General features: G+C 66.1%; 48 protein-coding genes and 2 pseudogenes (2 of these 50 cut by a window edge). 22 read left to right on the forward strand and 28 right to left on the reverse strand.

The genetic code is table 11. The features are described from left to right. From AC1RMD_RS09535 to AC1RMD_RS09550, 4 genes and pseudogenes are all read right to left on the reverse strand, one after another. A protein-coding gene (locus AC1RMD_RS09535; protein ID WP_492925967.1) for a YoaK family protein crosses the window boundary here: on the reverse strand, window positions 1-370 show its 5' portion. Its footprint begins 287 nt before the window's first position; 370 of the gene's 657 nt are visible here — the first part of the coding sequence; the start codon lies at window positions 368-370; the stop codon falls past the left edge of the window. After that, a pseudogene (locus tag AC1RMD_RS09540) lies at window positions 370-510 on the reverse strand (DoxX family protein); the annotation flags it as partial. The gene AC1RMD_RS09535 and the pseudogene AC1RMD_RS09540, both read right to left, overlap by 1 nt. Before the next feature lie 40 nt (window positions 511-550). Continuing rightward, window positions 551-2482, reverse strand: a complete 1932-nt coding sequence (locus tag AC1RMD_RS09545) for an amidohydrolase (RefSeq protein WP_492925969.1) — start codon at window positions 2480-2482, stop codon at window positions 551-553. Beyond that, on the reverse strand, window positions 2479-2748 hold the full coding sequence (locus AC1RMD_RS09550) for a DUF1427 family protein (protein WP_492925971.1): 270 nt from the start codon (window positions 2746-2748) through the stop codon (window positions 2479-2481). The genes AC1RMD_RS09545 and AC1RMD_RS09550 overlap by 4 nt, the downstream gene beginning before the upstream one ends. A gap of 237 nt (window positions 2749-2985) precedes the next feature. Between AC1RMD_RS09550 and AC1RMD_RS09555 the strand changes: the two genes are divergently transcribed. The 11 genes from AC1RMD_RS09555 to AC1RMD_RS09605 all read left to right on the forward strand — a co-directional run bounded on the left by AC1RMD_RS09555 (window position 2986) and on the right by AC1RMD_RS09605 (window position 14584). Next, complete coding sequence (locus tag AC1RMD_RS09555) at window positions 2986-3615, forward strand: LuxR C-terminal-related transcriptional regulator (protein ID WP_492925973.1); 630 nt, start codon at window positions 2986-2988, stop codon at window positions 3613-3615. A 118-nt stretch (window positions 3616-3733) separates the two neighbouring features. Next, window positions 3734-4003, forward strand: a complete 270-nt coding sequence (locus AC1RMD_RS09560) for a hypothetical protein (RefSeq protein WP_492925975.1) — start codon at window positions 3734-3736, stop codon at window positions 4001-4003. 122 nt (window positions 4004-4125) lie between these two features. Further along, window positions 4126-6258: a TonB-dependent receptor gene (locus tag AC1RMD_RS09565; RefSeq protein WP_492925977.1), complete on the forward strand. Its 2133-nt coding sequence runs from the start codon at window positions 4126-4128 to the stop codon at window positions 6256-6258. A 51-nt stretch (window positions 6259-6309) separates the two neighbouring features. Next, on the forward strand, window positions 6310-6963 hold the full coding sequence (locus AC1RMD_RS09570; RefSeq protein WP_492925979.1) for a MarR family transcriptional regulator: 654 nt from the start codon (window positions 6310-6312) through the stop codon (window positions 6961-6963). Window positions 6964-7041: 78 nt separating this feature from the next. Beyond that, the gene (locus AC1RMD_RS09575; protein ID WP_492925981.1) at window positions 7042-7584 is read left to right on the forward strand and encodes a carboxymuconolactone decarboxylase family protein; all 543 of its coding nucleotides are present in this window, start codon (window positions 7042-7044) and stop codon (window positions 7582-7584) included. A 106-nt stretch (window positions 7585-7690) separates the two neighbouring features. Further along, window positions 7691-8521: a rhombotarget lipoprotein gene (gene rhlP, locus AC1RMD_RS09580; RefSeq protein WP_492925983.1), complete on the forward strand. Its 831-nt coding sequence runs from the start codon at window positions 7691-7693 to the stop codon at window positions 8519-8521. After that, the gene (rrtA, locus tag AC1RMD_RS09585) at window positions 8514-9035 is read left to right on the forward strand and encodes a rhombosortase (protein ID WP_492925985.1); all 522 of its coding nucleotides are present in this window, start codon (window positions 8514-8516) and stop codon (window positions 9033-9035) included. The genes rhlP and rrtA overlap by 8 nt, the downstream gene beginning before the upstream one ends. Before the next feature lie 188 nt (window positions 9036-9223). Beyond that, a complete protein-coding gene (locus AC1RMD_RS09590) occupies window positions 9224-11620 on the forward strand; it encodes a TonB-dependent receptor (protein ID WP_492925987.1) in 2397 nt (798 codons plus the stop codon). Continuing rightward, window positions 11621-13024 (forward strand): serine hydrolase domain-containing protein, encoded by a 1404-nt coding sequence (locus AC1RMD_RS09595; protein WP_492925989.1) that lies wholly within the window; start codon window positions 11621-11623, stop codon window positions 13022-13024. It abuts the gene before it with no gap. Next, entirely contained in the window at window positions 13021-13944 is a 924-nt protein-coding gene (locus AC1RMD_RS09600; protein ID WP_492925991.1) for a MaoC/PaaZ C-terminal domain-containing protein, read from the forward strand. The genes AC1RMD_RS09595 and AC1RMD_RS09600 overlap by 4 nt, the downstream gene beginning before the upstream one ends. Window positions 13945-14008: 64 nt before the next feature. Next, window positions 14009-14584, forward strand: a complete 576-nt coding sequence (locus tag AC1RMD_RS09605; RefSeq protein WP_492925993.1) for an NnrU family protein — start codon at window positions 14009-14011, stop codon at window positions 14582-14584. Window positions 14585-14588: 4 nt separating this feature from the next. On the opposite strand, the gene AC1RMD_RS09610 is transcribed toward AC1RMD_RS09605, so the two are convergent. From AC1RMD_RS09610 to AC1RMD_RS09640, 7 genes are all read right to left on the reverse strand, one after another. Continuing rightward, window positions 14589-14996, reverse strand: coding sequence for a hypothetical protein (locus AC1RMD_RS09610; protein WP_492925995.1), 408 nt, complete (start codon window positions 14994-14996; stop codon window positions 14589-14591). Further along, entirely contained in the window at window positions 14993-16033 is a 1041-nt protein-coding gene (locus tag AC1RMD_RS09615) for a GGDEF domain-containing protein (RefSeq protein WP_492925997.1), read from the reverse strand. The genes AC1RMD_RS09610 and AC1RMD_RS09615 overlap by 4 nt, the downstream gene beginning before the upstream one ends. 11 nt (window positions 16034-16044) lie before the next feature. After that, entirely contained in the window at window positions 16045-19125 is a 3081-nt protein-coding gene (locus AC1RMD_RS09620) for an efflux RND transporter permease subunit (protein WP_492925999.1), read from the reverse strand. Window positions 19126-19138: 13 nt separating this feature from the next. Next, window positions 19139-20284, reverse strand: a complete 1146-nt coding sequence (locus tag AC1RMD_RS09625) for an efflux RND transporter periplasmic adaptor subunit (protein WP_492926001.1) — start codon at window positions 20282-20284, stop codon at window positions 19139-19141. 39 nt (window positions 20285-20323) lie between these two features. Continuing rightward, the gene (locus AC1RMD_RS09630; protein WP_492926003.1) at window positions 20324-21886 is read right to left on the reverse strand and encodes an efflux transporter outer membrane subunit; all 1563 of its coding nucleotides are present in this window, start codon (window positions 21884-21886) and stop codon (window positions 20324-20326) included. A gap of 168 nt (window positions 21887-22054) precedes the next feature. Continuing rightward, window positions 22055-22669, reverse strand: a complete 615-nt coding sequence (locus AC1RMD_RS09635; RefSeq protein ID WP_492926005.1) for an EF-hand domain-containing protein — start codon at window positions 22667-22669, stop codon at window positions 22055-22057. A 167-nt stretch (window positions 22670-22836) separates the two neighbouring features. Continuing rightward, the gene (locus AC1RMD_RS09640; protein ID WP_492926007.1) at window positions 22837-24402 is read right to left on the reverse strand and encodes a S53 family peptidase; all 1566 of its coding nucleotides are present in this window, start codon (window positions 24400-24402) and stop codon (window positions 22837-22839) included. A gap of 139 nt (window positions 24403-24541) precedes the next feature. Between AC1RMD_RS09640 and AC1RMD_RS09645 the strand changes: the two genes are divergently transcribed. The 10 genes from AC1RMD_RS09645 (at window position 24542) to AC1RMD_RS09690 (ending at window position 39291) form a co-directional block, all read left to right on the forward strand. Continuing rightward, window positions 24542-25102 carry a helix-turn-helix domain-containing protein gene (locus AC1RMD_RS09645; RefSeq protein ID WP_492926009.1) on the forward strand — a complete coding sequence of 187 codons (561 nt, stop codon included), beginning with the start codon at window positions 24542-24544 and terminating at the stop codon, window positions 25100-25102. Next, window positions 25090-25608, forward strand: coding sequence for a GNAT family N-acetyltransferase (locus AC1RMD_RS09650; protein ID WP_492926010.1), 519 nt, complete (start codon window positions 25090-25092; stop codon window positions 25606-25608). The genes AC1RMD_RS09645 and AC1RMD_RS09650 overlap by 13 nt, the downstream gene beginning before the upstream one ends. A 231-nt stretch (window positions 25609-25839) precedes the next feature. Next, window positions 25840-26448, forward strand: coding sequence for a VPLPA-CTERM sorting domain-containing protein (locus AC1RMD_RS09655; protein ID WP_492926012.1), 609 nt, complete (start codon window positions 25840-25842; stop codon window positions 26446-26448). A gap of 28 nt (window positions 26449-26476) precedes the next feature. Further along, window positions 26477-30034, forward strand: a complete 3558-nt coding sequence (locus AC1RMD_RS09660; RefSeq protein ID WP_492926014.1) for a pectinesterase family protein — start codon at window positions 26477-26479, stop codon at window positions 30032-30034. A 94-nt stretch (window positions 30035-30128) separates the two neighbouring features. Continuing rightward, window positions 30129-31808, forward strand: a complete 1680-nt coding sequence (locus tag AC1RMD_RS09665; RefSeq protein WP_492926016.1) for an alkaline phosphatase family protein — start codon at window positions 30129-30131, stop codon at window positions 31806-31808. Window positions 31809-31899: 91 nt separating this feature from the next. Further along, a complete protein-coding gene (locus AC1RMD_RS09670) occupies window positions 31900-32616 on the forward strand; it encodes a PEP-CTERM sorting domain-containing protein (RefSeq protein ID WP_492926018.1) in 717 nt (238 codons plus the stop codon). Between the two features lie 166 nt (window positions 32617-32782). Beyond that, window positions 32783-34303, forward strand: coding sequence for a carboxylesterase/lipase family protein (locus tag AC1RMD_RS09675; RefSeq protein WP_492926020.1), 1521 nt, complete (start codon window positions 32783-32785; stop codon window positions 34301-34303). Between the two features lie 113 nt (window positions 34304-34416). Next, complete coding sequence (locus tag AC1RMD_RS09680) at window positions 34417-36786, forward strand: M1 family aminopeptidase (RefSeq protein WP_492926022.1); 2370 nt, start codon at window positions 34417-34419, stop codon at window positions 36784-36786. After that, window positions 36783-37277: a DUF6702 family protein gene (locus AC1RMD_RS09685; protein WP_492926024.1), complete on the forward strand. Its 495-nt coding sequence runs from the start codon at window positions 36783-36785 to the stop codon at window positions 37275-37277. The genes AC1RMD_RS09680 and AC1RMD_RS09685 overlap by 4 nt, the downstream gene beginning before the upstream one ends. Then, on the forward strand, window positions 37219-39291 hold the full coding sequence (locus AC1RMD_RS09690; protein WP_492926026.1) for a TonB-dependent receptor: 2073 nt from the start codon (window positions 37219-37221) through the stop codon (window positions 39289-39291). The genes AC1RMD_RS09685 and AC1RMD_RS09690 overlap by 59 nt, the downstream gene beginning before the upstream one ends. 10 nt (window positions 39292-39301) lie before the next feature. On the opposite strand, the gene AC1RMD_RS09695 is transcribed toward AC1RMD_RS09690, so the two are convergent. Continuing rightward, window positions 39302-40828, reverse strand: coding sequence for a carboxylesterase/lipase family protein (locus AC1RMD_RS09695; protein WP_492926028.1), 1527 nt, complete (start codon window positions 40826-40828; stop codon window positions 39302-39304). Window positions 40829-41007: 179 nt separating this feature from the next. Here AC1RMD_RS09695 and AC1RMD_RS09700 point away from each other — a divergent pair, with 179 nt between their 5' ends. Further along, window positions 41008-41904, forward strand: coding sequence for a LytR/AlgR family response regulator transcription factor (locus AC1RMD_RS09700; protein ID WP_492926030.1), 897 nt, complete (start codon window positions 41008-41010; stop codon window positions 41902-41904). Here AC1RMD_RS09700 and AC1RMD_RS09705 read toward each other — a convergent pair. The 16 genes and pseudogenes from AC1RMD_RS09705 to AC1RMD_RS09780 form a co-directional block, all read right to left on the reverse strand. Further along, entirely contained in the window at window positions 41901-42914 is a 1014-nt protein-coding gene (locus AC1RMD_RS09705; RefSeq protein WP_492926032.1) for an aldo/keto reductase, read from the reverse strand. The genes AC1RMD_RS09700 and AC1RMD_RS09705 overlap by 4 nt on opposite strands. A gap of 78 nt (window positions 42915-42992) precedes the next feature. After that, window positions 42993-44702, reverse strand: a complete 1710-nt coding sequence (locus tag AC1RMD_RS09710; protein ID WP_492926034.1) for a methyl-accepting chemotaxis protein — start codon at window positions 44700-44702, stop codon at window positions 42993-42995. Between the two features lie 153 nt (window positions 44703-44855). Further along, on the reverse strand, window positions 44856-45644 hold the full coding sequence (locus AC1RMD_RS09715) for a phosphate/phosphite/phosphonate ABC transporter substrate-binding protein (protein ID WP_492926035.1): 789 nt from the start codon (window positions 45642-45644) through the stop codon (window positions 44856-44858). After that, the gene (locus AC1RMD_RS09720) at window positions 45641-46630 is read right to left on the reverse strand and encodes a fatty acid desaturase (protein WP_492926036.1); all 990 of its coding nucleotides are present in this window, start codon (window positions 46628-46630) and stop codon (window positions 45641-45643) included. Before AC1RMD_RS09720 ends, AC1RMD_RS09715 begins: the two co-directional genes overlap by 4 nt. Before the next feature lie 9 nt (window positions 46631-46639). Then, on the reverse strand, window positions 46640-48913 hold the full coding sequence (locus AC1RMD_RS09725; RefSeq protein WP_492926037.1) for a TonB-dependent receptor: 2274 nt from the start codon (window positions 48911-48913) through the stop codon (window positions 46640-46642). A 366-nt stretch (window positions 48914-49279) separates the two neighbouring features. Beyond that, the gene (locus AC1RMD_RS09730; RefSeq protein WP_492926039.1) at window positions 49280-50026 is read right to left on the reverse strand and encodes a Crp/Fnr family transcriptional regulator; all 747 of its coding nucleotides are present in this window, start codon (window positions 50024-50026) and stop codon (window positions 49280-49282) included. Window positions 50027-50197: 171 nt separating this feature from the next. Next, a complete protein-coding gene (locus tag AC1RMD_RS09735) occupies window positions 50198-50440 on the reverse strand; it encodes a hypothetical protein (RefSeq protein ID WP_492926041.1) in 243 nt (80 codons plus the stop codon). Between the two features lie 72 nt (window positions 50441-50512). Beyond that, a complete protein-coding gene (locus AC1RMD_RS09740; protein WP_492926043.1) occupies window positions 50513-51199 on the reverse strand; it encodes a hydrolase in 687 nt (228 codons plus the stop codon). Between the two features lie 162 nt (window positions 51200-51361). Continuing rightward, complete coding sequence (locus AC1RMD_RS09745; RefSeq protein ID WP_492926045.1) at window positions 51362-52066, reverse strand: PEP-CTERM sorting domain-containing protein; 705 nt, start codon at window positions 52064-52066, stop codon at window positions 51362-51364. 128 nt (window positions 52067-52194) lie between these two features. Next, a complete protein-coding gene (locus AC1RMD_RS09750) occupies window positions 52195-53202 on the reverse strand; it encodes an alpha/beta hydrolase fold domain-containing protein (RefSeq protein WP_492926047.1) in 1008 nt (335 codons plus the stop codon). Window positions 53203-53243: 41 nt separating this feature from the next. Then, on the reverse strand, window positions 53244-53609 hold the full coding sequence (locus AC1RMD_RS09755; protein ID WP_492926049.1) for a hypothetical protein: 366 nt from the start codon (window positions 53607-53609) through the stop codon (window positions 53244-53246). Between the two features lie 93 nt (window positions 53610-53702). Further along, window positions 53703-54275 (reverse strand): hypothetical protein, encoded by a 573-nt coding sequence (locus tag AC1RMD_RS09760; RefSeq protein ID WP_492926051.1) that lies wholly within the window; start codon window positions 54273-54275, stop codon window positions 53703-53705. Next, complete coding sequence (locus AC1RMD_RS09765; RefSeq protein ID WP_492926053.1) at window positions 54272-55654, reverse strand: foldase protein PrsA; 1383 nt, start codon at window positions 55652-55654, stop codon at window positions 54272-54274. Before AC1RMD_RS09765 ends, AC1RMD_RS09760 begins: the two co-directional genes overlap by 4 nt. Further along, window positions 55654-56676, reverse strand: a complete 1023-nt coding sequence (locus tag AC1RMD_RS09770; RefSeq protein WP_492926055.1) for a phospholipase — start codon at window positions 56674-56676, stop codon at window positions 55654-55656. Before AC1RMD_RS09770 ends, AC1RMD_RS09765 begins: the two co-directional genes overlap by 1 nt. Window positions 56677-56793: 117 nt before the next feature. Continuing rightward, window positions 56794-57376, reverse strand: a pseudogene (locus AC1RMD_RS09775) (zinc-binding dehydrogenase). Between the two features lie 29 nt (window positions 57377-57405). Further along, on the reverse strand, window positions 57406-57671 hold the 3' end of the coding sequence (locus AC1RMD_RS09780) for an SDR family NAD(P)-dependent oxidoreductase (RefSeq protein WP_492926057.1). 340 nt of this gene lie beyond the right edge of the window; the window shows 266 of its 606 coding nt (coding positions 341-606); its start codon lies beyond the right edge, outside the window; the stop codon is at window positions 57406-57408.

Consider the following 57671-nt stretch of genomic DNA (forward strand, 5'->3'; position numbering starts at 1 on the left):
ACAGCATGCCGGTCACCAAAGTCAGCGGCGCATTGGGCGCTTCAAGGGGCGCGCCCGCCAAGGCGCTGGCGACGCTGCCGGCCATCAGCAAGGCCTGGAGCAAAAAACTGTTGCGCAGCTGGCGGCCGCCGGTGCGCTCCCAATGCAGTATCAGCAAACGCGCCAGGGCCACGAACAGCACGAACACCGGGAACACCAGCAGCTTGAGCAAAATGTCTGGCGACGGCTGCGCTATGGCCCTGCCGATCAGCACGAAGTTGCCGGTGACGTGGGCCGTGAATAATCCGAACAGGCCGACGAAACCCAGTGTATCGACATAGCCGGCCAGGAAGCCCAGCGCCATGCTTTGTTTAGTTTCGCCACGCTCCATCAAGTCTCCTTTTGAATATCGTGCCACGCCACCAGTAGAAAAGCGCCGGCCAGGCCCAGGTGCTCATAGAAGCCGTTGGCCGCCATGAAGCGTTCCGGCCCGGCGATTTCCAAGTAGCGGTTGGCGACGAAGGTGGCCAGCGCAGCCACGGCGCGCGCAAAGGTTGGAGCAGCGCCGCCATCACACCGCCCAACAGGCGCAACCCAGCGCGCCCCAGAAGCTCTTCAGGTCCGATGTCGGCAGCTTGCTGGCCCATGCGCTGGCGTGTTGGTGGCCGTGGACGTTGCACTGATTGGCGCAACCGCAAGCGGCCTGCTGCTGACGCAGTTGCTGCTGCTCGCGCTTGCGCTGCTCCAGTTCTTTCAGCGCGGCGCGGTTGTTGCCGATCTGTTCGCCCCAACCGGCATAACCGCCGAAACGCCGCACCGGCGACCAATCCGGCATGGCCGGCGGTGGCGGTTCGTCGTAGCCGGCGAATTCGCCGGCCGCGTAGACGATCTTGCCGCCGACGATGGTCAGGCGCGAGGTTATGTCGGCGATCTCGCTTTCGGCGCAGGCGTAGAAGTCCTTGTCCGGCACGATCAGATCGGCCAGCTGGCCCGCTTCGATGCGGCCTTTCTTGCCTACTTCGTTCGAGAACCAGGTGGTGTTCTCGGTCCACATGCGCAGCGCCGTTTCGCGGTCCAGGCAATTGGCGCGCGGGTACATCTGCATGCCCCCCACGGTCTTGCCGGTGATGAGCCACGCCAGCGATACCCACGGGTTGTACGAGGCCACACGGGTGGCGTCGGTGCCGGCCGAGACCTTCACGCCGGCCTCCAGTATCTTCTTGACCGGCGGCGTGGCCTCGGCCGCGCCGTGGCCGTAGCGTTCGACGAAGTACTCGCCTTGATACGCCATGCGGTGCTGCACGGCCACGCCGCCGCCCAGCGCGGCGATGCGGTCGATAGACTGGTCTGAGATGGTTTCGGCATGGTCGAAGAACCAGTTCAATCCCGCCAGTGGAATATCCTGGTTGACGCGCTCGAACACGTCCAGCGCGCGGCTGATGGTTTCGTCGTAGGTGGCGTGCATGCGCCACGGCCAACGGTTCTGCGCCAGCACGCGCACCACGCCTTCCAGGTCGTCCTCCATGGTGTCCGGCATGTCGGGGCGCGGCTGGCGGAAGTCTTCGAAGTCGGCCGCCGAGAAGGTCAGCATTTCACCGGCGCCGTTGTGGCGGAAGTAGTCGTCGCCCTGCTGGTACTTGACGCTTTGGGTCCAGTTCAGGAAGTCTTCTTTTTCCTGCGTGGGCTTTTGCGTGAACAAGTTGTAGGCCAGGCGTATCGTCAGCTGTTTGGCGTCCGACAGCTGCTGGATCACCTGGTAATCCTCGGGATAATTCTGGAAGCCGCCGCCGGCGTCGATGGCGCCGGTCACGCCGAGGCGATTCAGTTCGCGCATGAAGTGGCGGGTCGAGTTGACCTGGTATTCCAGCGGCAGCTTGGGGCCCTTCGACAGCGTCTGGTACAGGATGGCCGCATTCGGCTTGGCCAGCAGCAGGCCGGTGGGATTACCGGCGCCGTCGCGCAGGATCTGGCCGCCGTGCGGTTCCGGCGTGTCCTTGGTGTAGCCGACGGCGCGCAAGGCGGCGCCGTTCAACAAAGCGCGGTCGTACAGGTGCAGGATGAACACCGGCGTATCCGGCGCCACCGCGTTCAGTTCTTCGATGGTCGGCAGGCGCTTCTCGGCGAATTTATGTTCGGTGAAGCCGCCCACCACGCGCACCCATTGCGGCGCCGGCGTGATCGCCACTTGCGCCTTCAGCATGCCCATCGCGTCGGCCAGGCTGCGCACGCCGTCCCAGCGCAGCTCGAGGTTGAAATTCAGGCCGCCGCGAATGATGTGGCAGTGGTTATCGATCAAGCCAGGCAGCACGCGCTTGCCTTGCAGATCGACCACCTTGGTGCGTGGGCCGGCCAGCGCCAGGATCTCGTTGGCGCGGCCGACGTGGGTGAAGCGGCCGTCCTTGATCGCCACCGCCTCGGCGTGCGGATTGCTGCGATCGAGCGTGGTGAACAGGCCGCGATGCAGGATCAGGTCGGGCTGCTGGTTCAGGTCTAGGCTCATCATGCGTTCCCTTTGGTTTCGTCATTCTTTTGCGCGGTCGGCAATTGGCCGAAGCAATGCGGCTTGACCTGCTCTTCGATCCACGAGACCTGCTTGGCCGCCGGCTGCCACCACTGGCGCAGCAACGGCGGCAGCTGCTCGCCGAGCAGGATGCCCAGCAAACCGACCAGCGCAATCACCGGCGGCGCCGGCGAGCGCACGTTCAGGAAGCCATAGATTAAACCAACCAGCAGGCCAACGGCCAGGGACACGATATACATCTTTGACATGGGAATTCCTCGGATCAGGGGTGAGCTACATGTCCATAGTTTAGGGGGCCAAGGCGTCTTTGCCATCACCGGTAATGATCCTCATTTGCTCACTCTTTTGGGGTAGGCGCGCTTCAATAACCCTTTCTAGGTAGCCGATGCCCCCTGTATCGGGGCGTGGCAAAAGCGTTCAACCAGTTTAATCTTCTGCCGCAGGACAGCAAACGAATTCAATGTGCATATTTTGGGAGAATTGAGATGCGACTGGACCAAGACAAGGTGCGCGTACAGATCGCGCACAGCGACGCCATCGTCAACGCCGGCCTGGCCGCGCTGCTCGGCGTCGAGAGCGACATACAGGTCATGCATGGCGCCACACAGCCGCACCCCGCTCAGGCGGACGTCATCATTCTCGACCACAAGGGCGCGCTGGAGCACATGCGCCAACGGGCCAACGCGCTCCATCACGGCGAGGCGCCGGCGCGCGTGCTGATCGTCACCCAGATGGACCGCGAATGGGAAGTACGCACCGCGATGATGGCCGGCGTACACGGCTACCTGCTGCAAAGCTGCACCGCCGACCAGTTGCCGGCGGCGGTGCGCGCACTGAGCCGGGGCCTGCGCTACCTGAGCGCGGACCTGAGCCGCTGCGTGGCCGACAGCTTCACCCGCGTCGGGCTCACCAACCGCGAGACGGACGTGTTGCAACTGCTGGCGCAAGGCCAGTGCAACAAGTCGATCGCGCGCGAACTGGGCATCGGCGTCGGCACCGTCAAGACCCACGTCAAGGGACTGTTCGACAAGCTGGGCGCCACCGCCCGCACGCATGCCGTGGTGTTGGCCACGCGGCGCGGCCTGGTGGGCGACGGCGCGATCAGCCAGCACTGACTACATTACCAGATAGTCATTGGCGAACTTCGCAGAAGCCCTGTAAAATCAAGGCATGCAAGCACATACACTCTCCGTAGGCACATCACATCGCCAGACGCGCATCCAGCGCGTCCTGATGCTGTTCGTGCTGGTGTTCCTGTCGCTGCAACTGATCGGGGCGAGCTCGCACAAGCATGCCTACACCGACACCCAAAACGACTGCGCAGCTTGCGTCGTCGCGCACCTGCCGGCCGGTGTTCCGCCGCCGGCATTGGCGGTGGTGCCGGTGGCGATGCTGGTCAGCCTGCCCGCCCTCATCCCGCAGCGTTCCATCCGGGCCCACCGGATCGACTTCCTCACCCCGCCCTCGCACGCGCCGCCCGGCGTTGCCGCTATCTCCTACTGATTCGCTTTTTTATCACGTTTAACACGGTCGCCCTTTTGCGCCCCGTGCGCGTAGCCGCGCGCCTGCCCGACACGATCGCGCAGGCCGGAGGCTAGCCACGCCTGAACATTCAAGGATTTACTATGCAACGCACGCCACAACTCCGCACCCTGCCACTGCTGCTGGCCACCGCCTTTTGCGCCCACCACGCCAGCGCCGACGATAGCCCGATGCAGCAAGTGGAGGTGACCGCCGCCCATCTGAAGAGCGCGCGCATCGACCTGTCGCCGAACGTCGGCACCACCGTCTATTCCATCGACCGCCATATGATCGAACGGCTGGGCCGCGGCGACAACACGCCGTTCAATGAAGTGCTGCTGCGCCTGCCCGGCGTGAGCCAGGATTCGAAAGGCTCGGGCTCCATCCACGTACGCGACGACCACGCCAATGTGCAGTACCGCGTCAACGGCGTGCAACTGCCCGAGAGTATCACCGGCTTCGGCCAGTCGATCGACACCCGCTTCGTCCAGCAGACCGACTTCATCACCGGCGCGCTGCCGGCGCAATTCGGCCTGCGCACGTCGGGCATCGTCGACATCCAGACCAAGGAAGGCACGGTCAAATCGGGCGGCCGTGTCGGCGTGCTGGCAGGCGGCAACGACTACGTCGAACCGAGCGCGGAATTCTTCGGCACCCAGGGCGCCTTTAACTACTACCTGTCCGGCAGCTACCTGTCGAACGCGCTGGGCATCGAGAATCCGCTGCCGGCTCGCAGCGCTCTGCATGACCGCACCAGGCAAAGCAAGTCCTTCGGCGCCCTCTCCTGGTTCCTGGACGAGCAAACCCGCTTGGGCCTGATGTTCGGCACCTACAACGGCCGCTTCCAGATTCCGAACAATCCGGACCAGGCGCCGGGCTTCTCGCTCACCGGCCAAAGCGACGCCGTCGCCGGCACCAGCAAGCTGCCGTCGTCGCAGCTGGACGAGCGCCAGCGCGAAGTGAACCGCTTCCTGGTGCTGTCGCTGCAAAAGAGCCTGGGCGACCTGAATTACCAGGTGTCGGCCTTCCATCAGTATTCGGAACTGCACTACACGCCGGATGCGTTGGGCGATTTGATCTACAACGGCGTGGCCTCCGACACGCTGCGCTCCAACTCCGCCAGCGGCGCCCAGCTCGACGCCAGCTACAAACTGAACGACAGCCACACCGTGCGCGCCGGCCTGGCCTACTCGCGCCAGACCACGCACAGCGACAACGCGGTCGCCGTGTTCGACACCGACGACAGCGGCGCCCAGGCCAACACCGATCCGCGTACCATCATCGACAACAGCAGCAAGACCGGCAAGCTGTCCAGCTTCTACCTGCAGGACGAATGGCACATCGCCGCGCCGCTGACGCTGAACTACGGCCTGCGCTTCGACAAGGTATCGGCCTTCGTCGACGAGCAGCAATGGAGCCCGCGCGTCAACCTTGCCTACCAGCTGGCCAAGGGCACGGCGCTGCATGCCGGCTATTCGCGCTACTTCACGCCGCCACCGCAGGAACTGGCCGCGCAATCGAGCATCGACAAATACGCCGGCACCACCAACGCGCCGCAGGTGGCGCAGTCGGACAACGTCAAGGCCGAGCGCACCAACTACTACGACATCGGCTTGAGCCACCAGGTCAACGAACAGCTGACCGTGACGGCCGACGCCTACTACAAGAAAATCCGCAACATGCTGGACGAAGGCCAGTTCGGCCAGGCGCTGATACTGTCGCCGTTTAACTACGACCGTGGTTACGCCAAGGGCCTGGAGCTGTCGGCCGTGTACAACCGCGCCAACTGGGGCGGCTTCCTCAACCTGACCACGCAACAGGCCAAGGGCCAGAACATCGTCTCCGGCCAATCGCTGTTCGCGCCGGACGAACTGGCCTACATCGCCAACCACTACATCTACGTCGACCACGACCAGACCTACACGGTATCGGGCGGCGCCCACTACCACTGGGGCACGACGCAGCTGAACGGCGACTTCCTGTACGGCAGCGGCTTGCGCATGACGCCCGACGGCGCCGCGCCAAACTCCGGCACGCTGCCGCACTACACCACAGTCAACCTGTCCCTGACGCACAACTGGAAGAATACAGCGGTCGGCAACGTCGAAGGCCGCCTGGCGCTGGTCAACGCCTTCGACAAAACCTATCTGCTGCGCGACGGTTCCGGCGTAGGCGTGGGCGCGCCGCAATACGGTGCTCGCCGCACGCTTTACGCTGGAATTTCGGTCGGATTCTGATTTTAGTTAGGACTCCTTGTTAAATCGGAATCCCTGTGTATAATGCACAGCATGGACACCAAACCCAATAAGCCGTGGCAGGATACGCCGGACGTTTCAGCGCGTATCATCACCTCTATCGGACGCATCGCCAGTGTGATGCGCTCCGGTATGTGGGAGTTCGCCACGTCCGAAAACCTGAATCCGGCGCAGGCCGAGATCCTTCAGCTGCTGCAAGGCCGCAAGCAGGGTGTACGCCTGTCCTGGCTGGCGTCGCAGCTGTCGATCAGCGCGGCCAGCGCCAGCGATTCGGTGTCGGCGCTGGTGTCCAAGGGTTTGCTGTACAAGGCACGGGCGGAGGACGACGGCCGCGCCACCGCGCTGTTCCTGACCGATGAAGGCGTCGCCACGGCGGCCCGCATCGGCAGCGCGTTGAGCTTTGCCGAAGATGCCGCCGCCGCCCTGCCCGCCGCCCAGCAGACCGAGTTGCTGACCGGCCTGTTCAAGCTGATCGCCCAACTGCAAAAGACCGAGCGTTTCCCCGAGATGCGGGCCTGCCTGTCGTGCCAGTATTTTGAGGCCAACCGCCATCCCGGCAAGCCGGCGCCGCACCACTGCGGGCTGGTGAACGCGCCGCTGTCGGTATCGCTGTTGCGCATGGACTGCCCGGAGCAGGTGCCGGCCGATCCCGCCACGCGCCGGCGCAACTGGAAGGTGTTTGCCTGAGATTTTTTTTGATCATAATAGTTAGGACTCCTATTTGTTTTTTACCGTAGTACTTTTTAACCCTTGAAAGGAAATACCATGAACCGCATCCCCCTCGTCACCCCTGCCGACACCACCGGCGAACGCCAACAGCTGCTGGCGCAAATCCATGGCGCGTTCGGCGCCACGCCGAATATGTTCAAGGCCGTCGCCAATTCGACCGCCGCGCTGAAAAGCATGTGGGGCTCGTTCGGCGCGCTCGGAGGCGGCGTGATCGACGCCAAGCTGGGCGAGCAGATCGCCGTCGCCATCGCCGACCGCAACGCGTGCGATTACTGCCTGGCCGCGCATACCGCCCTTGGCCGCAAGGCCGGCGCCAGCGCTGAAGAGATGAGCGCCGCGCAAGCCGGCCATTCCAGCGATCCGAAGACCGCCGCCGCGCTGCGCTTCGCCGTCGCCGTCGTCAGCAACCGCGCGCAGATCGACAATGAGGAAGTCGAAGCAATGCGCATCGCCGGCTTCAACGACGAGGCCATCGTCGAGATCATGGCCCACGTGGCATTGAACCTGTTCACCAACTACGTCAACGTCGCCTTCCAGGTGCCGGTCGACTTCCCTGCGGTGAAACTGCGCGCCAGGTAAAGTGCTTTGCGACGATACCGCCTGTAGCATCAGGTGGTACTCGATCCGCAGCGCTTTCACACAGGAGATTCAGGAACGCATAATCCGCAACCACCGGAGAATCCACATGCGTATCCTGAATATCCTGACCATCACGCTGCTGGCGGCTTTGCTGTCCAGCTGCGCCTTCATGGGCTCCGGCCGCAGCGTCAAGCAGGCCGGCAGCATCGTCGACTACCTGTATCCCGACGCCAAGGAGGCGCCGGCCATGGCGCCCACGGTCACGCGATTGCGGCCGCCGGTGCGGGTCGGCATCGCCTTCGTTCCCGGCGCGGGCTGGAGCAGCGGCACGTCGGAGGTGACGCGCATGAAATTGCTGGAGCGCGTGCGCGATTCCTTCTCCAAGCATCCCTACATCGGCAAGATCGAAATCATCCCAAGCCAGTACATGCGCGCCAAGGGCGGCTTCACCAATCTTGAACAGGTGGCCCGCATGTTCGACGTTGAAGTGGTGGCCCTGCTCTCCTACGACCAGGTGCAGTTCAACGACTCCAGCGCGCTGTCGGTGCTGTACTGGACCATCATCGGCGCCTACGTGATCCACGGCGACCAGTACGATGTGCAGACCATGCTGGACGCCTCGGTGTTCGACGTCCGCAGCCGCAAGCTGCTGTTCCGCGCGCCGGGCACCAGCCAGGTCAAGGGCAGCGCCAGCATGGCCGGCATCAGCGAAAAATCGCGTGCCGCGCAGATCGAGGGCTACAACGCCGCCGTCGACCAGTTGGTACCGAACCTGCAAGCGGAGCTGGACAGCTTCCGCGAACGCATCAAGCATGACGCCAGCTACCAGGTCGAAAACAAGGAAGGCTACAAAGGGGGCGGCGCGATGGACTGGCTAGGCCTGGCGTTGGTCGCGCTGCTGGCGGGCATGGCGTGGAGACTGGGACGCCGTGCCTGAGCTACTGGAATTCGACCGCCACGCCCTGCTGGCCGGCCAGCTATGGCGGCTATGGACCGGGCACCTGGTCCACTACTCCACGCGTCATGCGTTGATCGACTTCGCCGTGGTGCTGGCGGCCGCCGTCATCGTGGTGCACCTGAGCGCATCGCCGGCCGCCGGCATGCGCCGCCTGCTGGCCGCACTTGGCTTGGGCGCGCCGTTCATCTCGCTGGGCATGCTGGCGGTGGCGCCGCACTGCCTGTACTACCGCGGCGCATCCGGCATCGCCGCCATGCTGGTGGTGATGGCCGGTGGTGCATTGTGGCCGCGCGCCGCGCGCTCCACGCGCGCCGCCTTGCTGCTGATGGCCGCCACGCTGCTGGCCAAGATCTGCGCCGAAGCCGCCGGCGCCGTCCATGGATGGTCCGACCTGCCGGCCGATGTGGTGGTCGCGTGGCAGGCGCACCTGCTGGGCGTGGCCGCCGGCGCGGTCGCGCTCATGGCCGGCAAGCCCCGGCTGCAACTGGATTAACTATCGATGTAAATCCGACCTGTTTGTGTTTCACAAGCCTCAACATTGCCGTTAACTCTTGTGTATCAGGCATGGATATAGGCATAATCGTTTGCACTTAAACGACCCCGGCCCCGCACCATCACCCCGTCCCGCCGTCGGCCGCCGGCACCTGCGTCATGCATAAAAACTTTCCAATGGAGACAGACATGAGCATCCCTGCCCGCACCGTAATTTCCGCCAGCCTGGCCGCAGCCTTCCTCGTGCCGCCCGCGTGGGCCGCCGACGAAATCCAGTCGGTGGTGGTCACCGCCCAATCGCGCAAACAGTTCGTGCAGGACGTGCCGATGTCCATCCAGGTGCTGACCGCCAAGGACCTCGACGCCATAGGCGCCAAGGACCTGGGCGACTTGAACGGCTACGTGCCCGGCCTGGTGGTGGACGCGATCGAACCGACCCAGCCCGGCTTCGGCATCCGCGGCGTGCAGACGGGCGACTTCGGCATCGCCACCGATTCGCCGGTCGGCATCTATATCGACGGCGTCTACACCGGCAAGACCGGCGGCGCGCTGATGAATTTCATCGACGTCCAGCGCATCGAAGTGATCAAGGGCCCGCAAGGCACGCTATTCGGCCGTAACAGCGCGGCCGGCGCCATCGCCATCAGCACCAATGAGCCAGGCAAGGAACTCGACGCCGCCGGCCACGTCAAGCTGGGCAAATTCGGCCGCGCCAATGCCGACGTCATGATGAACCTGCCGATCAGCGACAGCTTCGCCGCGCGCCTGGTGGCGGTACGCTCGGGCAGCGAGGGCTGGGTCGACAACACCGCCACCGGCAAGAAATCCGGCGGCGACAAGGACTGGGCCACCCGCCTGACGCTGCGCAAGGACTTCGACGCCGCCAAGCTGGTGTTCGCGTGGGAGCACGAGAACATGGAGCAGTACGGCCGCCCTGCTTTCGGCGTCGTCAAGGACCCACGGCTGCCGCTGGGCGGCTACACCGGCGTCTATGACGCGGCCTACACCGCCAACTTCGTCGATCCCTTCAAAGCGCCGCTACAGAACGACAACCAGGGCAGCGAAGGACGGCTGTTCGACGGCGCCACGCTGCGCTTCGAAACGCCGCTGGCCGGCATGTCCTTCAACTCCACCACCGCCTATCGCCGCTTCAGCACCCACAACGTGACGGACAACGACGGCGGCGCCCGTCCCGACCTGTACCTGACCACGCTGGACGCCAAGCGCGCCCACAGCTTCCAGCAGGAGTTCAAGCTGTCCGGCAAAAACGATAGGCTGGACTGGATCGCAGGCCTGAGCTTCTATCACAACAACGAGCACCAGGACGCCGGCGCCTTTGTCACCACCGGCACGCTGGACACGCTGAGCCAGTTCGCCGGCGGCCAGCCGAATTTCGCCATGCTGTTCGGTGGCCTGGGCGCGGCGGGCTTGCCGGGCATCGGTCCGAACACGGTGTTCAGCTGGGACGAGACGCACTACAGCGACGTCAAGACCAAGTCGGTCTCGATCTACGGCGACACCATCTGGCACCTGTCACCGTCCACCAACGTCACCGCCGGCCTGCGCTACACACAGGATAAAAAGCAGATGACCTGGCATGTGCCGGGCCGCGTGTCGCCGCAGCTGGACAACTTCCTCAACACCTTCGGCCCGCTGGCGGGGCTGGATGCGTCGGCCTTCCCGTCCAACGTCGTCTTCGGCACGGCGGCGCAACTGGCGCCGTCACCCGTCACACGAGAGAAGGACTGGACCGACTGGAGCCCGCGCCTGGTGCTGGACCATAAGCTGAACAAGGACACGCTGCTGTTCACCTCCCTGGCGCGCGGCTACCAGGCCGGCGGCTTCAACATCTTCACGCCGCCGAATCCGGCCGCGCCGGCCAACGCCGGCAAAGACCCCAGCTTCGCGCCCGAAAAGATGACCAACTTCGAGGCCGGCGTGAAGCTGGCCTTCCCCGAGCTGCGCGCCACCGTCAACGCCTCGCTGTTCGCCTACAAGTTCAAGAACCTGCAGGACATCCAGCTGTACAGCGTGGGCACGCTGCCGACCTATAACGTGGTGTCCAGCGACCAGAAGGCGCACGGCCTGGACCTGGATGGCCGCATGCGCATCACGCCGCGCGTGACGGTGTTCGGCGGCATGGAATACATCGACCAGAGCTACACCCGCTACCAGCGCCTCGACGCCGCCGGCAACGTCACGCTGGACCTGGGCGGCCAGCCGGTCGGCACGCCGCGCATGACGGCGATGGCGGGCGTGAACCTCAACTGGGAAACGCTGGGCGGCCGCGGCAGCCTGAATTTCCAGGGCACGCATTCGACCGCGCGGCGCTGCAACAGCGACACCGCCAAGCTGCAGTGCCTGAGCACCGCGCGGCTGGAGACCGGCAAGGCCACCAGCAAGTTCGACCTGCGCCTGGGCTGGGACAGCCCGGGTTCGCGCTACGGCGTGGCGCTGCTGGTCAACAATGTGTTCGACCAGCGCTACGTCACCAACCTGGGCGGACAAACGGAGCAATACGGCACGCCTTACGCCTACATCACACCGCCACGCATGATCGCGGTCGAATTCCGGGCCAGCTTGTAGATGGCGGGGAAACTCAAGCTCACCGCCGCCGCAGCACTGGTGCTGCTGGGCGGCGCCGTGCTGACGCTGGTGCTGCATCCGCCGGAGCTGCTGCGCGTGGGCGCCAGCTACGGCGCCAAGATGGTGTGTTCGAATGTATTCATCGCCGGCCGCGACGCGCAGGCGGTGCTGGCCGACGACGTGCAGGCGCCGGGCCATCCCATCCTCAAGCTGCTGCAAGTGCGCATCGACCACGAACAAAAATTGGTGCGCGCCGACCTGCTGGGCTTTATCGGCAACGGCCTGGCCGTGTACCGGCCCGGCACCGGCTGCGCCGTGGTGCCGGACAATGACGTCACGCAGGCCGCGCAATACCGGTTCTCGCCGTTGAAAATCTGGGCGCCATCCACCAACGTGGCGTGGCCGACCGGCTCGCAACCGGAGGCCGTGCCGGCGGTGCAAGCCTTGCTGGCGCAGGATGCGCTGGCCGGTCCCGGCATGCGCGGCATGGCCGTGATCCACCGTGGCCGGCTGGTGGCGCAGCGCTACGGCGCCGGCTTCCACGCCGGCACGCCGTTGCTGGGCTGGTCGATGACCAAGACCGTCAGCGCGGCGCTGGTCGGCATCCTGGTCGCCGACGGCAAACTGACGCCGCAGCAAAGCGGCTTCTGGCCGAACACAGCCGGCCCAGGCGCCGATCCGCGCGCGGCCATCACGCTGGCGCAGCTGATGGCCATGAGCAGCGGCCTGCAGTTCAACGAAGGCTATGGCGACGTTTCCGACGTCACGCGCATGTTGTACCTGGAACCGGACATGGCGGCCTACGCCGCCGCCCAGCCGCTGGTGCAGAAACCCGGCAGCGCCTTTAACTACTCGAGCGGCGCCACGCTGCTGCTGTCGCGGATCTGGCAGCGCGCGGCGGCCGGCCCGAACGCTGCGCCGACATCGGCGGCCGTGCTGTCGCTGCCGCATTCGCACCTGTTCGGGCCGCTGGGCATGAGCAGCGCCGTGATGGAGGCGGACGCGCGCGGCAACCTGGTCGGCTCCAGCTATATGTACGCGACCACGCAGGACTGGGCGCGCTTTGGCCAGTTCCTGCTGCAGGACGGTATCTGGCAGGGCAAGCGCCTGCTGCCGGAAGGCTTCGTGGCCACCATGCAGCAGGTGGCGCCGGCCTCCGGCGGCCAGTATGGACAGGGACAGGTATGGCGCTGGGGGCCAACCGGCGCCACGCCGGAAGGACAGGACCCGGACCCGCCGTTCAAGCTTCCCGCCGATACCTACTGGCTGGAGGGCCATGACGGCCAGTCCATCGCCATCGTGCCGTCGAAGCAGCTGGTGCTGGTGCGGCTAGGCCTGACGCCGAGTCGCCTGAACTATCAGCCGCAGGCGCTGCTAAGCGCCGTGATCAAGGCGCTGGAATGACGACGGCTGGCGCCATTCCCTACGGCCTGCTGCGCCACCAGGGAGCGATGCTCAGGGCCACCGCCAGGATGTTGCTGCAGGCAGCAGGGCGCGCCCTGCTGGCGCCCCAGGCGCCGCGCAGCGCGGATACGCCGTCGGACGCGCCCTCGGTGCAGACTCGCACCACCGCGCCGCTCCAGCGCCGCATCCCCGCGCCGCCGGCGCAGCTGGTCGAACACTACATCCGCTGGTGCGGCGCGGCGGGCCGCTACGACGGTCTGCTGCCGCCGCACATGGTGTCGCAATGGAGCTTGCCGCTGGTGAGCGAGCTGCTGATGCAGCTGCCCTACCGCCTCACCGGCATCATCAACCAGGGGGTTTCGATGACGGTGCATGGCCCGCTGCCGCGCGACACGCAGCTGACGCTGAGCGCCTCGGTCGAACAGATCGCGCATGCGGACGGTTGGGCCAGGATCGTCGTGGCCGTCGTCACCGGCACGACGCGGCAGGCGCGCCTGGTGGAGACGCGGCTGCACATGCGCGTGCGCCTGCCGGGCGCGCGCTCCGCCCGCAACCCGCCGGCCCGGCCGCCCGATCCCGCCTGGCTGACCGCCGGCACCTGGCGCGCCGACGCCAGCGACGGCCTGCGCTTCTCGCTGCTGACCGGCGACATCAACCCGATCCACTGGTGCGGGCCGCTGGCGCGCCGCTCCATCTTCGGCGCCAAGGTGCTGCATGGTTTCGGCAGCCTGGCGCGCAGCTACGAAACGCTGGCGCCCGGCAGCTTCCGCGAGCTCGACGTGCGCTTCCTGCGTCCGGTCACGCTGCCCGGCCAGACGCTGTCGGTGCAACTGGCGCCGCAGGCCGACGCCGAAGGCTGGCGCGCACTGCGCCTGGCCGGCGGCGACGACACCGTCCATCTGGCGGGCCGGCTACGCTGACGTTGCATGCCGCCGCCAGCCGGTGTATCGTCAGCGCAGTTCAACCTACACCAAGGACGTGATAATGGCTCTGCTGATATTGGGTTTGCTGATTTTCCTCGGGCTGCATTCGGTCCGCATCTTCGCCGACGACTGGCGCAACGGCATGCGTGCCCGCCTGGGCGAGAACGGCTGGAAGGGACTGTATTCGCTGCTGTCGCTGGCTGGCTTCGGGCTGCTGATCTGGGGCTACGGCCTGGCACGCCAGCAGCCGGTGGTGGTATGGTCGCCGCCGCGCTTCATGGCGCACATCGCCGCGCCGCTGATGGTGTTGTCCTTCATCCTGCTGGTGGCGGCCTATGTGCCGGGCAACGGCATCAAGGCCCGCCTGCATCATCCGATGACGCTGGCCGTCAAGGTCTGGGCGCTGGCCCACCTGCTGGCCAACGGCACGCTGCATGACATCATCCTGTTCGGCAGCTTCCTGGTGTGGTCGGTGCTGCTGTTCCGCACAGCGCGCCGGCGCGATGCCGCCGCCGGCACCGTCTACCCGCCCGGCAAGGGCGTGGCGACGGCCGTCACGGTGGTGGCCGGCTTCGGCGTGTCGGTGCTGTTCGCCCACTGGCTGCACCAGATGCTGATCGGCGTGAAGCCGTTCTGACACCTCAGTTGCATTTGCCCCGTATCACCGCCGCGATCACCCACGGCAGCGAGTAAGGCCCGACCACGGCGATCGGGCCGATCTGCGCCGGTTGCAGTTTGAGCGCGTCGCCATGCAGGCAATCGGGCACCTTGGCCTGCTCGAAGGCGGCCGTCATCGTGTCATGCATGCTGGGCGCCGTGGTGCTGAAGGCGCCGGCCGCGCGCTTGCTCATGTCGACCGGATGCGGATCTTCAACGATGGTGGCGCGCACCGCCTTGCGTATCATTTCGTCGGATAACGCGGGCGGCAGGCTCAGGTCGCGCACCTGCGCTTCGGACGGCGCCTTGGCGGTCGCCGGCGGCGCTTCCGGCATGGACCATGCAGCCAGCGGCACCAGCGCCAGCACTCCCGCGATGATGGTGTTCCTCATACCGTCTCCACGCCGGACGCGTCGCCGGCCGCCACGCGGACGGTGTTGCGGCCGCCCTGCTTGGCCGCGTACAGCATCTTGTCGGCCTGCATCAGCCAATCGGCCGGCGCGTAACGCTTGTCCATAAAAGCCACGCCGATCGAGATCGTCAACGGATGGTCGTCGATCAACTTGGCCGCGGCCACGGCGGCCCGCAGGTTTTCGGCCAGGCGGCTGGCCGCGTCCAGCGCCGCGCCGTTGGCGATGACGGCGAACTCCTCGCCGCCGTAGCGGAAGATGCGGTCGCTCGACCGCGTATGCAGGCGCATCACCTCGCACAGCCGTATCAGCGCCTGGTCGCCGGCCGCGTGGCCGTGCAGATCGTTGACCTGCTTGAAGTGATCCAGGTCCAGCAACAGCAGGCAGGACGGCAAGTGCGGACGGCGTTCGTCGGCATGGTCGGCCAGCTTGCGGTCCAGCGAGCGGCGGTTGCCGACGCCGGTCAGGAAGTCCAGCTCCACCTCGGTGTGCAGCGCCTTGTTCTGCGCGCCCGTGCGGTAGGCGAAGATGTAGGCGAACAGGTTGACCAGGCCGATGGTGACGACGATGGTCAGCAGGTTCAGCACCGCCAGCTGCGACAGCAGGATCACCACCAGCGCCGCCAGCGAGACGCTGTTGATCGCCACCGCCACGCCGGGCCGCAGCACGAAATAGCAGGCGATCATGGTCGGATACACCCAGTAGATCAGCGACACGCCGCGCAGGTACACGGTGGCCAGCATGCCGGCCGAATAAAACAGCGTGACGCAGAAGCTGGCGACCCGGTGGCGGCCGGTGCGCCATACGTGCGCGATCACCGCCAGCATGGCCAGCACCAGCGCCATGTCGACCGTGGCCGACAGCCACTGCTGCTGCATCAGGCGGTAGATCCCGAACGGCAGGATGCTGGGCACGCACAGCGCGCACAGCAACATCAGAATGACTTCTTCCATGCTGCGCTTGCGCTGGCCGTTCAGCCAGCCGAAGCGCGGCGCCGTTGCCTTGTCCACGGCGGACATCGCACCCGGCTTCAGGTCGGCTGCCCGGCAATGTGGGCCGGCGCCGCGCCGCCGTGCGCCGCAGCCTGCGGTTCGGCCTTGTGCTGGCCGGACAGGAACAGATACATGGCCGGCACCACGAACAAGGTGAACAGCGTGCCGATCGACAGGCCGGTGAAGATCACCAGGCCCATCGCGTGGCGGCCGGCCGCGCCGGCGCCCGAGGCCACCACCAGCGGCACCACGCCGAACACCATCGCCGCGGTCGTCATCAGGATGGGGCGCAACCGGGTGGCGGCCGCTTCCTCGATCGCTTCACGCTTGCTCTTGCCGGCCGCGCGCAGGTGGTTGGCCACTTCCACGATCAGGATACCGTGCTTGGAAATGAGGCCCATCAGCGTCACCAGTCCGACCTGGGTGTAGATGTTGATCGAGGCGTAGCCGAGGAAGATGAAGGTCATCGCGCCGAACAGCGCCATCGGCACCGAGAACAGGATCACGATCGGATCGCGGAAGCTCTCGAACTGCGCCGCCAGCGCCAGGAACACGATGACGACGGCGAACGCCATCGTCATCGCGAAACCGCCCGATTCGCTCATGTACTGGCGCGACTCGCCCGAGTAATCGACCGTGTAGCCCGACGGCGCCACTTCCTTGACGGTGGCGCGCAGGTATTCCAGGATCTCGCCCTGCGAGGCGCCGGTGACACCGGCGATGGTGGCCGAGTTCAGCTGCTGGAAGCGGGTCACCGATTCCGGCTGCACGCTGTACTTGATGCTGGCCACGGTGCTGGCCGGGATCATGGCGCCGCCCGGGGTCTTGATGTGGAAGTCCAGCACGTCGGCCGGGTTCAGGCGGTCGACCTGCCGCACCTGCGGGATCACCTTGTACGAACGGCCGGCGATCGAGAAGTAGTTGACGTAGCCGCCGCCCAGCGCCGCGCCCATGGCGTTGCCGAAGTCCTGCTGCGTCAGGCCCAAGGTGGCCAGCTTGTCGCGGTCCACCTCGACGCGCGCCTGCGGCGCATCGATCTTCAGGTCGACGTCGGCGAAGTAGAACTTGTTGTCCTTGCGCGCCTTGTCCAGCACCGCCTGCGCCACCGTGTTAAGGTTCTCGAACGGTTCGGTGGTGGTGATGACGAACTGCACCGGCAAGCCGGAGCTGCCCGGCAACGCCGGGAACTGGAACGCCGCCACGCGGCCGCCGGCCACATGGCTCCATTTTTCCTGCAAGTCCTGCTGGATCTCGTGCGCCGAGCGGCTGCGCTTCTCCCACGACTTGAACAGCACGCCGCCGATGCCGGAATTGGTGGTCGGCACGCCGGTGATCTGGAACATCTGCTCGTACTCGGGCAACTGGTGCGCGATGTCGAAGATCTGCTTGGCGTAGGCCTGCATCTGGTCCGAGGTGGCGGTCGGCGCGCCGACCACCTGCGACAGCACGATGCCCTGGTCCTCTTCCGGCGCCAGTTCCGACTGCGACATCTTGAACATCAGGCCCAGCAGCAGGCTCAGGATCAGGCCCATGACGATCAGCACCGGCCAGGTGTTGAGCAGGCTGTGCAGCAAGCGCAGGTAGCCGTTGTGGACTTTCTCGAACACCTTGTCGATCGCCTTGACGAAACGCCCTTCATCCTGCTTGGGGTCGAAGAAGTGGGCGCACATCATCGGCGACAGGGTCAGCGCGACGATGCCCGACACCGCCACCGCGCCGGCCAGCGTGAAGGCGAACTCGGTGAACAGCGCGCCGGTCAGGCCGCCCTGGAAGCCGATCGGCACGTACACCGCAATCAGCACCACCGTCATCGCCAGGATCGGGCTGCCCAGCTCGCGCGCGGCCATGATCGCGGCGTCGTAGGGCTTGATGCCCTCCTTCATGTGGCGGTCGACGTTCTCCACCACGATGATGGCGTCGTCCACCACCAGGCCGATCGCCAGCACGATGGCCAGCAGGGTCAGCAGGTTGATCGAATAGCCCAGCATCAGCATCACGAAGAAGGTGCCGATCAGCGACAGCGGCATCGCGATCACCGGCACGATCACCGCGCGGAAGCTGCCCAGGAACAGGTAGATGACGATGGTGACGATGATCAGCGCCTCGACCAGGGTCTTGACCACCTCGTCGATCGAAGTGTTGATGAACTCGGTCGAGTCGTAGACGATCTCGCCGGTCAGGCCGTTCGGCAGTTGCTCCTTGATGGGCGGGAAGGCCTCGCGCACGCGCTTGGCCACGTCCAGGATGTTGGCTTCCGGCGCTACCTTGATGCCGATGAACACCGAGCGCACGCCGCTGAAGGCGACGTTGAAATCGTAGTTTTCCGAACCCAGCGTGACGGTGGCGATGTCCTCCAGGTGGACGATGGCGCCGCCGGCCTGCTTGACGGCCAGCGCCTTGAACTCCTCCACCGTGTGCAGGTCGGTGCCGGCGGTCAGCGGCACGGTCACCATCTGCCCCTTGGTGGCGCCCAGCCCGGTCAGGTAGTTGTTCTGCGCCAGCGCGGCGCTCACTTCGGTGGCGGTGACGCCGTGCGCCGCCATCTTGCCGGCGTCCAGCCAGGCGCGCAGCGCGAACTGGCGCGCACCCAGCAGTTCGGCGGTCTGCACGCCCTGGATCGAATCGAGCTTGGGCTTGACCACGCGCGCCAGGAAGTCGGTGACGTTGTTGGTCGGCAGCGTGTCGCTGTAGAAGCCCATGTACATGGCGTCGGTGGTCTGGCCGGTCTGCACCGTCAGCACCGGCTGCTGCGCCTGCTGCGGCAGCTGGTTGCGCACCGAGTTGACCTGGGTGGTGATCTCGGTCAGCGCGCGGTTGGAATCGTAGTTCAGCCGCAAGGTGGCGGTGATCACCGACACGCCGCTGTTGGACGACGAGGACAGGTAGTCGATGCCCTGCGCCTGGGCGATCGCCCCTTCCAGCGGCTGCGTGATGAAGCCGGCCACGGTGGAGGCGTCGGCGCCGTAGTAGGTGGTGGAAATGGTGACCACCGCGTTCTGCGTCTTCGGATACTGGTTGATCGGCAGGCTGAACAGCGAACGCAGGCCCAGCACCACGATCAGCAGGCTGACGACGCTGGCCAGGACCGGCCGCTTGATGAAGATGTCGGTGAAATTCATGGCGCGGATTCCCTTAGTGTTCCTGCGGCGTCGGATTCGGGCTGTTGGCCGGCTGCACCTTGTTGTCGATCACGGCCGGCGTGCCGTTCTTCAGCTTGAGCTGGCCGCTGGTGACCACGGTCTGGCCTTCCTTGACGCCGGTCAGGATCGCCACCTGGTCGCCGCGCGTGGGGCCGGTGGTGACGAACACCTGCTGCGCCACCAGGTGGGCGTTGCCCTTGTCGTCCTTGAGCGTGTCCTTGGCGTCGGCCGGCGGCGGCGCCAGCACGAACACGGTCGAGCCGTAAGGGTTGTAGGTGATCGAGGTCTGCGGCAGGGTCAGGTATTTCTTGCGGTCGCCCTGGTCCAGGCTGACGTTGGCGAACATGCCCGGCAGCAGCTGGCGCTTGGCGTTCGGCACCGTGGCCTCGACCTGCACGTTGCGGGTGGCGGCATCGACCTTCGGGCTGATCGAGGTGACCTTGCCGGGGAAGGCCACGCCCGCATAGGCGTCGCTGGTCAGGCTGAGCTTCTGGCCGATGGACAGGCCGGCCAGCTGTTTCTGCGGGATGAAGAAATCGACATAAACGGTATCGATGGTTTGCAAGGTCACCAGCTTGTCGCCGGGGTTCAGGTATTGGCCGGGATTGATGGCGGTGATGCCCAGCTTGCCGGCGAACGGGGCGCGGATGGTTTTCTTGTCGACCAGCGCCTGCTGTTGCGCCACCAGCGCCTTGCGGCTCTTCAGGTCGGCGTCGTCGTTGTCGAGCTGGGCCTGGCTGATGGCCTGGGCGGCGAATTGCAGCTTGTCGCGCTTGAGCACCGAGGCCGACAGGTCGGCCGCCGCCTGCAGCGCGCGCAGTTGGGCGATGTCGGCATCGGCGTTCATCTCGAACAGCACCTGGCCGGCCTTGACCTCGTCGCCCGACTTGAAGCGCACCTGGCGCACCAGGCCGGCGATCTCGGTGGTGACGTCGACGCCGCGCACCGGCACCAGCGTGCCGACCGAAGTCAGCTGCGGTTGCCATTCGGAGATGCTGGCCTTGATCGCGGTGACGACCTGCGCGGTCGGCTTGGGCGAACTGGCGATCATTTTTTTAATCTGTAAATACTTGCCGAACGCCAGCACGGCGATCAATAAAAGGACGCCGCCTATCATGATGAACATACGCTTGGTCATGAATCGTTCTCCTGCTTTTTAGTGTTGTTTGATATGTGCTTACTTGGCGCCGCCGTAGGGCGCGGCCGCCGACACCGCCGTGGCCGCCGGGACGCCGCCGCCGCGGTTCCACCAGCCGCCGCCCAGCGCCTGGAACAGCGCGGCCGTGTCGGCGTAGCGGGCCGCCTGCGCCTGCACCAGCGCCACGTGGGCTTGCTGGTAGCTGCGCTGCGCGTCCAGCAGCACCAGGTAGCTGATGCCGCCCAGCTTGTACTGCTGCGTGGCCAGCGCCAGCGATTCGGCCGCCAGCGCGTCGACTTCGGACTGGGCCTTGAGCGCGGCCGCGTCGGAGTCGAGCGCGCGCAGGCTGTCGGCGACGTTCTGGAACGCCGCCAGCACGGTGGCGCGGTACTGCGCCGCCGCCACGTCGTAGGCCGCTTCCGCCGCGCGCCGCTTGGCGCTCAGCGCGCCGCCGTTGAAGATGGGCGCGGTCAGGCCGGCGGCCAGGTTCCAGGCCGTGGTTTCGGCGTCGAACAGCTTGCTGAAGGTTTGCGCCGACGAGCCGTAGCTGCCGCTCAGCGTGAACTGCGGATACTGGGCCGCCGTCGCCACGCCGATCGCGGCGCTGGCCGCGTGCAGCTGTTCTTCGCTGGCGCGGATGTCGGGCCGCTGGCGCACCAGCGCCGACGGCAGCGACACCGGCAGCGATACCGGCAAGGTCAGCGAGGCCAGGTCGAACTCGGGCATGCCCGCCTCGCTCGGCAGCTTGCCGGCCAGCACGGAGAGTTGATGGCGGCTTTGCGCCAGCGCCTTTTCCAGCGGCGGCAAGGTGGCGGCGATCTGCGCCGCCTGGTTGCGCTGGCTGAGCAAAGTGTTGCGCGGCACGGCGCCGTACTGGAATTGTTTCTCGATCACGCCCATCTGCTGGTTCAGGGCGTCCAGCACTTCCTGCGTGGCCTTCAGCTGCGCCCGCAGCGATGCTTCGCGGATGGCGGTGGTGACCACATTGGCGCTCAGCGCCAGGTAGGTTGCCTCGACCTGGAAGCGCTGGTAATCGACCTGGGCGCGCGCGCCTTCCAGCGTGCGCCGGGTGGCGCCGAACACGTCCGGCGTGTAGGCGACGTTGACCGAGGCGTTGTACAGGTTAAAGACGCCGCCGTTGTTGCCGCCGCTCTCGGCCACCTTCTGGCGCGCCACGCCCAGCTGGCCGTTCACCGTGGGATAGACCAGGCTGCCGGACTGGGCGTTATAGCTTTCCTGCGCCTGGCGCAGCGCCGCTTCGGCCGCCGCCATATTCGGGTTGTGCTCCAGTGCGCCGCGTATCAGCTGGTCCAGCGCGGGCGAGCGGAACACCGTCCACCATTGCGCCGGAATGTCCTGCCCCATGGCAAACTGCTGGGCGCCGCCGCCGACGCCGGGCGATGCCGCCGTCTGGACCGCCAGCGGCGTCGGGGTGTAGCGCTCGCCCGTCGAGGCCGGTGCGGCCGGGGTCTTGAATTCGGGGCCGAGGGCGCAAGCGCCCAGTCCCGCCGCGACCAGCGCCGCCATGCCTGCACGCAAGGATTGCCGGCGGAGCTGCCTGAAGTTCTGTTTTCTCACAAAAAACTCCCGCTGAAGGGTCATGCCAGACCAAAAGGTTAACTGAACTGCACTTTTGCCTGACATATTCGCATTTTTTACGTGCTGAGTGTGTTTTTTGTATGACATTCGCGCCACGAAACTTGCTGGGCGAAAAAAAACGGGCTCCGCCGTAAAGGCGAAGCCCGTTCTAGAGCAAGCTGTGGGGATGGATCAGGCGGCTTCTGCGGTGGCCACCACGCCGTAGGCGCGGTTGGCTTCGGTCAGCGAAAAGGCCGATGGGCCGTTGACCAGGGAATCCGCCGCGCTCTCGCTGCTGCGGTAGGTGATCGGCATCTGGTAGCGGCGCAGCTCTTCGGGACTGATCTTGCCGTCCTTGTTGGAGTCGGCGGCCATGTCGACCTTGCCGCTGCTGAGCACGCCATTTTCATCGACGCCAGGCAAGGGATCAGGCGCCACCAGATTGTTATGGCTGTCGGCGCTCGCATCGAGGCCGAACTTGGCCTGGAAAAACTGGGTTTCCGGTCGCTGCACCAGGCGCTTCAAGCCCTCGTCGAATTGCTTCAATGCCAGCTTCATGCCATCGTCGTCCGACTCCGCCACGGCCTTGACGACGGCGCTGGCTTTGTCGGCCCCGTTGACGGTCGGGACGGGGTCGTTTTGCACCGGCGAATTGAAACCAGGCAGGGACAGATAAGCGGCTACCGACGCGCTCAAGTCCGCATTGGTTTCGGGTACAGAACTGGCGTTTTTCTTCGGCTCAAGCGTCTTCTCCGCGACCACGGCCGCAGGAAGGGAAGCACCACCAATGTTGTTCACCATGATCATAATCGACTCCTGTTTGACGACGCATGGAACTGTCGAGCAAAAAAACTTCTACCCCGTCATTCTATCAAGGAATTGGCAACAATCACCATTTTTAGCGGCCTGTAGAGCGAAAAAGTGTGTTTTTCCCATGCGAAACTTGCGTCAGAGAATTGTTTCGATTTGCGAAATCAATCACTCAAGGCCTGCAATAGTTTTTCCCCATGGGGACAGCCCCAACCCGTGCACGCATCCCACCCGGGCGTCGCCTGTTGCGCGCCATTGTTGCCGTCCGTAACGTCCCTGGTCACGCCCCGGCCCTGCAAGGAACCGTACAGCAGCGGATGCAAAAAGCCGACGGGACGACCCAGTCGCTGGTTGATCAGCGCCAGCAAGCCGGCCCACAACGGCGCCACCGCGCTGGTGCCGCCGAACACCAGGTTCTGGCCGTCGACCCGCACCTTGTAGCCGCTGGCCGGATCGGCGTCGCCGGCCACGTCCGGCACGCCGCGCGCGGCATGGCCGTTGACCACGCCCTGCTGGTAGTCGGGCGCGCCAAAGAAACTGCTGTAGCCGCCGCCGGTGGCGCTGTTGGGGCCGCTGTTCCAGACGGTTTCGTGCGCGCCGCCACCGTCCTGCAACAACACGCGGGTGCCGCCGCAGGCCAGCGCGTGCGGCGCCGACGCCGGAAAGTCCACGTGCTGGGCGCCGTCGCCGACACCGTCGGTGGAGCCGTTGTCGCCGGCCGCGCACAAGACGGTCACGCCCATCGCGGCGGCGTCGGCGAAGGCTTGCTCGAAGGCGGTCATGGCCTGGCCGGTCCAGGCCGATTCCGGCGCGCCCCAGCTGATCGAGATCACCGAGGGCTTGTTGACGGCGTCGTGCACGGCGGCGGTAATGGCGTCGAGGAAACCGCGCTCGGTGTTGGGCGCGTAGTAGACCGCGATCAGGGCGCCCGGCGCCACCGCGCCCGCCACCTCGATGTCGAGCATCACTTCGCCATCGGCGCTGTTGGCGGTGGTGGGACGATTCTTGGCGTGGTCGATGCAGATCGACTTGACGCGCGGCACCGGCAAGCCGAGCTCGCCGAAATAGATCCGCAGGTCGCGCGACCGGCTGCCGCCGCCCAGCTCGATGATGGCGATGCACTGCCCGCTGCCGTCCAGCCCCTGCGGGAAGTTGTACAGCCGCGCCAGCTGCGGCGGCGAGAACGCGATATTGGCCGCCGCCGCCGAGGCGAAGCCGTCCGCCTGCAAACGCTGGAACTTGGGCGTGGCCACCGGCCGGTCGTCCAGCCCGAACACGCCCTCGACCACGCCGGCCAGCGCATCGGGTACGCTCAGCTCGCCGATGCGGCCGCGATAGCTGCCGTCCGGGTATTCGTACTCTTCCAGCTGGACGCCGAAGGCGCCGTTCATCTGCGCGGCCGTGCCGGCCAGCACCACGCGCCGCTGGGCCGCGTTGCTGCTGATGACCGCCATGCCGCGCTGGGCCGCGAAGGCCTCGACCTCGGCGATGTCGGCCTCGCTGGCGCCATGGGCCTGGGCGAACTGTTCGCGGCTCAGGTATTGGCGCGCGACCGGTTGCGTATCGGCGGTGGCCGCCTGCAGGTCCAGCGGCGCGCGGTCGGGCGCGGCGCGCAGCCGCACCGTGATTTCTATGGTCTGCTCGTCCGCAACCGGACCCAGCGCGACAGCGCCCTGCAACGCCAACTGGCCGCTGCCGGGAATGATATGGGGGTGGGATGTCGTTGCCATCGTAAACTCCTTTTGATTGGTTGCTCTCAAAAGATACTGGCCGCGACAACCGCGCGATTGATGCAGCGCAGAGGAGCCGCTGATAAAAATGCCTGAACCCACCTTGTCACAATCTCATAATGGAGATATATTCTCATTTATGAGAAACGATATCGAATCCCGCCTGGCCCTGCGCCTGGTCGCCCTGCGCGTGGAACGCGGATTGTCGCTGGACGACCTGGCCGCCGCCAGCGGCATCAGCCGCGCCACGCTGTCGCGCCTGGAGCGCGGCGAGAACAGCCCCACCGCCGCCCTGCTGGGCAAACTGTGCAGCGTGTTCGGCTTGCCGATGTCGCGCCTGATCGCCGCGGCCGAATCCCAGCCGGGCGAGTTGCTGCGCGCCGCCGACCAGGTGCTGTGGCAAGACCCCGACACCGGCTTCAAACGCCGCATGGTGTCGCCGCCGGCGCGCGGCTATGGCGTCGAACTGGTGGAAGGCTGGCTGCCGCCGGGCGCCCGCATCGACTACGACAGCGCCTCGGTGCCCGGCATGGAGCAACACCTGTGGCTGCTGGAAGGCGCGCTCGACTACACGCTCGACGGCGTCACCCATCACCTGCAAGCGGGCGATTGCCTGCGCTTCCACCTGTTTGGCGCCACCCGCTTTTCCTGCCCTGGGCCGTCGCCGGCCCGCTACCTGATCGCCCTATGCCCACCATAAAACAACTCGACGGCGCCGGCCTGCGCCGCCATGCATCTGACCTGGCGCAGGTGCTGCGCGACTGCGTGCTGCACGGCGCCAGCATCGGCTTCCTGCTGCCCTGTCCGTTGGCGGAGGCGCAGGCCTTCTGGCTGGCGCTGGCGCCGCAGGTCGACAGCGGCGAGCGCCTGCTGTTCGTCGCGCACGGCGCGGACGGCGCGTTGTGCGGCACCGTGCAACTGGTGTTGTGCGGCCTGCCCAACGGCCGCCACCGGGCGGAGATATCCAAGATGCTGGTCCATTCCGGCGCGCGCCGGCAAGGCATCGCCGAGGCGCTGATGCGGCACGCGCTGGAGCGGGCGCGGGCGCTGGACTGCAAGCTGCTGGTGCTCGATACCTGCACCGGCTTCCCGGCCCAGGCCATGTACGAAAAGCTGGGCTTCGCCGTGACCGGCGTGGTGCCCGACTACGCCGCCCTGCCCGACGGCACGCTCGGTCCGACCACCTTCATGCACCTGCGCTTGTGACCGCCGCGCCACCTTATTGGACAGTCCACCTTGATTAATTGGTCAGGCCACCGTAGAATTGGCTGACCAATTAAACACAGCCTCACCCTCTTCCCGCATTACACAGATTTTTGACCAACCATGAGCTCGGCGTTCCCCACGCCCTCCTCGCGGTGGCACGGCATACGCGAGGTGTGCCGACCGGCGACCGGCGCAGACCGGCGTTATGCAACTCAATATCTGGAGACAAAAATGCACATCAAACTAGTCAAAGCCGTGGCGGCCGCCACGTCCGCCGCCGGCATCGTCCTCACCCTAGCCCTCGCCGGCGGCGGCGCGCAGGCGGCAAGCGATCCGCTGCACAACGCCGTCATCAGCGCCAGCTACAACGGCGATGCGGCCGGCATGCTGGGGCTGGACCACGGCTTCAACGCCGAGCCGGGCAGCAACGTCAGCGGCCTCGATCCCAACAATCCCGGCGCGGAATTCCTGAGCGTCGACTACCTGCTGGCGTTCGACTTCGCGCCCAACGGCCATCTGACCATCCTCAACAACGGCGCCATCGGCGCCGGCAACTACAGCGCGACCTTCGATTTCGGCACGACACTCGCGGCCGCCATCGCCGGCTTCAGCATCGTCGACAGCGGCGCCACCAGCGGCACGCCGGTGCTGACCATCGTCAACAGCCACACCATCGCCATCGACCTCAGCGCGGTGAACTGGAACGGCGACTTCAACGCACTGGAAACGGCCATCGTCCTGCAGGCCATGCCGGTGCCGGAACCGGCCGCCGCGTGGACGCTGCTGGCCGGACTGGCCGGCCTGGGCGCACTGGCCCGCCGCCGCAAGCCGCAGCACTAAACCGCCCTCACAACCCAAGGAGCACCATATGAAACGCTACGGTTTCAGGGCGGCGCTACGCCTGTCCCTTCTGCTATCGCTGTCCGCCCAGGCGGCAGCGCCCGACGTCGCACTCCAGGCCGCACCGGCCGACGGCTTTGCCGCCATGGCCGGCGGCACCAGCGGCGGCGCCACCGCGCTGTCGTCCAACATCTACACCGCGACCAATCGCGTGCAGCTGCTGGCGGCCATCAAGCATGGCGGCGCCGCGCCCAAGATCATCAAGCTGAGCGGCACCATCGACATGAGCGAAGGCGTGCCCTACGCGAACACCGGCGACCAGGCGATACGCGGCCTGATACGTTTGCCCAGCAACACCACGCTGATCGGCGACGGCGCGGCGTCGGGCATCGTGAACGGCCACATCATCGTCGCCAACGTCTCGCAGGTCATCATCCGCAACCTGAAGATCGTCAACCCCTGCGATGTCGGCCCGATCTGGGATCCGACCGACGGCGCGCTGGGCAACTGGAACTCAGCCTACGACGGCATCGGCATCAGCGGCTCGGACCACATCTGGATCGACCACAACACCTTCACCGACGGCGCCATGACCGACGACCTGCTGACGGTCGAGAACGGCCAGCCCAGGCAATGCCACGACGGCGCGCTGGACATCACCAACGCTTCCGACTACGTGACGGTGTCGTACAACGTCTTCGGCCAGCACCGCAAGAACAACCTGATCGGCTCCAGCGACAACGCCAGCGCCGACAGCGGCAAGCTGCACATCAGCTTCAGCAACAACGTGTTCCGCGACATCGTCAGCCGCGCGCCGCGCGTGCGCTACGGCCAGGTCCACCTGTACAACAACTACTTCGTCGGCAGCAAATCGCATCCGGCCTATCCGTACGAGTACAGCATAGGCGTGGGCCAGGCGGCGCAGATCCGGTCCAACAACAACGTGTTCGAGATCGCCGGCCCGGGTACTATCCGTTGCGACGACGTGGTCGAGCCGATCGGCGGCACCGTGGCGGGCGCCTTCAAGGACAGCGGCTCGATGCTGAACGGCGCGCCGCTGGCCGGCTGCTCGACCCCGAACAGCGTCGCCTACACCGTGCCCTATGCCTACGCGGCGCGGCCGCTGGCGCTGGTCAAGGCCAACGCGCTGGCGCAGGCCGGCGGCGGAAAACTGACCACCGCCATCAGCGGCAGCGGCAACGTCACGCCCGATGTCAGCGTGATGCTGACTTGCCCGCCGTCCGGCCTGTACTTCTGCGACGACTTCCAGACCAGCAGCGCGGCCAACTGGGACTTGCTGCCGGTGGCCGGCGCCAACGGCAGCTTCAGCGTCAAGACCGAGAACGTGGGCGGCGCCAATATGGTGATGCAGTATACGGCGGCCACCACCGGCGGCGTGCTGGCATTGCTCAAGCCTGCGGCCATGGGCGGCGTGCCGTCCGCCGACTACTACGTTGAGGCTCGCATCAAGCCCCTGACCAACAGCACCACCGGCAACAAGCAGCTGTACCTGGTCACCCGCTACAAGGATGCCACCAACTGGTACGGCGGCGGCCTCAATGTGCAAAGCAGCACCGCCAGCACGCAGGTGGAAATCGCCAGGATGCTGGCCGGCTCATTGTCGCGGCCCAAGCAGGTGAAGAAGCCGATCGCGATGGACGCGCAGTTCTACACGGTGCGCTTTGAAATGATCGGCACCTCGCTCACCATTTACCTCGATGGCGAAGCGCTGGGCACCGTGACCGACGCCGCCTTCGCGGAGCGTGGCAGGGTCGGCCTGTACACCGCCAACAAATCGTTCCAGATCGACGACGTGCGCATCGGCGATCCGGCGCTCAAGCCTTCGCAGCTGACGCTCAACCCGTCCTCGCCCAGCTACTCGGCTGAAGTGGGCGACGCGCCGCTCAGCGTCAACATCACCGCCGTCAAGCCGAACGGCTCGCTGGACGGCTTCAGCGCCAGCTCCAGCAACCCGGCGGTGGCGGCGGTGGCCGTCAACGGCACGGTGCTGACGATCACGCCGGTCGGCGCCGGCAGCGCCAGCGTCGTCGTCACCAGCGAATCCGATCCGACCTTGCAGCGCACCATCGCGGCCACCATCAGCCCGCAGTTCGTGCAGCCGACGCAGACCTATCCGCTGAGCGGCGCCGCCCTGCCCTCGAACACCGGCAGCGCCAATATCGACGCCTCGCTCAAGCTGACCTTCGACACTCCGCCGACGTTGGGCAACAGCGGCAGCATCCGCATCTTCCGCAAGACCGACGACGCGCTGGTCGATGTGATACGCCTGTCCGGCGAGACCGACATCCTGGGCTATGCCGGCCAGCCGGCCATCCGCAAGGTCAACACCACGCCGGTCACCATCAACGGCAACACGGTGACGATCAAACCGCACAGCAACAAGCTGGCCTACGGCACCGAGTACTACGTCGCCGTCGCCAACGGCGTGTTCAACGGCGCCAAGCTAGGCGGCGTGCCGTTCGCCGGCATCGGCAAACTGGGCGACTGGTCGTTCACCACCCGCGCCGCCGGCCCGGCCGCCGGCAGCAGCAGCCTGACCGTGGGCGCGACCGACGATGCCGACTTCAACACCGTGCAGGCGGCGCTGAACTACGCGATGAAGGAACTGGCCGCCAACGACCCGCTGACCATCACCGTGCGCAACGGCACCTACAACGAGCTGCTCTACCTGCGCGGCAAGCACAACGTCACGCTGACGGGAGAAAGCCGCGACGGCGCCGTGATCCAGTACACCAACCACGACACGCTGAACACCGGCTCCGGCGGCAGCCAGGCCAACGGCGACAGTTCGACGCCGTCCGGCGGCCGCGCCGTGATGCTGGTCGAAGCGGCCGACATGCTGACCCTCGACACGCTGACGCTGAAGAACACCACGCTGCGCTCGGGCGCCATTTCGGCCCAGGCGGAAACGATCTACTTCAATAGCGACAGTGGCCGCCTGCTGGCCAAGAACACCAATTTCTACAGCGAGCAGGACACGCTGAACCTGAAAGGCTACGCCTGGTTCTACCACGCGCTGGTGGCGGGCAATGTGGACTTCATCTGGGGCAGCAGCCGCGCCGCGCTGTTCGAGGAAAGCGAGATCCGCTCGGTGGGCGACACGTCCAACGCCGGCAGCGGCGGCTACGTGCTGCAAGCGCGCGTGGCCAACGCCAGCGACAAGGGCTACGTCTTCCTCAACAGCAGCCTGACGCACGGCGCCGGTCCCGGCCCGCAGCACGGCGACGTGCCGACCGGCGCGACCTACCTGGCGCGCAGCCCCGGCGGCAGCGCCACCTGGGACAACGTCGCCTTCATCAACACCCGGATGGACGCGCACGTGGCCACTGTGGGCTGGGCCGCCGCCGGCGTGAACGGCCAGCCCGCGCCCAACCCGGTGGTGCCCACCGCCGCCAGCGGCTGGCGCGAATACGGCAGCACCACGCTGGCCGGCGCGCCGATCAACCTGGCGGCGCGCGTCGGCGGTTTCCAGCTGAGCGCCAGCGACGTCGCTGCCGGTTTCGCCGACCGCGCCAAGGTGTTCGCGGCCTACAACGGCGGCGCCGGCTGGAACCCGCAACCATAGTTTGTCATCGAGCCGTCACAAGGATGGGGTAGGATATCGCGGGCGCATGGTAGGCTATGCGCCCACGATCCCTCCAACCTGACGACGACCCAACATGACCAAGAAACTGTCTCTGACCGCACTCGTAATCGCGACCTCCTGCCTTGCGCTGAACGCCGCGCATGCCGCCGCTCCCGCCGCCACCGGCGCCCCGGCCCAGCCGAAACTGGTGGTGGTGCTGGTGGTGGACGGCCTGCCGAACGAGCAGGTGCTGCGCTATCGCGACCAGTTCGGCCAGGGCGTCCAGGGCGGCCTGCGTCGCATGCTGGACCAGGGCGCGTCGTTCAGCAACGCGCACCAGGCGCACGGCGTCACCGTCACCGCGATCGGCCACAGCGCCGTGCTGTCCGGCGCCTACCCTTATGTGCACGGCATCATCGGCAACAACTGGATCGACCCGGTCACGAAGAAATCGGTGTACTGCACCGAAGACACCAACTATACCTACATCAACGAAGAGACCAAGCCGAGCGATGGCACCGCGCCGACCCGCCTGAAGGTCGACACGCTGGGCGACCAGCTGCGCTACGCCACCGGCAGCCGCAGCAAGGTGGTCGCCGTCTCCGGCAAGGACCGCGGCGCGATTCTGCTGGCGGGCAAAACCGGCACCGCTTACATGTACATGGACAAGAGCGGCAACTTCGCCAGCAGCACCTTCTACATGAAGGCGCATCCGGCCTGGGTCCAGCAATACCAGGCCGGCAAGCCGCAGGACCGCTACTACGGCAAGTCGTGGACGCCGCTGCTGCCTGAAGCGGCCTACGCCGGCGACGCCAGCGAAGACCTGAACCAGGTCAAGCCGGGCGCCCACAACCGCCTGCCCTACGCCTACTACAGCGAAAGCGGCGAGATCGACGCCGGCTACTACAACAGTCTCAAAACCGGCCCCTTCCTCGACCAGCTGACGCTGGACTTCGCGCGCGCCGCGGTGGAAGGCGAGAACCTCGGCCGCAATCCGGCCGGCGTGCCGGACCTGCTGGGCGTGAGCCTGTCGGCGCACGACTACGTCAACCACTCCTTCGGCCCGGAAAGCAAGATGTCGCACGACCACCTGCAGCGCGTGGACCGCATGCTGGGCGACTTCTTCAACTACCTCGACAAGCGGGTCGGCATGGACAACGTGCTGGTGGTGCTGACCGCCGACCACGGTTTCCCGAACACCCCCGAGTTCGCCCGGACCCAGCACATCGACGCCCAGCGCATCGACGGCGACAAGCTGATGAACGCGCTCGACAAGCACCTGTCGGAGAAATTCGGCGGCGCCAAGCTGCTGAGCGCGTGGTCGCTGCCCAACATCCACCTGGACTACGCGCAAATCGACCAGCGCGGTCTGCAACGCGAAGCAGTGGAAACCGCCGCCGCCCGCTTCCTGCTGGCGCAGAACGGCATCGTCGAAGCCTACACCCGCACCCAGCTCGAAAGCGGCGCCGCCAACACCACCCGCATCGCCACGCTGATGCGGCGCGCCTGGAACCGCGAGGCCTCGGGCGACCTGATGGTGGTGGCCAAGCCTTACTGGTACTTCGGCACCGGCACCAGCGGCACTTCGCACGGTTCGCCGTACGCCTACGACACCAATGTGCCGCTGATGATCATGGGCAAACGCTGGATCAAGCCGGGCGCCTACGGCCAGTACGCGGAAGTGGTCGACATCGCGCCGACGCTGGCCCATCTGCTGCACGTGCGGCCACCGGCCGGCGCCGAAGGCCGGGTATTGACTGAAACACTACGATGATCGAATGCTATTGACATATTTGAAATATTTTCTTGGCAATGTGACGAATCGATGATATTTTTACATCTCTTACAACAGAGATGGGGAAATGATGAACAAAATCGCATTCGCAGTACTCGCTTTGGTAGCCGGTGTCACCAACGCCGGTGAGTTGTACAACAACGGCCCGGTGGTTGATGCCACCGGTGTGTCCGTGATCGCACCGGACGCCGGCACCTACGGCTTCGGTGTCCAAAGCAGTGCGGGCAATTTCGTGGCCGACGATTTCGACGTCACGGCGGGCAAGAAATGGAATGTCTCCAGCCTGAACTTCTTTGGCTACCAGACCGGCGCCAATGGCTTCAGCTTCACCACGGCCACCTGGAGCATCGTCTCGGGTAGCGACGTCAATACGGGTACCGTGGTTGCCTCCGGCACCACTGGCGTGACCAATGGCGGCCTGGCCGGCTATCGCGTCACCGAATCCACGCTCACCAACAAGCAGCGCGCCATCTACACGGTCAATGCCGACATCACCGATATCACGTTGGCTTCCGGCCACTACTGGCTGACCTGGGGCCTGGCAGGCACCGCGGCTTCCGGTCCATGGCAGCCGCCTACGTCCGACGCCCGTGAAGGCAACGCCGCACAATCGACCGGCGGCGGCGCCTTCGCCACGCTGGAAGAATCCGCCAGCGGCCTGTCGGTGGAACTGCCGTTCGCCGTCAACGGCACCATCAGCGCCGTACCGGAACCGGAAACCTACGCGATGATGCTCGGCGGCCTGGGCCTGATCGGCCTGGCGCGCCGCCGCGCACGCCGCGCTTGATCTGATCTCGCCTCGAAAGTTTTGCGGGCGCCATGTGGCGCCCGCAGTCGATGCGCATACTCCCAGGGGTAGTCCAGATCGGTATGGCAAATCGCAAATAAGTTATCGCAGGTGGAACTGCTTCCAGCTATAGTAGGCGTCGACATTTAACTTCGATGACGACGACATGAACAAATACAGTTTGCTGCTGGCTGCTTTCGGTGCGATCGCCGCGCCCTCCTTCGCGGCCGCGCCGCGCGCCACCACCGCCAGCGGCGTGGTCGAGGGCACCCTGGAGGCTTCCGGCGTCAAATCGTACAAAGGGATACCGTTCGCAGCGCCGCCGGTCGGCGACTTGCGCTGGAAGCCGCCGCAGCCGGCGCAGAAATGGCAGGGCGTGCGCAAGGCCGATCATTTCGGCCCGCGCGCCATGCAGCTGCCGCTGTTCGACGACATGGTGTTCCGCTCCGACGGCATCAGCGAAGACTGTCTGTACCTGAACGTCTGGACGCCCGCCAAAACGGCCAAGGAGAAGCTGCCGGTGCTGGTCTACTTCTATGGCGGCGGCTTCGCGGCGGGCGACGGCTCCGAGCCGCGCTACGACGGCGCCAGCATGGCAGCCCAAGGCATCGTCACGCTGACCGTCAACTATCGGCTCAACATCTTCGGCTTCCTGGCCCACCCCGAACTGACGGCCGAATCGCCACACAAGGCCTCCGGCAACTACGGCCTGATGGACCAGGCGGCGGCGCTGCAATGGGTGGCGAAGAATATCGCGGCCTTCGGCGGCGATCCCGCGCGCGTCACCATCGCCGGCGAATCGGCCGGTTCGTGGTCGGTCAGCGCGCAGATGATGTCGCCGTTGGCCAAGGGCTTGATCGCCGGCGCCATCGGCGAAAGCGGTTCGCTGCTCGGTCTGAACGCCCCGCCACCGCTGGCGGTCGCGGAAAAGAAAGGCGCCGACTTCGCCGCACAAATCGGCGCGCCCAAGCTGGCCGCGCTGCGCGCCATGCCCGCCCAGCTGCTGCTCGACACCCTGAAGCGGCCGGACGCGCCGTGGTTCGCCGATATCCAGGACGGCTACGTGCTGCCACGCAGCCCGCTCGATACCTACGCCGCCGGCCAACAGGCCAAGGTGCCGCTGCTGGCAGGATGGAATTCGCAGGAGGGCTACTACAAGCAGGTGCTGGGCGAAGCCGAACCGACGCCGGCGAACTTCAGCAAGATACTGCAAACGATGTACCGCGAGCGCGCACCGGCCGCGCAGCATGCCTACAGCGGTGACGTCATGCAGGCCGCGACCGATCTCGCCGGCGACCTGTTCATCGCCCACGGCACCTGGAAGTGGATCGACACGCACGCGCGCACCAGCGGCCAACCGGTCTATCGCTACTACTATTCGCACCCGCGTCCGGGCCAGACGGGCGCCGGCCATTCGGTCGAAATCGAATACGCGCTGGGTAACCTGAAAGCGAACAAAGTCTATTCATGGACTGCGGACGACCACGCGCTGTCGACGCAGATGCAGGGCTACTTCGCCAACTTCATCAAGACCGGAAACCCCAACGGCGCCGGCCTGCCGGAATGGCCGCGAGCCAGCAACGGCAAGGGCTCCCGCCTGATGCGGCTGGACCTGCCGTCGGCCGCGATGAGCGCCACCGACGACGCCCACCACGCTTTCCAGGACCAGCAACGGGAAACCAAATAAGCAAAAATCGAAACCGCCACTTAGTTTGTATTTTATTGTATCGGCCGGTAATTCTTTGAAAACTTGCTATACACTAGCTTCCTTTATTCGGGAAATCATCAGGAATACAAACTATGCGCAAGACCATCGGCTTCATCGCCCTTTGCTTGACGGCGTCCGCATTCGCAGCGGAGCCATTCGACGACAAGTTCCGCCAGCTGGACGAAGTTCTCCCCTCCGCCAACAGCTACCGCACCGCCTCCGGCGCCCCCGGCGCCGCCTACTGGCAGCAACGCGCGGACTACACGATCCGCGCCACGCTCGATGAAGCCAGGCGCGCCATCACCGGCAGCGAGCAAATCAACTACCACAACAACTCGCCCGATACGCTGAGCTACCTGTGGGTGCAACTCGACCAGAACATCTACAAAAAAGATTCCGACGCCCGCATGATGCTGACGCAGCCATCGCGCGAAGCATGGGCCAAGCCACGCACGCCGGAAGACGGCTACAAATTCGACGGCATGCGCGGCATCCTGGCCGGCCGCGAATTCGACGGCGGCTACAACATCAAGTCCGTGGCCGCCGGCGGCCAGCCGCTGAAGTACACCATCAACCGCACCATGATGCGCATCGACCTGCCGGCGCCGTTGAAGCCGGGCCAGAGCTTCGCTTTCAGTATCGACTGGACCTACAACATCAACGAGCAGCAGGTGCTGGGCGGCCGTTCCGGCTACGAGCACTTCGAGGACGACAAGAACGACCTGTTCGAGATCGCCCAGTGGTATCCGCGCATGGCGGCCTACTACGACGTGATGGGCTGGCAGCACAAGCAGTTCCTGGGATCCGGCGAGTTCACGCTGGAATTCGGCGACTACGACGTGCAGCTGACCGTGCCGGCGGACCACGTGGTGGCCTCCACCGGCGAACTGCAAAACCCCAACGAGGTGCTGTCCGCGACGCAGCGCGAGCGCCTGGCCAAGGCCAGGACCGCGAACGCGCCGGTCGTCATCGTCACGCAGGAAGAGGCTGAGAAGGCCGAGAAGTCCGTCAGCACCGCATCCAGGACCTGGCACTTCAAGGCCGCCAACGTGCGCGACTTCGCCTGGGCCTCCAGCCGCAAGTTCATCTGGGACGCGCAGGGCTTCAAGAAGGATTCCACCAACGTGATGGCGATGTCCTACTATCCGAAGGAAGGCAATCCGCTGTGGGGCAAGTACAGCACCCAGGCCATCGTCCACACCATCGACCAGTACAACAAGTACAGCTTCGACTATCCATACCCAACCGCGATCTCGGTCAACGGCCCGGTCGGCGGCATGGAGTATCCGATGATCTCCTTCAACGGCCCGCGCCCTGCCAAGGACAAGAAGACCGGCGCCCTGACCTGGTCGCAGCAGACCAAGTATGGCCTGATCGGCGTGATCATCCACGAGGTGGGCCACAACTACTACCCGATGATCATCAACTCGGACGAGCGCCAGTGGACCTGGATGGATGAAGGCCTGAACACCTTCGTGCAGTACCTGGCCGAACAGGCATGGGAAGACAATTACCCGTCGCGCCGCGGCGAGGCGCGCAACATCGTCGACTACATGCGCAGCCAGAACCAGGTGCCGATCATGACCAACTCGGAGTCGCTGCTCCAGTTCGGGAACAACGCCTACGCCAAGCCGGCCACCGGCTTGAACATCCTGCGCGAGACCATCCTGGGCCGCGACCTGTTCGACTACGCATTCAAGGAATACGCGCGCCGCTGGAAGTTCAAGCGCCCCACTCCGGCAGACTTCTTCCGCACCATGGAAGACGCTTCCGGCACCGACCTTGACTGGTTCTGGCGCGGCTGGTTCTACACCACCGACGCGGTGGACATCAGCATCGACGCCATCAACGAATACGGCGTGAGCACCAAGGACCCGGAAAAAGAAAAGGCATGGAAGAAGGCGCAGAAGGATGCGCAGCCGATCTCGATCTCCGAACAGCTCAACAAGTCGCTGCCGAAACGCCTGGACGCCCACCCGGAACTGAAGGACTTCTACAACGAGCACGACGAGTTCACCGTCACCAACAAGGACCGCAACACCTACGCCGAAGCGATCGAGAAGCTGGAGCCGTGGGAGAAGAAGCTGCTGGACCAGGGCAAGCACCTGTACCTGGTCGACTTCTCCAACCTCGGCGGCATGGTGATGCCGCTGATCCTGGAGGTGGAACTCAAGAGCGGCAAGAAGTACATCGAGCGCATTCCGGCCGAGGTATGGCGCTACTCGCCGAAGAAGATCACCAAGTTGATCGTCACCGACGAGCCGATGGTGGGCCTGACCCAGGACCCGCTGTGGGAAACCGCCGACATCGACACCAGCAACAACAGCTGGCCGCGCAAGGTGACGCAGTCGCGCATGGAACTGTTCAAGACCGACCGTGACCGCAACAACCTGATGCGCGACTTCAATACGCCGCTCAAGGGCAAGGGCGACAAGTCGTCCAAGGACTCGTCGGCCGAATGATGCCGCGTGCCTTGCGCCTTGCCGTGGTTGCCGTGCTGGCCTTGGCCGGCACGGCGGCGGGCGCCCATAATTTTCACATGGGCATGGCCGATATCCGCTACAACGACCGCACCGGCAACACCGAGATCGTGCACACCTACACCGCGCACGACGTGGCCACCTTGCTGACGAATCTCTATGGCCGCAGTTTCGACCTCGGCCAGGCGGACAGCGAAGCACCGCTGCGCCGCTACGTCGAGCGGCAGTTCTACCTGGAGGGCCCGGACCGCCAACGCCTGCCGCTGCACTGGGTGGGCGTGAAGGCGGACGCCGACAGCGTCGTCATCTACCAGGAGATCGAAGGCAGGAAGCTGGGGCCCGCCACTCGCATCCACAACGCCTTGCTGATAGACTTCCTGCCATCCCAAAAGAACACAGTCAACCTGCAAGCCGATGGCCCCGTCCAGACTCTCACCTTCGATCAAGGCAGCATCGATCAAACCACCCGTTAAGTACTTGCTGCTGTTGGTACTGGGCTCGGCCCAGGCCGACGACCAGATCCTGCAACGGGTGCTGGTCGAAGGCTCGCGCGGCAACCAGCTGGGCGTGGCCGATGCCGCCAGCGCCGGCAGCATCTCGCAGCAGGAACTGGCCGCGCGCACCGTCTATCGGCCCGGCGAGCTGCTCGAAGCGGCGCCCGGCCTGATCGTCAGCCAGCACAGCGGCGAAGGCAAGGCCAACCAGTTCTACCTGCGCGGCTTCAACCTCGATCACGGCACCGACCTGCGCACCACCGTCGACGACATGCCCGTCAACCAGCGCAGCCACGCGCACGGCCAGGGCTGGACCGACCTGAATTTCCTGATCCCGGAACTGGCGGTGCGGCTCGACTACAAAAAAGGCCCCTACTCCGCCGGCGACGGCGACTTCGCCTCGGCCGGCACGGCTTCCGTGGTGTACGCCAACCGCCTGCTGCAAGGCGTGGCCAGCGCCTCGGCCGGCCAGCACGGCTACGGCCGCGCGCTGCTGGCCGACTCGCTGGACGCCGGCCAGGGCAGCCTGCTGTACGCGCTCGAAGTGCTGCACAACGACGGCCCCTACACCCATCCGGACGACTACCAGAAGCTGAACGCAGTGCTGCGCTACAGCGCAGGCTATGCCAACAACGGCTACCACGTCAGCCTGATGGCCTACCGCGCCGACTGGAACTCGACCGACCAGATACCGCTGCGCGCCGTGCAGGCCGGCCAGATGGACCGCAACGACGCCATCGACCCGACCGACGGCGGCAAGTCGCATCGCTACAGCCTCTCAACCGGCTGGCGCCGCACCGGCGAGGACAGCGCCTCCAGGGTCAACGCCTACCTTATCGCCAACCGGCTGGACCTGTATTCCAACTTCAGCTACTTCATGGACGATCCGCTGCGCGGCGACCAGTTCGCGCAGCCGGACAGGCGCGTCACCAGCGGCATCAACGCAAGCCACAGCTGGCACCAGCACCTGGCCGGCGGCGACAGCACCACCACCATCGGCGTCCAGCTGCAAAACGATAATATCTTCAACGGCCTGCTGAACACGCAGGCGCGCCAGCCGCTGGCCGTCGTGCGGCGGGATCACATCGTCGAATCCAGCGCCGGCCTGTATCTCGAGAACAGCATGCGCTGGAACAGCGCCTTGCGCACCGTGGCGGGCGCGCGCTTGGACAGCTACCGCTTCGACGTCCGCAGCGACCTGGCGGTCAACTCCGGCAAGGCCGGCGACCACCTGGTGAGCCCGAGCCTGAGCCTGATCTACGGCCCGTGGCAAACGGCGGAACTGTACGCCAACATCGGCAACGGTTTCCACAGCAACGACGCGCGCGGCGCCACCATCCGCATCGATCCCAAGACCGGCGCGGCGGCCGACAAGGTCTCGCCGCTGGTGCGTTCGCGTGGCATGGAGCTGGGCGCGCGCAGCAGCTGGCTGCCCGGCTTGCAGTCGTCGCTGTCGGTGTACCGGCTGGATTTCGATTCGGAGCTGAGCTTCGTGGGCGACGCCGGCACCACCGAGGCGGGACGGCCGAGCCGCCGCTACGGCGTGGAACTGTCGAACTACTACAAGCCGCTGAAATGGCTGTCGGTCGACCTGGACCTGGCCTACGCGCGCGCCCGTTCGCGCGATGAAAAACTGGAAGGCGCCTACATCCCCGGCGCCATCGAAGGCACCGGCCAGCTGGCGCTGGCCGTGGACGACGGCGGCCCGTATTCGGGTTCGCTGAAGCTGCGCTACTTCGGCCCGCGTCCGCTGATCGAGGACAACAGCGTGCGCTCGAAGCCCAGCCTGACGTTGAACGCCCGCTTCGGCTGGAAGATCCGCAAGGGCCTGACGCTGGAACTGGAAGCCTTCAACCTGGCCAACCGCCGCGACTCCGCCATCGACTACTACTACCCGTCGCAATTGAAGGGCGAAGCGGCGCCGGTCAACGACATCCACTTCCACCCCATCGAGTCGCGCTCGCTGCGGGCGACGCTGGTCAGGACCTTCTAGCCAGGTCCGGCTAAGGCAGTCCAAACGCCTTGCCCCGCAGGCCGGAGTACACGGCGTCGAAGACCTGCAAGGAGTCGAGCGCCGGCACCGGACCGGTGCCGATCGGATCGCCCAGCCACTGGACTTGCCCGGCGGCGCCGCGAAAGGCCGGCCAGTGCGGCAGGCCGGGGCCGTTCGGATCGCCGCTGGCGGCAAACTGGACCCAGTAGCTCGACATCGCCTCCGCCAACCTGCGGTCGGCACCACGCCACGCCCATGGTGCCTGCGCCAGATGGTCGAACATATACCACAGTTCGGCGAAGTGGCTGGCGCCCCAGCCGGCGTGGACGGAGTCGGCCGGAAACGGCGGCCGCTGCTGGAAGCTGTAGTAATAAACCGGGCTGCGCCCCGCTCCCGCCAGCCGCGCCCAGGCCCACATGTCCCAGCCAAAACGCAGGTCGCGCTCAAGGCCCAGGCGGCCCTCGCGCGCCTGGGCGTCGGTCGCGTGCGGATAGGCCGCCAGCAGCGCCGGCGGCAAGGGGCCGAAACTGGCGCCGATGTCGGCCTCGAAGCGCTCGGCCCGCAACGCCGACACATCCACCAGCGCCCGCGCTTCCTCGCCGTTTGAGCCCAGCAGCAAAGGCACGTCGCGATAGCGTCCCTGGACATAGGCATCGTAGGGCGACAAGGGCAGCACATCGGACTCGATCACGGGGTGGGTGACCCGGCCGGCGCCGCCGCCAATCAGGCGCTCGGCCGGCAGCGCGCGCATCGCCTCGAGGGTGGTGGCGCCGAGCGAGTTCATGTAGCTGGCGCCGTCGCGTTCGGCGTTGGCCAGCAGGTAACCGGGCGCCAGTTGCAGCGGCTCGAAGATGCCGCCGCTCTGCGCGATGGCGCGCTGGAACAGTCCCTGCGCGCGCGGCGACGCCAGCAGCGCACTGACGGCCATCGCGCCGGCCGACTGCCCGGCGATGGTGACGCGGCCCGGATCGCCGCCAAAGGCCGCGATATTGCGCCGCACCCACTCCAGCGCCGCAATCTGGTCCATCAAGCCGTAGTTGCCCGACGAGCGATGGGGCGATTCGGCGCTCAGCGCCGGATGGGCCAGGAACCCGAGCGCACCCAGCCGGTAGGCCACGGTGACCACCAGCACGCCCCGGCGGGCCAGCCGGTCGCCGTGATACAGCGGCATGGAAGCGGAACCGTTGGCATAGCCGCCGCCATGAATCCAGACGATCACCGGCAAACGCCGGCCGGCGCGCCGCGGCGGCGCCCACAGATTGAGGTACAGACAATCCTCGCTGACGGCCGGCGGCTGCTCGCCGGGCATCGACACCCCTTGTTGCATGCAGGCCGGGGCAAAGCTGCCCGCGTCGCGCACACCCCGCCATGCTGGCGCCGGCTGCGGCGGGCGCCAGCGCCATGGCCCCAACGGCGGCAGCGCGAACGGAATGGCGCGATACACATCCACCCCACCTTGCCGCCGCCCCGCCAACGCGCCGTCCGCGGTCATCACCGGCGCCGCCTGGGCCCAGCCCCAGGCCAGCAAAGCCAGCAACGTCGGCTTCGTCCGCCATCTGCACCATCTCCCCAGCATCTTGCCCATGTCCCCTCCCGAACGATTGGTGAGCGCCCAGTGTCGCCCGGCGGCGCGGCGCGGGCCAGACCGCTTGGTCACTTTCCTGCCCGGCCCGTCCCATTTCCGCAGCCGGCGCGATCGCTGCTAGAATCGGACGCATGACCACCTCCGCCCATCCAAGCCACGCGCCGGCTCCCCGGTCCAACTGGCTGCGTCCGCACGCCTGGAGCTTGTTGTACTGGCTAGCCTTCCTGCTGGTGCTCGAACCCGGCAACATCCTGCGCGCCAGCCAGGCCGGCCACACCTTGAGCCTGCCCCATGAAACGCTGCGCATCCTGCTGGCCGCCTTGCTGGGCACGACGGCCACCTCGGCGGTGCAGGCATTGATGGCGCGCTTCCCGCTGCGCGGCCCGGGGCGCGGCCGCCATCTGCTGATCCACGCCGCCGGCGCCGCCGCCCTGGCGTTGACACTGATACTGGCATCCTGTTTTCTGGCGGCGTGGGCCTTCGGCGGCCGCTGGCTGCCGTCCGGGGACGAAATCCGGGGCCAACTGGTGAGCAATTTCACGCTGCTGATGTTTGCGTTGGCCGCGCTCTCCGCGCTGTTCCAGGCCGGCCCGTGGCGGATGGGGGTGTCGGTGTCGGCGCCGCCGGCCCGGCCCGGCGCGCCGGAGCCCGCCCATGACGCGGCGCCCGCGTTGACCCATGTGGAAGTCAAACGGCGAGGCCAGCTGGTTTCGCTGCCGCTGTCGGAGGTGGACTGGATTGAAGCACAGGGCAACTATGTGGCGCTGCAGGTCGGCGCCGAACAGCATCTGGTGCGCGACACCGTGTCGGGCTTGATCGCCCGGCTCGATGCCGGCCAGTTCCTGCGCATCCACCGCAGCATGATCGTCGCGGTCGATCGTATCCGCAGGGTCGAAGCCTTGGCCAACGGCGACGCCCTGCTGCATCTGACGCACGGCGGCCCGCTGCGGGCCAGCCGCAGCCATGCGGCCGCGGTCAAGGCGGTGGCGGCGAAACTGCGCGACCAGGCGCCGGCCAAGAACCTCTAGTCCGCCAGCGAGAAGCTGCGCTGGTGCCACGCGGGATAGGCCGGCGACACATCGCTGGCCACTTCCAGCAGCGCGTTCTGCTCCGCGCTCAAACGCCAGCCGGTGGCGCCGATGTTGTCGATCAACTGCTGCTCGTCGCGCGCGCCGATGATGACGCTGGAGACGGTCTTCTTCCCCAGCAGCCAGTTCAACGCCACTTGCGGTATCGTCTTGCCGGCCTGCCCGGCCACCACATCGAGCGCATCGACGATGCGGTACAGGCGCTCCTCTTCAAAGACAGGGCCGGTGCCGGCGATGTCGTGCGCCCGCGTGCCCGGCTTGGCCGGTTGGCCGCGACGGATTTTTCCGGTCAGCTTGCCCCAGCCCAGCGGACTCCAGACCACCGCGCCCACGCCCTGGTCTTCGCCCAGCGGCATCAGCTCCCATTCGTAGTCGCGGTTCAGCAGCGAGTAGTAGACCTGATGCGCGACGTGGCGCGGATAACCGTAGCGGTCCGACACCGCCAGCGATTTCATCAAATGCCAGCCGGAGAAATTGGAGCCGCCGATATAGCGCACCTTGCCCGAGCGGACCAGCTGGTCCAGCGCGGACAGCGTTTCCTCGACCGGTGTGTAGTTGTCCTGGCAATGCAGTTGCAGCAGGTCGATGTGGTCGACTTGCAGCCGCTGCAGGCAGCCGTCGACCGCGGCGATCAGGTGCTGGCGCGACGAGCCGAAATCGTTGGCGCCGGTGCCGGCGGTGAAAGTCACTTTGGTGGAGATCAGCAAGCGGTTGCGCTTGCCCTTGATGGCCTGGCCGAGGATCTGCTCCGCCATGCCGTCGGAATAGACGTCGGCGGAATCGAACATCGACACGCCATGTTCAAGGCAGACATCGATCAGGCGGGCGGCGCCGCCCGCATCCGTGCTGCCCCAGGCTTTGAAAAAGTCGTTGCCGCCGCCAAAGGTGGCCGTGCCAAAACTGAGTTCCGGCACCCGCAGGCCGGATTTTCCAAGACGGTTGTGCTCCATCGCCACCCTCCATTAAGTGAATCCGGATTCTAGCTTAAAAAGCAACCCCGTACCGCCGGCCCGCGCGGCGCGTCTGGATCAGAACTCTTCCCATTCGTCCTTGCTGGCGACCGCGCTGGCCTTCAGCTTCTTCGGCGCGGCCGCCGGCTGGACGGCGGGCTTGGCGCGCGGCGCCTTGGGCAGCGTCGCCACCACCGATGCGGCCGCGCGCACCGGGCGCTTGGGCGGCGCATACGCGGCAGCCGAGGCGTTGATCTTGAACGCGCTGACGACTTGCTCCAGCTTGTCGGCCTGGTCGCGCAGGGTCTGCGCGGCGGCGGCGGTTTCTTCCACCAGCGCCGAATTCTGCTGCGTGGTCTGGTCCATCTGCGTCACCGCCTGGTGCACTTGCGCGATGCCGTCGTTCTGCTCCTGCGTGGCGGCGCTGATCTCGCCGACGATGTCGGTCACCTGCCTGATGCTGGCGACGACTTCCTGCATCGTCGTACCGGCCTGCTCCACCAGCTTGGTGCCGGAGCCTACCTTCTCCACCGAGTCGTCGATCAGCGCCTTGATCTCCTTGGCCGCGGCGGCCGAGCGTTGTGCCAGGTTGCGCACCTCGGTCGCCACCACCGCGAAACCGCGACCCTGCTCGCCGGCGCGCGCCGCTTCCACCGCCGCGTTCAGCGCCAGGATGTTGGTCTGGAAGGCGATGCCGTCGATGACCGAAATAATGTCGACGATCTTGCGCGACGATTCGTTGATCGATCCCATCGTCACCACCACCTGCTCCACCACCGTGCCGCCCTGCGCCGCCACGTCCGAGGCCGAACGCGCCAGCTGGTTGGCCTGGCGGGCGTTGTCGGCGTTCTGGCCGACGGTGGAAGTGAGCTGCTCCATGCTGGCCGCGGTCTGCTCCAGCGCCGCCGCCTGCGACGAGGTGCGCTGCGACAGGTCGCCGGTGCCGTTGGCGATATCCTGCGAGGCCGCGCCGACGGCGGCGGTCGATGCGCGCACGGTGTCGATCACGCCGGCGATCTGCTCCAGCAGCTTGTTGAACGCCACCGCCGTATGGCCGATTTCATCCATGCGCTCCACCTTGATCTGGTGCGTCAGGTCCAGCGACTGGCTCACGTCTTCCAGCGTATCGCGGATCGAGGCCAGGCTGCCCTTGATGATGACGTACAGCTGCCAGGCCAGCGCGCCGGTCACCAGCAGGCCAAGCACCACCGCGCCCACCATCAGGCGGAAGGCGAATTTGTAGGCGGCGTCGCTCTCTTCGCGGACGTCGCCGATCAGCTTGTTGTTGTAGGCGATATGGTCGTCGAAGCCCTTCTTGACGGCGCCGGCGGACAGCGCCAGCGGCGTGCCGGCCAGCAGCGTAGCGCGCACCGCGTCCATGTCGCCGGCGTGGGCGCCGGCCAGGAACGGAATCAGCGCCTGGCGGTAGGCCGCCATGTTGGCCTTGTCCGCCTCCAGCATCTTGCGGTCGGTGTCGTCGAAGATGCGTTCCTTCTCATAGGTCGCGATGACTTCGTCGAACTTGGCGTGGGCGTCGTTGTAGGCCTTGTCCAGGGCGGTCTTGTCGGGCAGGTTGGAGAACACCGACAGGCGGTAGCCGGCCAGGCGGCTATCGGCAAGAAAGCCTTTGGCCATATTCAGGCCGGCGATGCTGGGGATCAGGCGGGTTTGCACCATATCGAGGCGTTGCTGCGCCCGCGACAGTTGGGTGAGGCCGGTAATACCGACGAAGATCAGCGCGAGTAACGCCAGTGACAAAGTCATGATCAAGCGCTTTGTAATAGTCATGGTGACTGCCCATAGAAGTGGAGGAGTGATGAAAGAGCCGGCCGTCTGAGCGGCCATAGGCCAGTATAGCGGAACAGAATTACCGCAAAATAGCTAAGCAAGAATTTACGCCGCATTGCTACTAAAACGCAACGCATGCAAGTCGCAACCCCGTCAAGCCAGGTCGGGATATCCGGCGGCCCGCGCCTCGGCTTCGATTTGCAGGATGCGACCGTAGTCGGCATCGCCGCGGTACTCGTAGCCCTTGATGCATAGGCTTGCGCACAGCGCGCGCAATGCCGGCGCGGGTTCCAGCAAGGCGGCACGCAGCCGCGCCGTCAACTCCGGCGGCGCCTTGCTGCTTGCAACCAACGGCAATCCCGGCGCTGGCGCCGATTGCTGCAAAATGGTCAATCCCTGCAGACTCGCGGGGTCTTCCCGCATCAGGTAGCCGAAGGTCACGCAATCGATGGACGCGATCGCGGCCGCGCCTTCGCGCACCATGCGCAGGCTGGCCGCATGGCTGCCGGACCACTTCACCGATTCGAAGTGGCGCCCATCCAGCGACCAGCGCGCCACCGCGTGCCGCAACATGTTCATGCCGCTGTTCGATTGCGGATCGTTGACCGCAGCGACCCGCCCACGCGCATCGGCCAGGCTGCGGATCCCCCCGCCCTCGCGCGCGACGATGAAGCTGGAATGGTCGCTGCCCTCGCAGCCGGGAAAATCGAAGCATGGCGTGGCCAGCAGGGTCACATGGCCGCGCAACTGCGTCAAGTAGGGATATCCACAGGTCTGGGTCAGCAGCACATCCGGCTGGCGCCAGAATGCCGGCAGGTCCGCCGGCCGCGCCAATTCCGCCCGCACGCCCGCCTGGTCGGCCAGCGCCAGCAACAACGCCTCGTATCCGTGCTGGATGCGCGGCGAGACGTTGTACATCGGCAGGGCGAATTTCCAGTTCATGTGTCGGGCATGTTCGGGTGGACCGGCGCATCGACCGGGGTGAAGCCGAAGCGGCGCATCAGCTCTCCATAGCCGTGCAGATGGAAGCCGCCGCTGCGCGTATTGTAAGCCGACCGCCGCGCGCGATACACGCGCGGCAGCAGATACCACGGCAAAGACGGCAAGTCGTGATGCACCAGATGCAGGTTGTTGTTGAGGAAAAGCACCCGGAACACCAGCCCCGCCTCATTGAGCACGATGCGCTGCTTGTGCTCCGCCGCCGGGCGGTGCTCGTAGTAGGACCGTATCATCGTCAGCGACTGCGCCGGATACGAGATCGCCAACACGTAGTACAGCGGCGCCACGCCGAACGCCGCATGAACCCACCACAGCAGAGCGCCCAGCATCGCGAAGTGGATCAGCCACATCGGCACGTTGCGCCACTCGCCGCGCAGCGGCTGGCGCAGCGGCTGGCGCAGCGCCTCGCTCCACGCGGCGGCGACGGCGATCGCCGGGCCGACCAGCAGCCGTCCCCAGAACGTCTTGTTGAACCAGTACAGCAGCCGCACCGGCTTGCCCAGCCCCGCCCATACGGTGGGCGACACGTAATAGCTCTCGGTATCGAGCGCCGGCATCGTCAGGTGGAAGTCGATGTGGTGGCGCAGATGGCTGTCGCGGTACAGCCGGTACGGATACCAGATCGCCAGCGGCGCGTAGCCGAACAGGCGGTTGACCCAGGCCCACGGCGTCGGATGGCCGTGAATCAGCTCATGTTGCAGCGACATATACCAGGCGCACCACCAGATCATCAGCAAGGTGGCCGGCACGTCGCCGATCCGGCGCCAGTAAGTCAAGGTCAGGAACCAGCCGCCGTAAATCACGCCGATCAGCAACCAGGTCGGCCACTCCCCCAGCCACAGCAGACGCCTGCGCTCGGCCGCCACTTCGGCGCGCTGAGACGCATCGACGTATTCGGAGCGCTGCTGCTTCAGGCTGGGGGAGTCCATCGCGCGCTATCAGAAGCGCGCCTTGACGCGCAAGCCCAGCGTGCGCGGACGCACCATGAACAAGGTGTCTCCCGGCTGGATGGCGATGGTGTTCGGCGTGACGTCGCTGATCTTGGCGCCGTTGGTCAGGTTGCTGCCGAACAGGCCGAACTCGTAGGCGCCCGTCTTGTAGGTGACGGTGGCGTTGACCGTGTTCGACGACGGTATCTGCGCATAGCTGCCCTGCGCCGCCGCGAAGTTGGTGTAGGCGTCGCTGTGGTAGGCGTAGCTGGCGGCGATGCCCACTTCGTCGTTGCCGCGCACCGGCACGCTGTAGCTGGCCGTGGCCGTGGCGGACAGGCGCGGCGCGTACGGCGCGCGGCTGCCTTGCGGGATGTTCTGCGCGGCGATGCCGGTCACCACGGTGCGGGTGGCGTAGGCGTGGTTGTAGGCGGCGCTCAGTCCCAGCGCTGCGCGGCGCGTCAGCTTGAAGGCGGTTTCCAGCTCCAGGCCTTCGCTGCGGATCTTGCCGGCGTTCTGCGTGAAGTAGTAGGTGCACGGCAGCTTGTTAAACACCTGCACGTCCTTCCACTCGATCACATAGGCGCTGGCGTTGAAGGTCATGCGCTGGTCCAGCAAGGTGTTCTTCGAGCCTACTTCGTAGTTCCACAGGCTGTCCGGCGCGAAGGTGGCCGGCGCGTTCACGCCGCAGAAGTTGAAAGGCACCGGCTGGTTGTTGCCGCCGTAGCGGAAGCCCTTGCCCACCGAGGCATACAGCGTATGGTCCGCATCGACGCGATAGGCGGCGGCGAAGCGCGGATTGGCGCCCTGCGAGGTGGCGCTGCTGTTGCTCAGTTCCGGCTGGCCGACCGGCGCCGACGGCGTCGCGCCGACCAGGTTGCCGAACAGGCCGGTGAAGCGCAGGTCGAAGTCCTGCGTGCCCCTGAACAGGCGCACGCCGGCCGTCAGGTCCAGTTTGTCCCAGACGGTGTAGGTGCCTTCGGCGAACAAGGCCAGCTGGCGCGACCTGGTGTTCTGCGTGCCGGAGAAGAAATCGTTCGGGTTGAAGGCCAGGTCGTTGGTCTGCGAGTTATAGCCGGGGAAGTTGTGGGTGGCGGCGAAACGCTCGTCGAAGCCGGTGGTCGGTTCGTCCTGGCGCGTGTTGCGCTTGCCGGTTTCGAAGAAGGCGCCGGCGGTCCACTTCAGCGGGCCGGAACCCTTGGAGTTGAGGCGGAACTCCTGCGCGAAATCCTTGACCGCGTTGCCGATCGTGTAGGCGGCCTGCATCAGCGGGGCCTTGCCGCCGAAGATGAAGGCGGTGGCCGGATACTGGGCCGAGGTCACGTACAGGGTGTCGCGGTGCAGGTAGGAGGTCGACGACACCAGCTGCGCGTCGCCGAGGTCATAGCTGACGCCCAGGTTATACAGCTGCAGCTTGTCGTTGCTGGTCTGCGGCAGCAAGGCGATGGTGGTGAACGGCGCCAGTCCGGCATAGGCGTCGTTGACGCCGCCCTTGATGTTGGAGGCGGTGACGCTGGCGTCGATCACCAGGTCCGGCGAGGCGCGCAGGCGCAAGGCGGCGCGGCCCTGGTTGGTGGAGACGTCGTTAGTGGTGTTGCCGTTGACCTGGTTGCGGATGTAGCCGGAATCGTTGCCGGTGTAGGCCGTCAGGCGCAGGCCCAGCACGTCGGCCTTGAGCGGCACATTGACCATGCCGCGCAGATTGCGATTGGCGCCGCCGAAGCCGGAGGTGTTCGAACCGACCGCCTCCAGCGTGCCGAACAGATCGCCCAGGTCCGGCTTTTGCGTGATCTGGCGCACCGCGCCCGCCATCGCGCCAGCGCCGAACAACGTGCCCTGCGGCCCTTGCAGCACTTCGATGCGTTCCAGGTCCAGCACCTTCAGGTCGGGGTTGGACGATTTCAGCGTCACCGGCATGTCGTCGATATACACCGCCACCAGCGACGAATCCTGCACCTCGGACGGCACGATGCCGCGCACCACCAGTCCGCGCATGGTGATGTTGTTGACGCCGGGCGCCTGCTGCTGCACCGACATGGCCGGCACCAGGTTGGCGATATCGCCGAGGTTGCCCTGGCCGTAGCGGGTCAGGCTGTCCGGCTTCAGCACCGTGATCGCCGCCGGCACCTGCTGCACATCGACCGCGCCGGCCGAGCGCGTGGCGGTGACCTCGACCCGGTCGATCTTTTCCGTGCCCGCTTCCGTCTCGGCCGCCTGCGCGGCGGCCAGCGCGCCCACCGACCACAATGCCAACGCGCCACACACTTTCACTTGCTTACCCATCTGCACCCTCAAGTATTGTCTCTCAGGGGCGCAGTATAACGAGCGGCAAGCGCTTTGAACACGAAGATAATCGCGCTAGTTTATCTGCCGGCCGTTGGGCCGGGATGGCCGCACGGTGTGCCAACGCACAACGGCGGTGTTGAAACTGCGCCAGAATACAGGCATGGATATCTCGCCCACACGCCGCAAGCCGCCGCCCGCCGCCTATGCACTGCACCGCCAGATGCGGGCGGTGCAGCGCTGCATGACGGCGTCAACGGTGGAGGAATCGATCAGGGCGACCAGATGGGCGAGCGCCTGGTACAGGCTGGTGCAACGCAAGCTGGATCAGCTCCAGCATGCGCCCAGGTACAGGCACTAGTGTCACTAGACGGGGACGTAGCAGCAGCCGGCAAGGCGTTCCATGGCGCTGCGGTCGAGTACGACAACGGTGCCGCGGCGGCATTCGATCATGCCTTTTTCCTGCAACTTGCCGGCGCAGCAGGTGATGCTTTCGCGCCGTACGCCCAGCAGATTGGCGATCGATTCCTGGGTGACTTTCAATTCGTTCGACAGCGAACGGTCCAGCCGTTCCAGCAGCCAGCGGCACAGGCGCTGCTCGATGCTGCCGTGGCGCGCGCCGGCCACCGTCTGCGCCAGTTGCGAGAACAGCGCGCTGGTGTGGCGCATCAGCTGCTGGGCCAGTGCGCCGCCGTCGAAGAAGGCCGAGCGCAACACCGCGGCGCGGATGCGGTAGCCGTAGCCGGCGCTTTGCACCACGGCCGAGCAGTTGGCGCGCTCCGTTTCGTACATCGACACGCCGACCACGCCGTCGCGGCCGACCACGCCGATCTCGGACGCGCCGCCGTCTTCCGTCACGAATTGCAGTGAGACGATGGCGTTGGTGGGGAAGTAGGCATATTCCATTTTGTCGCCGAAGTCGAACAGGTGTTTGCCTGCGTCCAGCGGCACCAGTTCCAGGTGTTCGAACAGATTGATCAGCTCTTCGCGCGACAAGGCACGCAGCAAATCGTTTTGCTGGGCGCCGGTCAGGCTGACGACCGGTGCGGATGCTTCTGCCTGCGTGGAGCGCGCTACTTTCTGCGATACGGAAGGATGAGTAGCATGGTACATGGCGAGCCTCTTGGGGGGTTGTTTATCGTTGCGACCTGATGAACAACACTATATCCGCGCCATGTGCAGTCGATTATAGGAGCACGTACGGGCCATATGTAGGCTGGGAACATAGGGGGATGTGGTCCCTGTCCTACGGCGGTCAGTATCCGCCTAGGCCCGCCCGCCCCTTCAGAGCTTGAATTTGAAGCGCGATGCTTCTTCCAGCAGGCGCTCGTCGCGGTTGCGCAAGCGACCGGGATTGCGGCGATGTTCCGGCTCGGCAACCACGCGCTGGATCACCGTGTGCGCCACGCCGCGCTGGCTGAGATAGGCGGCCGCGCTGTCCGGACCTTTGCGGTCGGCAACTTCAATGCCGGCTTCGACGACTTCGGCGCCGACGTAGTCGGGACGGAAAGTATGGGTGGTCGACATCGCAGCCTCCGGGGCGGTAGTGAACTGTTGGACACCAGACTGCGATTGTATAGCAGTCTGGTCCAATGGAGCTTACTTTGCCGGTACGGCGGCCAGCGTTTCGTGGCTGGTGGTGGTGCGTTGTGGCGCTTTGTGCACCATGGTGTAGGCGTAGTCGACGCCCATGCCATAGGCGCCCGAGTGCTCGCGCACGATGGCCATCACGGCGTCGTAGGTGTCGCGGTGCGCCCAGTCACGCTGCCATTCCAGCAACACCTGCTGCCAGGTCACCGGCACCACGCCGGCCTGGATCATGCGCTGCATCGCGTAGTCGTGGGCTTCCTTCGAGGTGCCGCCGGACGCGTCGGCCACCATGTAGATTTCATAGTCGCCCTCGGCCATCGCGCACAGCGCGAAGCTGTTGTTGCACACCTCGGTCCACAGGCCCGAGACGATCACCTTCTTCTTGCCGTTGGCCTTGAGCGCGTCGCGCACTTTCTGGTCGTCCCAGGAATTCATCGACGAGCGTTCCAGGATAGGCTTGCCGGGGAACACATCCAGCAGCTCCGGATAGGTGTGGCCGGAGAACGCTTCGGTTTCGACGGTGGTGATGGTGGTCGGGATGTTGAACACCTTGGCGGCCTTGGCCAGCGCCACGGTGTTGTTCTTCAGCGCCTGGCGGTCCATCGATTGCACGCCGAAGGCCATTTGCGGTTGCTGGTCGATGAAGATCAGCTGGCAGTTGGTCGGCGTCAATACTTCAAGTTTGGGATTGGTCATGGTGGCTTCCATTGGGATGGGTTGAATACGGCGCCCGCTGCATTCAGCGCGGCTGCGACCATCTTAGGCCCGGCCCCGTGGGCGCGCCACTGGCTAAATGGAGAGGCCGGGCTACCCTTTTCCGGGCCGCGCAATCCGCACCACCCGCGCACCATCCGCACGCTAGACCGCGCGCCGGCGCTGCGCCAGCCAGACCAGCACGGCGGCGGCGCCCAGCGCCAGCGTGCCGGGTTCCGGCACCAGGAAGATGGTGCTGCCGACACCAGTACCGCTGGTGTACGTGACTTCCCGCGCAAAGACCGGGAACGGTACCGTGCCGAAGAAATCGTAATGAAAGTACGACAGGTCTATCGGCACGGGAAACAGCTCGCTCAGCTCGGGCTGGGCCAGTAGTTCCAGGATCGCGAGACGGGCCTCGTCCGGGGCCAGTTCAGCGGTCGGACCGGTGACGAAACCCTTCAACGACCCCGGGTCGGCGGGATTCGGCTGGCCCGGCAGCAACAACTTGCCGGGGATGGCCAGCGTTTCGCCGCCCTTGTACTTGATCAGCACTTCCTTGCCCTGCTGGATAGGCGGGCCGTCCAGGTTGCCGCCGACGTTGATGATGCGCCCGGTGGGGTCCTGCACACGGAAGCCTTTCACCGGTGGCGGCGGCACCGGTGGCGAGACGGCGAAATGGATGTACAGGTCCTTGGTGGCATGTTTGTCGACCCACCAGACCGTGCCCGGGGGCAGGTCCACGACCGCGCCGGTTGAGACCGGCACGCCGTCGACAACAAAAGCATGGGCGTCCGCCTGCGCCGTCCTGGCTGGCAGGACAAGGACGATGAGCAGGGACAACAGAATGGCGGGTAGTTTGGTCAACATGGGGGCTCCTCACGATTCATCGGAAACAACGTGAGGGAGCTGTCGCAAATAACAGGCCATGAACCTAAAGCCTTGATTTGCTGGGTCTAGGCCGTCGGCCGCCGCCGGCGGTGTAAGAAAAACCGGCGCTAGCGTTGCGGCATTTTGTCGTTCAGGAAAGCGACGGTGGCGTCGACGGTAGGCTGCAGCCACGGGTCGAACAGCCAGAACGCGTGCGGCGTGTTCGGCAGGACGACGGTCTGGCTGGCCACGCCGGCCTGCGTCATGCGGGCCGCCATCGCTACGCGGCCGACGGAAAAGCGCGGCTGCGCGCTGGCGATGAACAGGATCGGCGGCATGCCGGGACGCACGTAGCGGATCGGCGACGCTTCGGCCCACCGCGCGCCCTGCTCCGCGTAGCGTCCGCCGAACCAGGCGCCGGCCGCCGACGGCTGCTTGGCCGGGTCGTCCTCGTACTTCAGCGCCGCTTCGGCGGTAAAGTCCGACAAGCCGTCGATGTTGACGATGGCTTGCACCGCGCTCGACACGCCAGCATCGGCGGCGCCCGGATCGAACCGGTCGAGATGGCCGGTGACGCCGGCCAGGCTGGCGATCTGGCCGCCGGCCGAGCCGCCCGCGAGTGCGATGCGCCGTGGATCGAGGTGGTACTGGCCGGCGTGGCCGCGCACCCAGCGCACGGCGGCGCGCACATCGTGGATGGCGGCCGGATACAGCGCTTCGCCGGACAAGCGGTAGCTGAGCGCCACCGCCGCATAGCCCCGCTGCGCCAGCCGCACCGCCATCGGCGCGAACTCGGAACGGAAGCCGGCGCGCCAGCCGCCGCCATGCACCAGCAGCACCACCGGCATGCCGCCGTCGGCGCGCGCGGCCAGCGGCAGGTACAGGTCGAGCTTCAGGCAGCGCGTGCCAAGCTGCGCATACGTCAGGTCGGCGACGCGGCCCACGTCCACCGGCAGCGCCGCGCCGGCGATGCGGATCGTGGGATAGCTGGGCAGCAGCTTGGCGTAGGTATGTTGCGCGTCGTAGGTGTTGCCTGGATCGGCGGGCGGCTCCACGCATGGCGCCGCGGACGCCGCCATGTGCACACACAGCATGGCGGCAGCGGACAGGAAACGGGCGATGGGATCAGGCGTCATAGCCGCCGAGTATGCCACAAGCGCGCAGCGCGCCGGCCGCGTCAATCCCGTTGCGGCGTGCCAGGCGTATCCGGCTTGCCGGCGGCCAAGGGTTCGCGCGGGCGGCGCCGGCGTTCGGGGAACAGAAAGCCCACCGTTTCGCCCACCGCCGAACAGGCGGCGACCAGCTTGAGCGCCGGCATCGGCTCGGCGAACCCCACGGCCGAGGCCTCCGCCAGCGTCTTTTCCGTGGTCGGCAATTCGGTCGTGAACACGCCGTCTATGGTCAGGAGGCGCACCGACCGGATCTGGAGTTCACGCGCGATGGTTTCCTGGCTGGCACTTTCGGCGATCACGCTGCCGCCGACGCTCAAGGCCATGCGCACCACGCCCAGCTGCCGCGAAAACACGACTTCTGCGGTCTGCATAACACTTCCTTCCAAAAAAAGACTGCCTCCGTTCAGAGGCAGTAAGGGTAGACCACATCGGTGACTTCAGGAAGCGATCTTGCCAGATAGAAATTACCGGCGTGTGACATTGGCTTGCATTTGAGGATGTTCTTTGACGATATCAGCCGACTGGCGGCGGATGCGGGCGATTTTTTCCTCGAGCTTGGCCAATTCGTCTGCCGGAATGCCGGCCTGGCGGCCGCGCTCCAGGTCGGCCTGCAAACGCGGCAGCTCGGTCGTCGCGGCCGCGACATAGGCGCCCAGCAAGCGGGTGTGCTGGGCGGCTTCGTATTGTCGATAGGCTTGCGGGTCCGCCAGCTGGGCCGGCGTGGGCGCGCTGCGCGGTTCGGCGTCGCGCTCGATGGGCGGACTGCGCGGATCGCCGTTCTCGCGCGCCGCCGCCATGCTCAGCCAGGCCGAAGCGCTGCTGTCGACCGGCGTCAGCGGCACGAATTTCAACCCGCGCGCGGCGGCGGGTTCCGGCGTCGGCGGCGGCCATTGCGCGCCGCGCGCGGCGTCAGCGCCGGCCGGCGCCGCGCCCTGCGCCGCATCAACGCGCAACGGCAGCCTGGCGTCGCCGCGCCAGGCCAACCAGCAGCCGGCCAGCAGCAGGCAAGCGGCACCGGCGATCAGGGCAGGTTTCATTGCGCGTCGTCCAAGGTTGGCAGCGGCTGATCGAGCTGGCTGCGGTTGATGTCGATCTGCGCGGCGCGCAGCACTTGCTTGCGCAGCGAGGCCAGTTGCTGCCGCGCCGACACGCGCGCCAATGCGTTGCTGGCGGCATAGCGCACCGCCTCCGAGTCGGGCGCCTGGTAGCCCATCACGCGCTGCTCGACCAGGATGATTTCCCAAGCCGCCTCGTCACGCGCGGCAGCGGGCGTGCGGATGGGCCGCGAGATCTGGCCTTCCGGCTGGGCCAGCGCCAGTTGCGCCAGCCAGTCCGGCTTGCCTTCATGGCGTATCCAGCCGGACGCGCCGCCGTCGCTGGCGGTCGAATAGCGCCGCGCCGTGGCGGCGAAATCGGCACCGCCAGCGAGCGCCTTGTGGACTGTCTGCGCGGTCTGCTCGTCGGCCACGCGGATGTGGCGCGCCTTGACGCGCTCGATGCGCGTGAACTCGCCGCGGTGCCGCGCATAATATGCCGCGACCTGCGCCGGCGTCACCTCGGCGGCCAGCCGCTGCAACAAGGGACTGGTGTGCTCGATATCGTCGCCGATGCCGTGCTGCTGGCGCAGCGCCTGCACCTCGCCGCGTTCGGCCAGGGCATGGCGCAGGTCGGCGACGGCCGCCTCGCCGAACTGGCGCCGGCTCCAATCGAGCACAAAGCGTCCGGCCAGATCCTGCTTGACCTGCTGTTGCGGGAAGTCCGCCTGGCGGTTGTACAGCGCCACCCTGCCCTGCACGTTCTGGCGGCGGTAGATGTCGTACAGCGTGACCGTGCCGGCGCCGGACGGCAGCGTGTAGCGCAGCAGTACGATGCCACGCGCCCGCTCCAGTTGCTCGGCATTGAGCGTGAACTCCAGCTTGAGCTGTTCCGGCTTGCCGAACACCGCGTCCAGCGCCGCCGCCGAGGGCTTGGCTGCTTCGACCACCAGGCCGTCGAGCGAGCCGCCCGGCAGCCGCTGCAAGGCTAGCTGCATCTCCTTGCCGTACAGGCTGCGCAAGGTGGCGACCAACTGGTCGTCCAACGCCACCTCGCGCGCGAAGCCGACCCGCTGGCCGGCATACAGCTGCGCCTCGTCGAAGCGCGCGCGGGCGGCGCCGGCCAGCAGGCGGTTGAGCACCACCTCCTCCAACACCGCGCTGCGCGCCGTCCGAGCATCCTTGACGCGCGCCAGGCGCCACAGCGCATCTACACTGAAGGCCGTGACCGGCGCGCCGTCGATGCGCGCGGCCAGCGCCGGATCGTTCAGCCGGTAGCTTACCGTGGCGGCGGCCGGCAGCGCCAGCCCGCCCGCCAGCAACGCCAGGGCCAGCGAGCGCCGCATCGATGGCGGCAGCGATTGCAGCATCGGTTTCCGCATCAATTGGCCAGGCGTTCAGCGGCGCGGTTGAGCACCACCACGACCATCGCGATCGAATGCGGGACCATCATCTGCGCCACGCGGGTGCGGTCGCCCTGGTCGGTCGACGACAGCACGATGCCGCCGTTGGCGTACGAGTAGCTGCCGCCTTGCGTCAGCAGCGGCCGGATGTCGACCGCGTTCGGCGCCAGCGGCGTGAAATCGGCCAGCGCCGCGCGCACTAGCGCCGGATCGTTCAGGTGCTGGCTGGTGTAGTTGGCGCGCACCCACTGTTCCCACGACGAGTGGTTGTGCGCCGACGTGGCCCAGGTGTGGTGCGGTTGCAGCAGGTCGGTGGTGTGCAAGGTGAAGCCCAGGCTTTGCGCGGTCGGCTGCGCCAGGAACTGCTGCCACCAGTACTGGCCCAGGTTGTCGATCGGCTGGAACGGCATGCTCTCGAAATCGGCATATTGCGCGGCGCTGGAGACGCCGCCGAAACGGTAGTGCGCCTCGGTGACGCCAAAGCTGTTGTACTTGCTGCTGTCGCCGAACCAGCCTTTCAGGCCGCCGGCGCCGTCGTCCAGGTAGTCGCCATAGAGCCAGCCGGCGGCCATGTTGTCGATGTCGCCGGCCATGCCCAGCTTGGCGTAGTTGTAGCCGCCGAAGGGATTGCCGTGCACGTCCGCGCCGGTGGTGTGGTTCTGGAAGTGCCAGTACGAGGTGTACTTGACGATACTGGCGCCCGCGCCCCACACCGGCGCCAACTGGCAGTCGCCGGTGGAGGCGCCGCAGATGTAGGTGTCGGCGAAATCGTCGACATCGTAGGCGCCCTGGCCCAGCGCCGCGGCGAACTGGTCCACGGTGAAGCCGGCGCGCGTCACGCCCGCCACCAGCTTGTTGTAGTTGGTGGTGGACGGGTTGTTCTTCATGTAGTTCACGGCGTCCAGCACGATCTGGCGGTGGGTTTCCTGCTCCCATGCGAGGGCGGGCGTGCTGGCGCACGCGGCCATGGCGATGCTGGTGGCGATCAATGCAGTTTTCATAGGGTCTCCTGGTAGGGGACTCGAATACTACAATGCACATATTGCTTTTTTTAGAATCACTTTACTACTGGGCCATGCTAGAAAGTTGCTTGGAAGCATTTCCAATATGGAGGCGGTTCAGTCGGCCACCAGCTGCACCACGACCTCGCCTTTGGCGCGGCCTTTTTCCAGATACGCCAGGCCATCCTTGGCTTGCGCGAACTGGACCACCGAATCGATCACCGGACGGATGCGCGACGTCTCGATCAGCTTGGCGATCTCCGTCAGTTGCCGGCCATCGGGACGGACGAACAGGAAGGAGTATGTGGCTTAATGCTTGCCCGCGAGGCGAATGATCTTGCGGCTCAACAGGCCGAATACAAAAGTCATCAGGAAGTTCATTCCGCGCCGGCGCGCGAAGGCGGCGTCCGGCGGGCCGACCATCGGTATCGAAGCGGCCTGCACGAAACTGAGACTGGCCGGTTTCAGCGCGGCGGCCGGCTTCCACCACCACGCCCGCCAGGTCGCTGCCCATCGTGGCGGGCAACTGGAACTTCAGGATGGGCTAGAACATGCCTTTCGGGATCATGTAATCGATGGGATTGAGGCCGGCCGCGTGCACCCGCACCAGGATTTCGTCCGGCTTGATGGTGGGATGGGGAATATCGGCGAATTCAAGCTGGCCGGTCTTGCCGTAGCGTTTCAGGATGAGTGCTTTCATGATTGCCTTCTTTTTTGTTCGTGATGTCGTTATGCCAGCCGCAGATCCTTGCGCATGCCCGCGTCCATGACGCCGACCGGTGCGAAGGTGCGCAGCAGGCGCAGGCGCCTGGCCAGGCCGCCGGCGGTGTAGCGCAGTTTCGGCGTGCCGGCCAGGGCCGCTTTCAGCACCGTCGCCGCCACCACCTCCGGGCCCTCCGCGACGGCCATCACCTCCTGCACGCGCCGGGTCACGGCGGTGCGCACGTCGCGGTAGGTATCGAGCTTGGCGTCCGGCGCCAGCATGTGCGGCAGCA

The sequence above is a fragment of the Duganella sp. GW822-FHT06D06 genome (genome assembly GCF_058799615.1).

Excerpts from the sequence above, each read along its gene's own strand:
- AC1RMD_RS09545 (WP_492925969.1), bottom strand. The coding sequence starts at position 2,482 with ATGATGAGCCTAGACCTGAACCAGCAGCCCGACCTGATCCTGCATCGC.
- AC1RMD_RS09550 (WP_492925971.1), bottom strand. The coding sequence starts at position 2,748 with ATGTCAAAGATGTATATCGTGTCCCTGGCCGTTGGCCTGCTGGTTGGT.
- AC1RMD_RS09555 (WP_492925973.1), top strand. The coding sequence starts at position 2,986 with ATGCGACTGGACCAAGACAAGGTGCGCGTACAGATCGCGCACAGCGAC.
- AC1RMD_RS09560 (WP_492925975.1), top strand. The coding sequence starts at position 3,734 with ATGCTGTTCGTGCTGGTGTTCCTGTCGCTGCAACTGATCGGGGCGAGC.
- AC1RMD_RS09565 (WP_492925977.1), top strand. The coding sequence starts at position 4,126 with ATGCAACGCACGCCACAACTCCGCACCCTGCCACTGCTGCTGGCCACC.
- AC1RMD_RS09570 (WP_492925979.1), top strand. The coding sequence starts at position 6,310 with ATGGACACCAAACCCAATAAGCCGTGGCAGGATACGCCGGACGTTTCA.
- AC1RMD_RS09575 (WP_492925981.1), top strand. The coding sequence starts at position 7,042 with ATGAACCGCATCCCCCTCGTCACCCCTGCCGACACCACCGGCGAACGC.
- rhlP (WP_492925983.1), top strand. The coding sequence starts at position 7,691 with ATGCGTATCCTGAATATCCTGACCATCACGCTGCTGGCGGCTTTGCTG.
- AC1RMD_RS09590 (WP_492925987.1), top strand. The coding sequence starts at position 9,224 with ATGAGCATCCCTGCCCGCACCGTAATTTCCGCCAGCCTGGCCGCAGCC.
- AC1RMD_RS09595 (WP_492925989.1), top strand. The coding sequence starts at position 11,621 with ATGGCGGGGAAACTCAAGCTCACCGCCGCCGCAGCACTGGTGCTGCTG.
- AC1RMD_RS09600 (WP_492925991.1), top strand. The coding sequence starts at position 13,021 with ATGACGACGGCTGGCGCCATTCCCTACGGCCTGCTGCGCCACCAGGGA.
- AC1RMD_RS09605 (WP_492925993.1), top strand. The coding sequence starts at position 14,009 with ATGGCTCTGCTGATATTGGGTTTGCTGATTTTCCTCGGGCTGCATTCG.
- AC1RMD_RS09610 (WP_492925995.1), bottom strand. The coding sequence starts at position 14,996 with ATGAGGAACACCATCATCGCGGGAGTGCTGGCGCTGGTGCCGCTGGCT.
- AC1RMD_RS09615 (WP_492925997.1), bottom strand. The coding sequence starts at position 16,033 with ATGTCCGCCGTGGACAAGGCAACGGCGCCGCGCTTCGGCTGGCTGAAC.
- AC1RMD_RS09620 (WP_492925999.1), bottom strand. The coding sequence starts at position 19,125 with ATGAATTTCACCGACATCTTCATCAAGCGGCCGGTCCTGGCCAGCGTC.
- AC1RMD_RS09625 (WP_492926001.1), bottom strand. The coding sequence starts at position 20,284 with ATGACCAAGCGTATGTTCATCATGATAGGCGGCGTCCTTTTATTGATC.
- AC1RMD_RS09630 (WP_492926003.1), bottom strand. The coding sequence starts at position 21,886 with ATGACCCTTCAGCGGGAGTTTTTTGTGAGAAAACAGAACTTCAGGCAG.
- AC1RMD_RS09635 (WP_492926005.1), bottom strand. The coding sequence starts at position 22,669 with ATGATCATGGTGAACAACATTGGTGGTGCTTCCCTTCCTGCGGCCGTG.
- AC1RMD_RS09640 (WP_492926007.1), bottom strand. The coding sequence starts at position 24,402 with ATGGCAACGACATCCCACCCCCATATCATTCCCGGCAGCGGCCAGTTG.
- AC1RMD_RS09645 (WP_492926009.1), top strand. The coding sequence starts at position 24,542 with ATGAGAAACGATATCGAATCCCGCCTGGCCCTGCGCCTGGTCGCCCTG.
- AC1RMD_RS09650 (WP_492926010.1), top strand. The coding sequence starts at position 25,090 with ATGCCCACCATAAAACAACTCGACGGCGCCGGCCTGCGCCGCCATGCA.
- AC1RMD_RS09655 (WP_492926012.1), top strand. The coding sequence starts at position 25,840 with ATGCACATCAAACTAGTCAAAGCCGTGGCGGCCGCCACGTCCGCCGCC.
- AC1RMD_RS09660 (WP_492926014.1), top strand. The coding sequence starts at position 26,477 with ATGAAACGCTACGGTTTCAGGGCGGCGCTACGCCTGTCCCTTCTGCTA.
- AC1RMD_RS09665 (WP_492926016.1), top strand. The coding sequence starts at position 30,129 with ATGACCAAGAAACTGTCTCTGACCGCACTCGTAATCGCGACCTCCTGC.
- AC1RMD_RS09670 (WP_492926018.1), top strand. The coding sequence starts at position 31,900 with ATGAACAAAATCGCATTCGCAGTACTCGCTTTGGTAGCCGGTGTCACC.
- AC1RMD_RS09675 (WP_492926020.1), top strand. The coding sequence starts at position 32,783 with ATGAACAAATACAGTTTGCTGCTGGCTGCTTTCGGTGCGATCGCCGCG.
- AC1RMD_RS09680 (WP_492926022.1), top strand. The coding sequence starts at position 34,417 with ATGCGCAAGACCATCGGCTTCATCGCCCTTTGCTTGACGGCGTCCGCA.
- AC1RMD_RS09685 (WP_492926024.1), top strand. The coding sequence starts at position 36,783 with ATGATGCCGCGTGCCTTGCGCCTTGCCGTGGTTGCCGTGCTGGCCTTG.
- AC1RMD_RS09690 (WP_492926026.1), top strand. The coding sequence starts at position 37,219 with ATGGCCCCGTCCAGACTCTCACCTTCGATCAAGGCAGCATCGATCAAA.
- AC1RMD_RS09700 (WP_492926030.1), top strand. The coding sequence starts at position 41,008 with ATGACCACCTCCGCCCATCCAAGCCACGCGCCGGCTCCCCGGTCCAAC.
- AC1RMD_RS09705 (WP_492926032.1), bottom strand. The coding sequence starts at position 42,914 with ATGGAGCACAACCGTCTTGGAAAATCCGGCCTGCGGGTGCCGGAACTC.
- AC1RMD_RS09710 (WP_492926034.1), bottom strand. The coding sequence starts at position 44,702 with ATGACTATTACAAAGCGCTTGATCATGACTTTGTCACTGGCGTTACTC.
- AC1RMD_RS09715 (WP_492926035.1), bottom strand. The coding sequence starts at position 45,644 with ATGAACTGGAAATTCGCCCTGCCGATGTACAACGTCTCGCCGCGCATC.
- AC1RMD_RS09720 (WP_492926036.1), bottom strand. The coding sequence starts at position 46,630 with ATGGACTCCCCCAGCCTGAAGCAGCAGCGCTCCGAATACGTCGATGCG.
- AC1RMD_RS09725 (WP_492926037.1), bottom strand. The coding sequence starts at position 48,913 with ATGGGTAAGCAAGTGAAAGTGTGTGGCGCGTTGGCATTGTGGTCGGTG.
- AC1RMD_RS09730 (WP_492926039.1), bottom strand. The coding sequence starts at position 50,026 with ATGTACCATGCTACTCATCCTTCCGTATCGCAGAAAGTAGCGCGCTCC.
- AC1RMD_RS09735 (WP_492926041.1), bottom strand. The coding sequence starts at position 50,440 with ATGTCGACCACCCATACTTTCCGTCCCGACTACGTCGGCGCCGAAGTC.
- AC1RMD_RS09740 (WP_492926043.1), bottom strand. The coding sequence starts at position 51,199 with ATGACCAATCCCAAACTTGAAGTATTGACGCCGACCAACTGCCAGCTG.
- AC1RMD_RS09745 (WP_492926045.1), bottom strand. The coding sequence starts at position 52,066 with ATGTTGACCAAACTACCCGCCATTCTGTTGTCCCTGCTCATCGTCCTT.
- AC1RMD_RS09750 (WP_492926047.1), bottom strand. The coding sequence starts at position 53,202 with ATGACGCCTGATCCCATCGCCCGTTTCCTGTCCGCTGCCGCCATGCTG.
- AC1RMD_RS09755 (WP_492926049.1), bottom strand. The coding sequence starts at position 53,609 with ATGCAGACCGCAGAAGTCGTGTTTTCGCGGCAGCTGGGCGTGGTGCGC.
- AC1RMD_RS09760 (WP_492926051.1), bottom strand. The coding sequence starts at position 54,275 with ATGAAACCTGCCCTGATCGCCGGTGCCGCTTGCCTGCTGCTGGCCGGC.
- AC1RMD_RS09765 (WP_492926053.1), bottom strand. The coding sequence starts at position 55,654 with ATGCGGAAACCGATGCTGCAATCGCTGCCGCCATCGATGCGGCGCTCG.
- AC1RMD_RS09770 (WP_492926055.1), bottom strand. The coding sequence starts at position 56,676 with ATGAAAACTGCATTGATCGCCACCAGCATCGCCATGGCCGCGTGCGCC.